This is a genomic window from Paraburkholderia eburnea (assembly GCF_002917095.1).
GTDB lineage: Bacteria > Pseudomonadota > Gammaproteobacteria > Burkholderiales > Burkholderiaceae > Paraburkholderia > Paraburkholderia eburnea.
On the sequence record NZ_PQGA01000002.1, the window covers coordinates 1 to 55,815 of the forward strand.

The following is a 55,815-nucleotide window of genomic DNA, read 5'->3' on the forward strand; positions in this document are numbered from 1 at the left end:
GGGCGGCGATAGGGCGGCAGCGTCGCGAGGTCTTCGCCGTCGACGAAGATCTTGCCGGAGGTGGCGGTTTCCAGACCCGCGAGCATGCGCAGCAGCGTGGACTTGCCGCAGCCCGAGCTGCCGAGCAGCGCGAAGAGCTCGTTCTTCGCGATGTTCAGGCTCACGTTGTTGACGGCGGTGCTGTCGCCGAACTTCTTGACGACGTTTTCGATGCGCACGAAAGCGTCGCGGGAATTAGCCGTCGCGGCAGCGCGCGCGGCTTCGGAGGCGTTGACTTGGGACGTCGAATTCATGATGTAACTGGTTCCTTTCTGATCGCGGTACTGCTCGTTCTTGCGCGCCGCATATAAACGCAGGCATGAGCCGTCCCGCACGGGGCGCGTAAGCGACTCGCCAACGTCAGTACTGCGAACGGAGCTCGTTGGAGACTGGCGCGTCGTCGTGTACCGTCGTGTACAAGCGGCGGCGCGCTCAGCCGGACTTCGAACAGCGGACTTCTGGCGAAGAGGGGTCGAGCGATCCCTCATCCGCGCGTTGTCTCCTTCCTTCTCCTGCGGGATCCAGCCGGTCGTCGCCGGCTTTCTTATTGGTATCCCGATGGTTGTGCGCTCAGTGGCCCGTCTTCAACTGCGACCAGAGGCGGTTTTCGAGGCGCAGGATGTCGGCCGGCATCGGCTTCATCAGCGTCATCTTCTTGAGCACTTCGTCGCCCGGATAGACGGTCGGGTCCTGCGCCACCGCCGGCGTCACGAACTGGCGCGCGGCCTTGTTCGCGGTCGGATAGAACACTTCGTTGGTGATCGCGGCGTTGACCTTCGGATCTTCGATGTAGTTGATCCACTTCAGGGCGGCTTCGGGGTGCGGTGCATCCTTCGGAATCACCATTACGTCGAACCACAGCAGGCCGCCTTCCTTCGGATTGGCGAACTTGATGTGATACGAGCGCTTGGCTTCTTCGGCGCGACGGTGGGCGATGCCCACGTCGCCGGACCAGGCGAACGCGACGCAAATGTCGTTATTCACGAGGTCGTTGATGTAGCCCGACGAGTTGAACTGCGTGATGTACGGGCGGACTTTCTTCAGCACTTCAAAGGCAGCCTGGTAATCCGCCGGGTTCGTGCTGTTGGGGTTCTTGCCCATGTACTGCAGCGTGGCCGCGAAGGCGTCGACCGCCTGATCGAGGAACGATACGCCGCAGCCCTTGAGCTTCGAGAGGTACTGCGGATCGAAGATCAGTGCCCAGCTATCCACCGGCGCGCTCGTGCCCAGCGCCTTTTCGATCGCTTCCTGGTTGTAGCCGACGCCGTCGGTGCCGTACGCCCAGGGCACGCCGTACTGATTGCCCGGATCGGCATCGCCGATCATATGCATGAGCAGCGGATCGAGGTTCGAAAGATTGGGGAGCTTGGACTTGTCGAGCTTCTGGTACACGCCGGCCTGGATCTGCTTGGCCATGTAGTTCGAGGTCGGCACCACGATGTCGTAGCCCGAGCTGCCCGCGAGCAGCTTGGCCTGCAGCGTGTCGTCGCTATCGTAGTTGTCGTACTTGACGTGAACGCCCGTCTGCTTTTCGAAGTTCGGGATCGTGTCTTTCGCGATGTAGTCGGACCAGTTATAGACGTTCAGTGCGTCGTCCGCGGCGCGAGCCGGCTGGCTCGAAGTCGCCGTGAGACCCGCGCAGACGGTAAGCGCGGCCAGTGCGACGGCATGACGAAGATGTCTGACACTCATGTTGATTTCCCCAGATGATGAAGGTCGGCGGGCGGCGCCCGCACCCCGTTGTGCGCCGCCGGCCCATACAGTTGCAGCGTTATGAAAGTCCCAGTTGTTGCGCGGTTGCGTCGATGGCCTTCTTCGCCTTCGACACGATTTCATCGATCTCGCCGCGCGTGATGACGAGCGGCGGCGAGAGCAGCATGCGGTCGCCGGTGGCGCGCATGATGAGGTTGCCGTTGAAGCAGAAGTCGCGGCAGATCGTGCCCACGTCGCCGCCGTTCGCGAAGCGCTTGCGCGCCTTGGGATCTTCGGCGAGTTGCAGACCGGCCACCAGACCCGTGCCCGAAACGTCGCCGATGATCGGATGATTCGCGAAGGTTTCGCGCAGGCGCTGCTGGAAGTACGGGCCGGTATCCGTCTTCACCTGCTCGACGATCTTCTCGTCGCGCAGCAGCTTGAGGTTCGCCACCGCCACGGCCGCCGCAACCGGATGGCCCGAGTACGTGAGGCCATGATTGAAGTCGCCGTTCTCGATCAGCGCCTTCGCCACGCGGTCATGCAGACCCACGGCGCCCATCGGTACATAGCCGCTCGTGAGGCCCTTGGCCATCGTGATGAGGTCCGGCTCGAAGCCGAAGTGCTGATGCGCGAACCATTCGCCCGTGCGCCCGAAGCCGCCGATCACTTCGTCGGCGCACAGCAGGATGTCGTACTTGCGGCAGATACGCTGGATTTCCGGCCAGTAGGTCGAAGGCGGGAAGATCACGCCGCCCGCGCCCTGGAACGGTTCGCCGATGAACGCGGCGACATTCTCCGCGCCCACTTCCAGGATCTTCGCTTCGAGTTGCTGGGCGCGCGCGAGGCCGAATTCCTCGGGCGTCATGTTGCCTTCGGCTTCGCCGTAGAAATACGGCTGATCGATGTGAACGATGTTCTCGACTTTCGAGGGCATCTGCTCGTGCATATAGCCCATGCCGCCGAGCGTGCCGCCCGCGATGGTCGAACCGTGATAACCGTTCTTGCGCGAGATGACGACCTTCTTCGACGGCTTGCCCTGCGTGAGCCAGTATTGATGCACGATGCGCAGCACCGTGTCGTTACCTTCCGAGCCGCTGTTGCAATAGAAGAAGTGATTGAACGGCTCGGGCGAGAGTTCGGCGAGCAGCGCCGAAAGCTCGATCACGGGTGGGTGCGTGGTCTTGAAGAAGGTGTTGTAGTACGGCAGTTCCTGCATCTGCGTGTACGCGGCGTCGGCCAGTTCCTTGCGGCCATAGCCTACGTTCACGCACCAGAGACCGGCCATGCCGTCGATGATCTGGTTGCCTTCCGAGTCCCAAAGGTACACGCCCTTGGCCTTCACGATCACGCGGCTGCCGCTCTTGTTGAGCGAGCCCATGTCCGAGAACGGATGGATGTGATGTGCCGCGTCGAGCGCGCGATATTCGGCCGTGGTGCGCGCGCCGCGCGTGGCTTGCGCGCGCAGCGTCGTCGGCACTTCCTGCAGGGCGCTTGCGGGGGCGTCGATCCGATAGCTCATTTTCAATGTCTCCTTTCTATTACACGTGCAGCAGCAGGTGCTTGCGTTCCCACGAACTGATCACGCGGAAATACGCTTCGTATTCGGTTTCCTTGAGCGCCAGATAGGCACGCACGAACTTCTCGCCGAGGATGTCGTTGAGCGGCTCGCAAGCGCCCATGAGCGTGAGGCCTTCTTCGAGGTTGCGCGGCAACTGGTAGGGCAATTCGTAGCCGTCGCTCACGAGCGGCTCGGTCGGCTTGAGATGCTGCGTCATGCCGAGATAGCCGGCCGCGAGCGTCGCGGCGATCGCGAGGTACGGGTTCGTGTCCACGCCCGGAATGCGGTTCTCCACGCGGCGCGCGGCCGGCGACGAATACGGCACGCGGAAGCCCACGGTGCGATTGTCGTAACCCCATGCCACGTTGATCGGCGCGGCCATGAAACGCGACAGGCGGCGATACGAATTGATGTACGGCGCGAAGATCGGCATCAGCGCCGGCGTGTACTTCTGCAGGCCTGCGATGTACGCATGGAACATGTCCGTGGGCTTGCCGTCCGCGCCGGTGAAGAGGTTCTGCCCGCTTTCCGCCGACACGAGGCTCTGGTGGATGTGCATGGCCGAACCCGGCTCGTTCTCCATCGGCTTCGCCATGAACGTGGCGTACATATGGTGACGCAGCGCTGCTTCGCGCACGGTGCGCTTGAAGAGGAACACGCGGTCGGCGAGGCCGAGCGGTTCGCCGTGCATGAAGTTGATTTCCATCTGCGCGGCGCCGACTTCGTGAATCAGCGTATCGACTTCGAGGTCCTGGATTTCGCAGTACTCGTAGATGTCCTCGAAGAGCGGATCGAATTCGTTGACCGCTTCGATCGAGTACGCCTGGCGACCCGTTTCCGGACGGCCCGTGCGGCCGATCGGCGGCGCGAGGGGAATATCCGGATCCTTGTTCATGTCGACGAGATAGAACTCCAGTTCCGGCGCGATGATCGGCTTCCAGCCCTTGGCTTCGTAGAGTTCGAGCACGCGGCGCAGCACGCGGCGCGGCGAGATTTCAACGGGGGAGCCGTCGAAGTGCACGCAGTCGTGAATGACCTGGGCGGTCGGGTCGGTGGCCCACGGAATGATGCGGATCGTCGAAGCATCCGGGACGCAGACCATGTCCGGGTCGGTGACGCCGGTGAGGCTGCCGTCTTCCGGGTAGTCGCCCGTGACGGTCTGGATCATCACGGCCTGCGGCAGGCGCATGGATTCACCCGATTCGAACTTGCTGCGCGGAATGATCTTGCCGCGTGCGATGCCGGCCATATCCGGAATGATCGCTTCGATTTCGGTGATGTGGTGCTTCTTCAGGAATTCGTCGATGTCGTGCATTTTCGTTCTCTCTGTTCTGTGTGGGCCGGCGTCAGACCTGCGCGGCATGTACGCGCGCGGGGCGTGCGGCCCCGCCTGGTATTCGAGCCAGCATGCGTTCGCGGCAGGCGTCGCCAAAGGCGCGGAAGATAGCGGTGGAAAGGGCGTTTTGCGCGTGCAGCCACTCGGGATGCCATTGCACGCCCAGCGCGAAGCCGCTCGCGTTGGCCACGGTGATCGCTTCGACCAAACCGTCCGGGGCCGCTGCGTCCGCAACGAGTCCCTGGCCTAGCGTGTCGATGCCCTGGCCGTGCAGCGAATTCACCTGAGCTTCGTGTTGGCCGCCGGTGAGTGTGTGCAGCAGTCCGCCTTCCTTGAGGGCGATGGTGTGCGCGGGACCGTATTGCGTCTCGAGCGGATTGGCTTTGTCTTCGCGATGATCGTTGAAACCGTCCACCGCATGCACTGCCTGATGCAGGGTGCCGCCGAATACCACGTTCATTTCCTGAAAGCCGCGGCAGATGGCGAGTACCGGCACGCCCGCGTCGATGGCCGCGCGCAGCAGCGGCAGCGTCGTGGCATCGCGTGCGGGATCGTGCAGCGTGCCCGCGGCGCTTGCCGGACCGCCGTAACGGTGGGGCTCGACGTTCGAATAGCTGCCCGTGAAGAGCAGGCCGTCCACGGCGTCCAGAATGTCCGCCGTAGCCTGCCGCTCACCCAGCGCGGGCAGCACGAACGCGAGCCCGTTCGCACCGTCGACGGCTGCGGCGATGTACTTCTCGCCCGCCACGTGCGACGCGTGCGGCCCCATCATCGTGCGATCGGCGGTAACTCCAATCAATGGTTTGGTTCGCATGACTAACGTCTTATTCATTCTTCCCGTTGCATCGCGTGTGAATCCGATTGGCAGCGATGCTTCAGGCGTGACATGACCTTGCAACCGTGCAGGACACACGGCGGCAAACCTTGAGGTACGGAGCGTAGCGGCGCTAACGGATCGCGCTGCGCGTGGAGATCATGTACGCGGTTCGTTTTCTGCCGTTGTGGGGCGCGACGGTGTTCAGGCGTGCGCATCCACATCGTCGGCGCGCAGCGATACAACTCGCTCGCAAACGACGGCGAATGAAACGAACGGCGCAGGAAGGAGAGGCGCTAGGGCAGCAGCGACGCGACTTCGTCGGTGTGTACCGCGATAAAGGCGCGTGCGGAGACGGCGTTATGGCGGCGGACGGACCGACGGGAAAGGATTGTGACGACAGGCAGAAGCAGGCGAGAGGCAAGCCTGCCGCTACTGCCATCGGCGATGGCGGCGCAGTCACTGCGAAGACACCTCGCATGACTTCGATCCCATCTCACCAGAGGGCCACGGACTCTCACAAATACACTCGACTGGAGTTTGTTGATCACTGTTCGATTTCGACGCGCGGCATGGAAACTGCGCTTATCGGCACCGACACATAGGTGTCATTCGATGTATCGAGCATTGATCGCGTGTTGCAGAGCAATGTAATGCGCTTTTCATCGTTCGATCGACCTGTGTTTCAGCATATACGAGCCAAAAAGGCCGTCAATTATTTTTTTACGTTTTTTATGTCAGCACTTTCCCCAAGACGCCTGCAAACGTCGCGCAGTGCGAAATATCCCGTACTGTGTCTATATTTCGAATAACTTACAGGGGTTAGTACTGACGCAAAAAAAAACAAACTGATTAGAATATTCAACACGCCACCGCCCCGCCGTGTTCTATTTCGTCGGGTTCCTGCGTGCGCTTTCTGCGTGTTTTCCGAGTGTTTCCTGACCCAACCGGTTCTCCAATCGTGTCCGAGTCCGTATCTGTTTCGTCTGAAGTTGCCACGCGTCTGCGCTACGTGCGCAAGCGCTATGGGCTGTCGCAACGCGAGCTGGCCAAGCGCGCGGGCGTCACGAATGGCGCGATTTCGCTTATCGAGCAAAGTCGTGTCAGTCCCTCGGTGGGCTCGCTCAAGAAGCTCCTCGAATGCATTCCGATGAGCCTTGCTGAATTCTTCACATTTGATCTCAACGAGGGCGCGAGCGTGGTCTCGCGGCGCGGCGAGATGCCGAACCTCGGCAACGCGTCCATCGAGTTCTATCTTGCAGGCGCGCACGTGAAGGACCGCAACATGGGGATCCTGCGCGAGGTCTATCAACCGCTCGCCGACACGGGGCCGGAAATGCTCTCCCACGCGGGGCATGAAGGCGGCGTCGTGGTGGCAGGGCAAATCGAACTGACCGTGGACGGCACCACCTGGCTGCTCGACCCCGGCGACAGCTATTACTTCGAAAGCCGCTTCCCGCACCGGTTTCGCAATCCCAGCGAAAACGAAGTCTGCGAAGTGGTGTCGGCGAATTCGCCGCCCACGTTCTAGGTTCTTTCGCCCACTTCGCAGGTTTCGCAAACGCGCGTATCCGGTTCGCCTGCTGCCGTCGCTTCGTTACGCATCGCGTTGCGTCCGCTGTATTTGAGCGGCGTGCGCGACAGATGCGGTCGATGCGACAGGTCAGACGAATCGTCAATCATTGAGGCATCCTGATGGAAAAGAAAACTCTCGCTTATTGGCAGGACAAGGCCGCGACGCTGTCGATCGAAGGCCGCGCATTTATCGACGGCGCGTATCGCGACGCCTACTCGGGCCGCACGTTCGATTGCGTGAGCCCGATCGACGGCCGCGTGCTCGCGAACGTGGCGGACTGCGGCGCCGCCGATGTGGACGCGGCCGTTGCCGCCGCGCGTCGCTCGTTCAACGACGGCGTGTGGGCGGGCCTGAATCCGCGCGCGCGCAAAGCCATTTTGCTGCGCTGGGCCGCGCTCATGCGCGAGCATCTCGACGAGCTTTCGCTGCTTGAAACGCTCGATGCGGGCAAGCCCATCGGCGATACCACGTCGGTGGACGTGCCGGGCGCGGCCTATTGCGTCGAATGGTTCGCGGAAGCCATCGACAAGGTGGGCGGCGAAGTCGCGCCCGCCGATCACCATCTGGTGGGCCTCGTCACGCGCGAGCCGATCGGCGTGGTCGCGGCCGTGGTGCCGTGGAATTTCCCGATCCTGATGGCATCGTGGAAATTCGGTCCGGCGCTCGCGGCGGGCAATAGCGTCGTGCTCAAGCCTTCGGAAAAGTCGCCGCTCACGGCCATTCGCGTGGCGCAGCTCGCGCACGAAGCGGGCATCCCCGCAGGCGTGTTCAACGTGCTGCCGGGCGGCGGCGAAGCTGGCAAGCTGCTGGGCCTGCATCGCGACGTCGATTGCATCGCCTTCACGGGTTCGACCAACGTTGGCAAGCAGATCATGCAGTACGCGGGGCAATCCAACCTCAAGCGCGTCTGGCTCGAACTGGGCGGCAAGTCGCCCAACATCGTGCTGCCCGATTGCCCGGATCTCGACCGTGCCGCCAACGCGGCGGCGGGTGCGATCTTCTACAACATGGGCGAAATGTGCACGGCCGGCTCGCGCCTGCTCGTGCATCGCGACATCAAGGATGTGTTCCTCGCGAAGCTCGTCGAAGCGGCGAAGGCGTATAAGCCTGGCAATCCTCTCGACCCGCATGTGTCGATGGGGGCGATCGTCGACAAGATCCAGATGGAGCGCGTGCTCGGCTATATCGAGGCGGGGCGCAAGGACTCGAAGCTGCTGGTGGGCGGCGAGCGCGTGAACGAATCGACTGGCGGCTTCTATGTCGAGCCGACCGTGTTCGACACCCATCACGACGCACGCATTGCGCGCGAAGAGATTTTCGGGCCGGTGCTCTCGGTCATCACGTTCAGCACGATCGACGAAGCCGTGCGCATCGCCAACGACAGCGACTATGGCCTGGCCGCCGCCGTGTGGACCTCGAATCTCACGAACGCGCATGACATCGCGCGCCGTCTGCGTGCAGGCACGGTCTGGGTCAATTGCTACGACGAAGGCGGCGACATGAACTTCCCGTTCGGCGGCTTCAAGGAATCGGGCAATGGCCGCGACAAGTCGCTGCATGCACTCGAGAAGTACACCGAACTGAAGTCGACGCTCGTGCGGCTGCGCTAAGGCGCTTCGCCGGGCTGTCGTGGCGGCGCGCTTCGGTGCGCCGCCACGCGTTTCGTTTCCCCATCAATACAAAGCAGGCACTTCATGGACGATACGATCCACGGTGACGGCGCGATCCGTCGCGGCTCGCTCTATGGCTCTTCCATCGAGAACACCTACGCGGGCGTGCTGTCGTTCATGCGCCGCAATTACACACGCGATCTGGATGGCGTCGATGTCGCGATCAGCGGCGTGCCGCTCGACCTCGCCACCACGTTTCGCTCGGGCGCGCGGCTGGGACCATCGGCAGTGCGCGCAGCCAGCGTGCAACTCGCGGAACTGCATCCGTATCCCTGGGGCTTCAATCCCTTCGATACGCTGGCCGTGACCGACTACGGCGACTGCTGGTTCGACGCCCACAATCCGCTCTCGATCAAACCCGCGATCATCGAGCACGCGCGCACGATCCTGCGCTCGAACGCCAGGATGCTCACCTTCGGCGGCGATCACTTCATTACCTTGCCGCTACTGATCGCGCACGCGGAAAAATACGGCAAGCCGCTTTCGCTGATCCACTTCGACGCGCACTGCGATACCTGGCCCGACGATCATCCGGACAGCCTCAACCACGGAACGATGTTCTACAAGGCCGTGAAAGAAGGGCTGATCGATCCGAAGACCTCGGTTCAGGTCGGAATCCGCACGTGGAACGACGACTTTCTCGGCATCAATATTCTGGATGCCGCGTGGGTCCACGAACACGGCCCGCGCGCGGCGCGCGAGCGCATTCTGGAGATCGTGGGCGAGCGCCCTGCGTATCTGACCTTCGATATCGACTGCCTCGACCCGGCATTCGCGCCCGGCACCGGTACGCCGGTGGCGGGCGGCCTGTCGTCGGCGCAGGCGCTGGCGATCGTGCGTGGACTGGAGGCGTTGAATCTGGTGGGCGCGGACGTCGTGGAAGTGGCGCCTGCCTACGATCAGAGCGAGATCACGGCGTTGGCCGCCGCGCATCTCGCCTGCGATCTGCTGTGCCTGTGGCGGCAGCGCAAGGTCGCGGGAAAATAAAGTACAACTGATTAAGCTGTCGCCGCCGCGCGTGCGGCGGCGACAGCTTAACGTTCGACCAGCAGTCCGAGATTGGCGCGCACGCGCTGAAGCATCTCGCCGAACTGCTCGGCTTCTTCCGGCGTGAAGCCTGCCAGGGCCTCGTTCTGCACTTCGTCGCCCACGCGGCGCGCGGACGTGAGCACGCCCGCGGCTTTCGGCGTGAGGCTCACCCGCAACTCGCGCCGGTCATCCGGGTTGGCCTCGCGCACGACCCAGCCGCTTTCCTCCATGCGTTCCAGCAGCCTGCCCGCCGAGATCGGCGCGACTTCGAGCCGCTCGGCAAGGCTCGCCTGATTGATGGGGCCGTAGTGGGCGAGATAGGCGATCATGCGGCACTGCGCGCGCGTGAGTTCGAGCGATGACTTCGCCAGTTCGTCGTAACGCTTGCCATAAAGGCGGCCCACGTCGACGATCAAGAAGCCGAAGCGTTTTTCGAGGTCGGTAGTCATGGCGCAATTATAAGCGGCGGCCTGTCGGCGCGGCTCGCGCAGTGTCGGAGTGTAACTACGTGCGCGCCGGGTCCCGATGAAGGTCCGGATTCTTTCCGATTGCGCGGAGAGGGCCGATTCGTATAATAAGCAGGCTTATCATTTTTGAACCCTCGTCCGAACCCCGTCCGATCCGCCGATGACCGCAGTCCCGCATGGCCTGGCCGCGCAACGCGAGGCCGCGCCCCTGAACCGCGGCATGATCACGCTGTCGATCATGCTCGCGACGCTGATGCAGACGCTCGACAGCACGATCGCCAACGTCGCCCTGCCGCACATGCAGGGCACGCTATCGGCATCGCAGGACGAAATCACCTGGGTGCTCACCTCGTACATTGTCGCGGCGGCCATTGCCACGCCGCTCACGGGCTGGCTCGCGGACCGCTTCGGCGTCAAGCAGTTGCTGGGCGTGGCGATCGCGGGCTTCACGCTGGCCTCGGCGCTGTGCGGGCTATCGGAAACGCTCGGCGAGATCGTCGCTTCGCGGCTGTTGCAAGGTGTATTCGGCGCGTCCCTGGTGCCGCTCTCGCAGTCGATCCTGCTGGACATCAACCCGCGCGAGCGCCAGGGTCAAGCAATGGCGGTCTGGGGCATGGGCGTGATGGTGGGGCCGGTGCTGGGCCCGACGCTGGGTGGCTGGCTCACCGACAGCTATAACTGGCGCTGGGTGTTCTTCATCAACGTGCCGATCGGCGCGTTTGCGTTGTTTGGCGTTTCGACTTTCATGCCCGCGCAGGCGCGGGGCGGCCAGTCGCGCTTCGATCTGTTCGGCTTCGCCACGCTGGCGCTGGCGATTGGCGCATTGCAGGCGCTGCTCGATCGCGGCGAACAACTCGACTGGTTCGGCTCGCTGGAAATCCGCATCGAGGCGCTGCTTTCCGTGCTGGCGTTTGCGTTCTTCGTCGTCCATACGGCAAGTTCGGGACCGACGACGTTTTTCCGCTATCAACTGCTGAAAGACCGCAATTTCGCCACGGGCACCTTCTTCATCTTCGTGATCGGCGCGGTGCTCTATGCCACGCGCGCGCTGCTGCCGCCCATGTTGCAGAATCTCATGGGCTATCCGGTCGCCACCACCGGCCTTGTCACGGCGCCGTCGGGCGCGGGCACGATGGTCGCCATGTTGATCGCCGGGCGCCTGCTCAAGCATGTCGATGCGCGCGCCATGTTGCTGTTCGGCTTCGTCGTATCGGCCTACGCGCTCTGGCAGATGATGCAGTACACGATCGTGCTGTCGGTGTCGGATATCGTCTGGCCGGGCGTGATACAGGGCTTTGGTCTGGGCTTCGTGTTCGTGCCGCTGTCGGCGCTCACGTTTTCCACGCTCACGCCGCAGTTGCGCGCGGACGGCACGGCGACCTATAGCCTGATGCGCAACATCGGCAGCAGTATCGGCATTTCGATCGTGCAGACCTTCGTTACGCGCGGCACGCAGGTGGCGCATTCGGACCTCGCCGCGAACATCACGCCGTTCAATCCGCTGATGCAGCCGATGCTGGCCGCGGGTTCGCGCTACGATCTGGCCGTGCTCAATCAGGCGATCACGCAGCAGGCGACGATGATTGCATACCTCAACGACTTCAAGATGATGTTCGTCGCGACGCTCCTGGTGATCCCGCTGCTCGTGCTGATCCGGCCTTCGGGCGGCGGCGCGGTCGATGCCGGTCACGCTGCGATGGACTGATCGCCGGATTTTCCACCTCGACCGTCACTACCCATAGCGCCGCGCACCTCCAGCGCGGCGCTGTTTTTACCGCTATATCCGATGCTCTCCGCTGTCTCTATCCTGCTTCCCGTTTTCGGCCTGATCTTCGCCGGTTTTGCCTGTCGCCGCCTGGGCGTGCTTGGCCCCGCGGCGGCCTCGGAACTGAACCGCTTCGTCGTCTGGCTCGCGCTGCCTGCGTTGCTGTTCGACATTCTTGCGCACGCAACATGGCACGAACTTTATCAACCGGCCTTCATGGCCGCGTTCGGCATCGCAGGCCTGATCGTGTTCGCGGCGGTGGTGGCCGTGCGGCTCTTCCTGCGCCGCCCGCTTGCCGATGCGAGCATCGACGGCCTCGCCGCTGCCTATCCGAACACGGGTTATGTGGGCTTTCCGCTGTGCATGATCGCGTTCGGCCCGTCGAGTCTCACGCCCACGACCATCGCGACGATCCTCGTGGTGTGCGTGCTGTTCGCCGTCGCCATCGTGTTGATCGAAACCGGCCTGCAAAGCGAGCGCCGCCCGCATCGCCTGCTCATCAAGGTCGTGCGCTCGCTCATGCGCAATCCGCTGCTGGTGGCGCCCGCGCTGGGCGCCATCGCCTCGGGTGCGCACGTCACGCTGCCCGCAAGCGCCGAGACCTTCCTGAAGCTGCTGGGCGGCGCGGCAAGCCCGTGCGCGCTCGTGAGCCTTGGGCTCTTTCTCGCCGAGCGTCGCGCGAAGAGCGATGCGCCGCCCGAATCGTCGTGGTGGATCACGCTCTCGAAGCTCGTGGCGCAGCCGGCGCTGACGTGGTGGCTTGCGGATCGTGTGTTTGGCCTTTCGCCGCAACTCGTGGAAACGGCCGTGCTGCTTGCTGCGCTGCCCACCGGCACCGGCCCGTTCATGCTCGCGGAGTATTACCGCCGCGAGGCGCATGTGACCGGGCGCACGATCCTGCATTCGACGCTGGGTTCGCTCGTCACGCTCACGCTGATCCTGCTGCACCTGCACCACGGTTGAGCGCCGCGTGCTTTCGGCGCGCGGCATGGCGTTTGCTGCGGGTAAGTCATTCCATCGACCAGGAGACGACGATGAACTGGCTTAAAGGCATCAACGGCATCAAAGGCAGCGGCGCAGCGCGGGCGGTTCTTATCGGCGCCATCGCCGCGCTGACGTTGGGCGCCGCCGGCTGCACGCTGGGCGGCGCGGCGGCGGGCGGTTATGTGGGCAACAAGGCCACCGACGGCAGCGCGGTCGGCACGGTTGGAGGCGCCGTGGCGGGTGGTGTGATCGGTCACGAACTCGGCAAATAAAGCAGCCCTGCGATCACCGCGGCGCACGACGCGCGACGCGCCGCCATGCGCCGCCTTCAGTATCAGGGATTCGCTTCTCTTTCCTGGCTCATCCTTTAACCCTACTCAAACTCCGTTTGAGTAGCGGCACGTAGTACCGTACCCGGAACTTATACTTTTCGTTCGACAAGTTGAGCTTTCCGCGCGTGGCCTGCACGCGCTGATGCCGTCGATCGTCCGGGTATTGAAATTCGCAATCCGAATTATTTTAAATAGATCCATCACCTGTCGAGGATTCCCATGCAGGACATTCGTTCCAACGCGTTCGCGATGCCGTTCACCAATCCCGCATTTCCGCCGGGACCCTACAAATTCGTCAATCGCGAATTCCTGATCATCACCTACCGCACCGACCCCGAGAAGCTGCGCAAGGTCGTCCCCGCACCGCTCGAAGTGGGCGAGCCGCTCGTGAGCTACGAATTCATCCGCATGCCGGACTCGACGGGTTTCGGCGATTACACGGAAAGCGGCCAGGTGATTCCGGTCACCTACGAGGGCAAGCCCGGCAGCTACACGCATGCGATGTATCTGGACGACCATCCGCCCATCGCGGGCGGGCGCGAACTGTGGGGCTTTCCGAAGAAGCTCGCCTCGCCGAAGCTCGGCGCGTTCTCGGACACGCTGGTCGGCACGCTCGATTACGGCCCCGTGCGCGTAGCCACGGGCACGATGGGTTACAAGCATCGCGAACTCGATCTCGCGGAGCAGGCGAAGCGTCTTGCGAGCGCGAACTATCTGCTCAAGATCGTGCCGCATGTGGACGGCACGCCGCGCGTGTGCGAACTCGTGCGCTACTACCTGACCGATATCCAGCTCAAGGGCGCCTGGACGGGGCCGGCTGCGCTGCATTTGATGCCTCACGCGCTTGCGCCCGTCGCTGACTTGCCGGTGCTTGAAATCGTCGAGGCGCGCCATTTGATCGCCGACCTCACGCTCGGCCTCGGCGAAGTCGTGCACGACTACCTTGCGAAATAAAGGCTGGAACCTTACTTCACCGCGCCCAGTGCGAGCCCCTTCACCATATAGCGCTGCAACCACGCGAACACGACCGACACCGGCAGCGTGGCCGCGAGGGTTGCGGCCATCACCAGTTCCCACTCCACGGTGTATTTGCCGGCCACCATATCGGTGACTTGCACGGTGAGCGTCTTGTTCTCGGGCGAGCGGATCAGCGTGTAGACCACGGCGAATTCGTTCCACGCGCTGATGAAGGTGAAGATGGCCGTCACCACCACGGCGGGAATCGCCAGCGGCAGGAACACGCGGAACACCGCGCCGGTGCGGCTGCACCCTTCGAGCCACGCCGACTCTTCAAGATCGCGCGGCACCGTCTGAAAATACGACGACAGCATCCACACCGCGAAGGCGATATTGAACGCCGCATACGAGACGATCACGCCGATCTTCGAATCGACCAGGTTGCCGTCGCCATACGGGATCATCGCGGCCAGGCGGAACAGGCCGACCACCAGCAGGATCGGCGAAAGCATCTGCGTGACGAGCAGGAACTGGCGGTACACGCCGCGTCCGCGAAACGGAAAGCGCGCGAGCGCGTAGGCGGCGGGCAGGCTGACCGCAAGCGCGAGCGAGGTCGACAGGAACGATATGACAATACTGTTGCGCAGCGCCACGCCGAAGTTCGCGGCCTGCCACATATCGACGTAGTTTTCCCAGCGCCAGTGCACGGGCAGCCAGCGCGCCGGATAGACGAACACTTCGTTGGCGGGCTTGAACGAGGTGAAGAACATCACCGCGAACGGGAACAGGACGGCCACGACGAGCGGCGAGAGTGCGAGCCAGCACCAGAGCGAGCGTTTGAGCTTGCGGTTCATGCGAGGTCTCCTTCGGCGCCGCCGCGTTTAGCTTGCACGCGCAGATAAGCCACCGAGAACGCGAACAGGATCACGAGCATGATGAGCGAGACGGCAGCCGCTTCGCCGGGACGTCCGAGCCGGAAGCCGAGTTCGTAGAGGTAAGTGACGAGGATGTGCGTGCTGTCGTCGGGGCCGCCTTGGGTCATCACCCAGATGATCGGAAACGAGTTGAACACGTAGATCACGTTGAGCAGGATCGCCATGTTGATGAAGGGCTTGAGCAGCGGCAGCGTGAGCTTGCGGAACTGCTGCCAGGCGCTGGCGCCGTCGATGCGCGCGGCTTCGTAGATGTCGCCGGGCACGGACGACAGGCCGCCCAGGAAGATCGTGGTGGTAAATGGAATCGACACCAGAATGCCCACGGCGATCTCGACCGGGAACGCGTATTCAGGCGTGGCAAGCCAATGAATCGGCCCGCCGATCAGGCCGAGCTTCTGCAGCGTGACGTTGACCATGCCGTAGTCGTCGTTGAAGGCCCAGCGCCATACCACGGCGGTCATCGTGAGCGACACCGACCACGGCAGCATGATGATGGTGCGTGCCACGCCGCGTCCATAGAAGTCCTGATTCAGCACGAGCGAGACCGGCACGGAAATCCCCACGGTGCCCACCACCACGCAGAAAGTCCAGATGATGGTGTTCTTCAGCGCGCTCAGAAACACGGGATCGCCGAACACGTTGTAGAAGTTCTGCAGCCCGCTGAAGTCGCGAATCTGGCCGAAGCGCGATACATCGTGCACCGACTGCCAGACGATGTTGAAGATCGGATAGCTGATGATGAACAGCGCGAGCACGAGGCTCGGCACGATCAGTAGCCAGGGGGCGCGGGGTAGGGCGATGCTGCGTGCGGCGCGGTCGGGGCGGCTCATGCTTGTGCGTGCGCTTTTGAGGTCGGTCGCGGCGCCCGGCGCCGGATTGGCGGGAGGCGTCTGCTTCAGGGGACCCATAGTCATGTCGTGATGCGTCCGGTGTTACTTGCGGTCAGTCGTCGAACCGGCGCGTCGCGCAGCGATAAAACCCTGCTACGCGACGCGCCGGTTCAAGCCGCCCTGCGGTGCGGCGGCTGCGTTACTTGCCGAGCGACTTGTTCGCTTCGGTCGCGGCCTGGTTCAGCGCGTCGGCGGGCTTGGCCTTGCCGAGGTAGATCGACTGCATCGCGTTGGACACGGCCTTGGCGGTGTCTTCCCAGCCCGTCACCGTCGGCGCGAACTTCGCGTGCGGCAGCAGCGCAACGAAGGCCTTGGTATCCGGGTCCTGGAACGCCGGATCGGTGGCTTCGGCCTTGGTGGTCGGCAGGAAGCCTTCCGTGCTGGTGAATTCAACGCGCGGCTGCTTCGTGAACAGGAAGTCGAGGAACTTCCAGGCGCTCTTCTTCACCTTGGAGTTCTTGAACATCATGATCGAATCCGTGACCGCGTAAGTCGCGGGGGCCGTGGCGACCGGAATCGGATCGATGCCGTACTTGATGTTCGGCGCTTCCTTCTTCAGTTGCTTGGCGAGGAACGGCGCGGAAATCATCATCGCCACGCGTCCCTGCTTGAAGAGGTTCTGCACGTCTTCGCGGCTGTAGCCCGTCACGCCCGGCTCGGTCAGACCTTCGTCGATCAGGGTCTTGTAGAGCGTCGCGGCCTTCACGCCCGCAGCCGAATTGAATGCGGCCTTGTTGTCCTTGCCCACCACGTCGCCGCCATTCGTCCACAGCGCGTAGTAGAAGTACACGTCGGTTTCGATTTCCTTGCCTTGCAGGCCGAAGCCGGCGATGCCCTTGGCCTTCAGCTTCTTCGACGCGTCGATCACGTCGTTCCAGGTCTTCGGACCGTTCGGATAGCCCACTGACGCGAGCATGTCCTTGTTGAAGTAGAGCGCGCGCGCCGACGCCGCGATCGGCAGGCCGTAGATCTTGCCGTTGATTTCACCCGGCGCCAGGAACGGGCCGATGAAACGGCCCTTGAAACTCGCGTCCATATAGGGATCGAGCGGTTCGGCGATATCGTCCTTCACGAAGTCCAGCAGCCAGCGCGTGCCGATGATCGCGAGGTCGGCGTTGGCGCCGCCCGAGATATCGGTCTGCAGCTTCTGTTGCAGCGAATCCCAGTTCACGTCTTCGATCTTGATGGTCGTGCCGGGGTTGGCGGCCTCGAACTGTTTGGCCATTTTCTCGAAGTACGGAGCCGTGGCGTCGCTGTAGTGAGCGACGGTCACACGGACCGTATCGGCATGCGCTGCGACGGTGATGCCTGCAAACGTCAGTGCAACGGCAAGCTTGCCGAGCGTGGTGGATGCACGTGCCTTAAACGCCATTCTGTCTCTCCTAACGTGGTTATCTGGCTGGCCTTGCGTTGTTTGAAAAAATCCTACAGGATGAAAAAAATGTTGTCACCTGGGAATCGCGATATTGTTTTCCGCTCCTGAATTTGCATAACATGCTGTAAAACATGGGAAAATCATGCAGTGCAATATTTGGGATGCCTGCACGTAAACCCTCGATCGGCAGTTGTTTCGACGATTGAAAACATGACGTTGTTGGAAATTTACAGGCTCGGCAGGCACCTGCGCCGCGCCCGGAATGAACCTTTCGCGGAGAGTCGACAATGAGCCGGGTGGTGCTGGTGACGGGCGCGTGCGGCGGGATTGGCCGTGCGTTGTGCAAACGATTTGTCGACGCGGGCGACACCGTGCTCGCGCTCGACCGCGAGGCTGCGGCCGTGCAGCAACTCGCCGACGAATTCGGCACGCAGCGCCTTGAAGCGCTGGCCGCCGACGTGAGCGATGCGTCCGCGCTGGCGGATGCCGTGGCGCGCGCGGTCGCCGCGCGCGGCCCGGTGGACGTGGCCGTGGCGAACGCGGGCGGGGCGCTCGGCACCACGCTCGCGCACACGGATGCAGCCAGTTGGCGGCGCGACGTCGATCTGAACCTCAACGGCACCTACTACACCGTGGAAGCCGTGCGCGCCTCGATGATCGAGCGCCGCAGCGGCGTGCTCGTCCTGATCGGCTCCGTGAACGGTTTGAGCGCGCTTGGCCATCCCGCCTACAGCGCCGCGAAAGCGGGACTCGTGAGCTACACGAAGGCGCTGGCGATGGAGCTGGGTCCGCACGGCATCCGCGCGAACATCGTCTGTCCCGGCACCGTCAAGACGCCCGCGTGGCATTCGCGCGTAACGCGGCATCCACAAATATTCGAAGAACTAAAGAAATGGTATCCGCTCGGCGACGTGGCCACGCCCGACGATATCGCCGATGCCGTGCAATTTCTCGCCTCGCCACAGGCGCGCGTGATTACAGGTGTCGCGCTGCCGGTGGATGCGGGGCTGATGGCGGGCAACCGGCTGATGGCCAACGAACTCACGCTCGACGCAATCTGACGACAACGACGAAGACGAAACGCTCACGCAAACCGAGGACAGCATGGCAGCGGTACAACTGAACGGCATCTACAAGCGCTACGGCGAAACCCAGGTCGTGCACGGCGTCGATCTCGACATCGAAGACGGCGAATTCGTCGTGCTGGTCGGCCCGTCGGGCTGCGGCAAGACCACGCTCATGCGCATGATCGCGGGCCTGGAAGACATCAGCGGCGGCGATCTGACCATCGGCGGCACGCGCGCCAATGCACTGCCGCCGCAGCAGCGCAACATCTCGATGGTATTCCAGAGCTACGCGCTGTATCCGCATCTTTCGGTGTACGACAACATCGCGTTCGGCCCGCGCATCCGCAAGGAGCGCGAAGACGGCTTCAAGCCGCGCATCGAGGCCGCGGCCAAGATGCTCAATCTCTCGAACTATCTCGACCGTCTGCCGCGTGCGCTCTCGGGTGGCCAGCGTCAGCGCGTGGCGATGGGCCGCGCCGTGGTGCGCGAGCCGTCGCTGTTCCTGTTCGACGAACCGCTGTCGAATCTCGACGCCAAGCTGCGCGTGCAGATGCGCACGGAAATCAAGGCGCTGCATCAGCGTCTGCGCAACACGGTCGTGTACGTCACGCACGATCAGATCGAGGCGATGACGATGGCCGACCGCATCGTCGTGATGAACTCAGGCCGTATCGAGCAGATCGGCCGGCCGCTCGATCTCTACGACAAGCCCGGCAATCTGTTCGTGGCGAGCTTCCTGGGTTCGCCGTCGATGAACTTCGTCGCGGGCAGCGTGATGAGCGATGCGCGCGGCACGGCGCTGGTGCTCGACGACGGCGTGCGCATCGCGCTTCCCGAAGGGCGCGCCACGCAGGGCGCGCGCGTGACACTCGGCATTCGGCCCGAGCATATCGAAGCGGGCGGCGCGGCGGATGTGCCGTTCACCGTCGAGGTGATCGAGCCGACTGGCGCCGAAACCCACTTGTACGGGAAAATAGGCGGCAATTCATGGTGCGTCACGACGCGCGCGCGGCCCGGCGTCGAACCGGGTCAGCGCATGACGCTGGGTTTGCCTCTCGCGCATCTGCATCTGTTCGATACCGAAAGCGGCAAGCGGCTCGATTGACGGGATGAGCGGCGGGCCCGCGCCCGCGCGCTCACGGCACGAAAGGCACATCGCGGCGCTCGCACCTTCCACGGCTCACTCCACGGAACACAGCTTGCCGGTCTCCAATCTGATCCATCACATCCGCAATGTCGCGGAGTCGCTGCGGCCCGCCGAACGCAAGGTCGCGGAGATGGTGCTCGCCGACATCGACTTCGCGATGAGCGCGAGCATCACCGAACTCGCGCTGCGCGCCGATGTGTCCGAGCCATCGGTCACGCGCTTTTGCCGCGCGGTGGGCGCGCACGGCCTGCGCGACTTCAAGATGCGCCTCGCGCAGAGCGCAGCGGGCGGCATGCCGTTCGCGGCGGCGCAGGAACTGACGAGCGGCGACGTCACGCAGGTCGGCACGCTGCTCGACAACGTGGCGGAAGCGGTGGCGCAGGGCGTGAAGCACGCGCGCGCTTCGCTCGATCCGGCGGTGTTCGAGGCGGCGGCGGCGGCGCTCGGCAGCGCGCGGCGGGTGTATTTCTTCGGTGTGGGCGCGGGGTCGGGGCTGGTTGCGCAGGATGCGGCGCTGCGTCTGTTGCGCCTCGACATCGCCGCGAGCGCGTTCACGGACGCGCATCTGCAACGTCTTTACGCGGGCCTGCTAGAACCCGGCGACGTGGCCTTCGCGATTTCGCAGTCGGGCCGCAGCGTCGAGGTCAACGAGAGCATCCAGATCGCCAAGGAGCGCGGCGCGACCACTATTGCCCTGACCAACGCGGGCTCGCGTCTCGCGTGGGTCGTCGATATTCCGCTGCTGTTGCGCGTGCCCGCCGCGCAGGAACCGCATGCGCCGGGCGTCGCGCGCATCGCGCATCTGGCCGTGATCGACGCGCTGGCGATTGCCGTGGCGATGGGGCTCACGCCGCGCACGCTCGAAAAAATGCGCGACGCCCAGGCGCGCAGCGGCTCGGATAGTGTGGGCGAAGTGAAGGAGTGAGCGGCACGCGGCCGCGCCACGAAAGCACGCGTCAAGCTGCGGCGCGAACGCGCTTCGTCAGTTTCACCGGCATGGTGTCGGGCACCATGGTGAACGCGGACACCTCGTTGATCTTCGCCGGGTCGATGGCCATTTCGATCGAGAATTCGTTCATCAGCATCGACAGCGCGAGACGCATTTCCACCGTCGCCAGATGGCGTCCCGGACACACGCGCGGTCCTGCGCCGAACTGTAGGTACGCCCGCACGTCGTGCGCGCCCGTGTGCGCGTCGTGTTCGCCCTTGCGCATCCAGCGCCATGGGTCGTAGCGTTGCGGATCGGCGAAATTTTTCTCGTCGATCATCGCGGGCCGCGCGACGAAGAACATGCGCGTGCCCTTGGGCAGCGCCACACCGTCCACCACCACGTCTTCGAGCGGCTCGAACGAATGCACGGCGGCGACGGGGCGCAGGCGCGTCGCCTCGATACAGATGGCCTCGAAGATATCGAGTTCCTTGAGCGTCGCGTAATCCGGGCAGACGGGCGCGTCGCCCAGCACGCGGTGCGCCTCCTCGCCCAGATGCGCCTGCAACGCGCCATCGGCGGCCAGATAGGGCAGTGTCCAGGCGATCGAATCGGCAGTGGTGTCCTCGCCCGCAAGCAGGATCGTCAGGACGTTGGCGCGGATCTGCGCATCGGTGATCGGCTCGCCCGTATGTTGCTGCGGTTGCTGCTGCTGCACGAGCATCGCTTCCATCAGATTGCGCGGTGTGTCGGAGGGCTCGTCGCGCATGCGCTCGCGGGCGCGCGCCATCATCGAATCGATATAGCGGTGCACTTCTTCCAGCGATTGATCGAGCTTGCGGTCCGCCGGCAGCTTGAAGTAGCGCCAGTACGGAAACAGCGCGTTGATGCGGCCCATCACGCTCGGCAGGATGCGCTCGAGATGCTCCTGGATTACGCCGTGGTCGCGCTCCAGTGTGCGCGGGTCTTCGCCGAATGCGAGCGCGCTCGTCACGTCCACCGTGTAGCGCTTCAGGTCGTCGGTCATCTCCACGGTCTCGCCGCGCTCGGCCGCGCGCAGCCAGCGCGTGCGCAGGCGCTGCGTGATGTCCGCGAGCGTGGGATAGAACGCCTTGATGTTGGGAATCGACAGCGCCTGCATCACCAGACGCCGATGCGTTTCCCAGGCCGCGCCTTCCGCCGAAAAGAGGCCATTGGCGCCCATTTCTTCGAGCACGGCTTCGATCGGCTGATAGCGGCGATAGCGGTGCGGGCGCTCGCGCATGATCTGCTGGATCAGCTCGGTGTCGGTCCAGATCGTGATGGGAATGCTGCCCACCTGAAAGCGGTACGGCGTGCCGAGTTCTTCGGCCCAGCGTTCGAGGATCAGATGCAGGCGCGTGGGCGAAAGCTGCAGCAGATTGCCGACGAGCGGCAGACCGCGCGGACAGGGCAGATCCGCGACCTGGCGCTGCGCCGCGCGGGAACCGGTGGAGGCCGTGCTCATGAGCGGGTCCTTTTGGATGTCGCGGCGGCGCGCTCGGGCGCCGGTTGGAGTGAGTCGATGCCGCGCTGGAAGGCGATTATAGCGGCGGCTTATAAAGCGGGGAGCGCGGCGCCCGCCACGTAGCCGAAGCGGCGCGACAGGCGTTCGGCCGCGGCGATCAGGCGTTGCGCGCTGGCGCCTTCGCGCGCGGTGTCGAGATTGCCCGACGGCCCCATCAGCGCGAGCACGAGGCACACGCTGCCGGTGTGGTCGAACACGGGCGCGGCCACGGTGCTGATGCCGGGAATCGGCTTGTCGAGCGCGGTGTCGAGGCCTTGCGCGCGGATCGCGGCGAGGCGTTCGGCGTAGTGTCGGTCGTCGTCGGGCAATGCCGCCACGCCCGCGAGCCGCAGACCGTCCTGGGCGAGCAGCGCCGTGCGCACATCGTCGTCGAGCCACGCCGCGAACACGCGGCCAATGGCCGTATTCACGAGCGACATCACCGTGCCGGGCCGCAGGCTCACATGCAGCGGACGCGGCGACTCTTCGAGTCGCACGACCGTCGGGCCGAGCGGCCCCGGCACCGCGAGCGCGACGCTCATGCCGGTGCCAGTGGCGAGATCGACGAGTTCGGCGTCGGCTTCGCGCACGGGCGACAGGCGCGCAAGACCCAGCAGGCCGAGTTCGAGGCTCAGCGGCCCGGCTTCGTAGCGGCCCGCGTCGTCGCGTGCGAGCAGGCCGGTCTTGAGCAGGCTGACCAGATGGGGAAAGGCCTTCGCGCTGGGCATGCCGGCCGCCGCCGCGAGGTCGCGCAGCGACAGCGGCGTGCCTGCCGCGACCAGCGCGGCGAGCAGCTCGCCCGTGACGTCGAGCGCCTGGATGCCGCGCTGGGGTTTATCGGCGGCGTCGGGCGCTTCGGTTTCCGGCGTGGTCGAGGTGCGGGCTTTGGGCATGGTCGGGTCGATCAGGTCGATGAAAGCGCGGCTTGCGCGATCCGTTGCGCGGCGTCGCGCAGCGCGCGCACGAGTTTGCCTTCGGGTCGCACGTCGAGCGCACCGCTCGCGCCGATGGCGGTGAGCGTCACGCGCAGCGCGCGCTGCGCATCGAGCACCGGGACGCAGACGCTGCTCACGCCGGGGCTGGGCGCGTCGATACCGATTTCGAAGCCGCGCGCGCGGATCGTATCGAGCGTGGCGGCGAAGGCGGCATCCGGCGCGGGGAGGTCTTCAGCCGCCGCCGTGCCGCGCCAGACCGGCTGCGCGCTCTGGTTGGCCCACATCGCGCGCAGCGCGGCGTCGTCGAGACAGGCGCAGAACACGCGGCCCGTGGACGTGGCCGGCAGCGACATCACCGTGCCGACGTGCAGGTTCACATGCAGCGGCAGGCTGGCGTGCTCGTAGCGCACGATGGTCGGCCCTTGCGGCCCGGCGATGCACAGCGCGACGCTGCAGTTGTGCGCCTGCGCGAGCGCCGCCGCGTGCGGCACGGCCTCGCGCAGCGCGGGCTGCTGCGCCAGATGCAGGAGACCCAGGCGCAGCGCGAGCGGACCCGCTTCATAGCGCCCGGACAGCGCATCACGCTTGATCAGGCCGAGGCGCGTGAGGCTCACCAGATAGGCATGTGCCTGGCTCGACGCGATGTCGCCCGCTGCCGCGAGATCGGTGGGCGCGAGCGGCACGCGCGCGTCGGCGAGCGCGCGCAACAGGCGCGCGCCGACTTCGACGCTCTGGATGCCGCGCTGGGCACGGCCGGCGGCTGCGCCGTCAGCGTCGGAAACTGCGGACGGCGGCGCGTTGCGAGGGGTCTTCACTCGTTGTACCAGGCTGAAAAAGGGTCCATGTTAACCGAATGGCGGTCGAAAGCCGCCGGCTCGATGATTTGCATATAGCGATAGTATTCGCTATTGACAAATAAAAACCGCCGGGCGATCATGGCTTCACCCCGGCAGAACAGCGGCTCAACCAAACCAGACGGGGCGAGACAAAACCGGCTGGCGCCGGTCCATCTGCGTGCGCTCATGCTGCGCGTGCATCCAGCCTCGCCTCGTCGCCCGTTCCCCACAGATACGGAGACTCAGATGGCAAAGGCGTTCGCATCGCAGGCCGACCTCGAAGAAAAGCAGGTCACGTTCACCCAGCTCTCGGAAAACTGCTACGCCTACACGACGGAAGGCGACCCCAACTCGGGCGTCATCATCGGCGACGACGGCGTGCTGATCGTGGACACCACGGCCACGCCGGCCATGGCGCAGGACCTCATCGCGAAGATCCGCAGCGTGACCGACAAGCCCATCAAATACGTCGTGCTCTCGCACTATCATGCGGTGCGCGTGCTGGGCGCGTCGGCGTACTTCGAGGAAGGCGCGCAGCAGATCATCGCGAGCCGCGGCACCTGGGAAATGATCGTCGAGCGCGGCGAGCAGGACATGAAGTCGGAAATCGAGCGCTTCCCGCGTCTGTTCGCGGGCGTCGAAACCGTGCCGGGCCTGACGTGGCCCACGCTCGTGTTCGAGAAGGAAATCACGCTGTACCTCGGCAAGCTCGAAGTGAAGATCGCGCATCTGGGCTCGGGCCACACGAAGGGCGACACGGTGGTGTGGCTGCCGCAGCAAAAGGTGCTGTACTCGGGCGACCTCGTGGAATACGACGCGGCCTGCTATTGCGGCGACGCCCAACTGGCCGAGTGGCCCGCGACGCTCGAAGCGCTGCGCTCGCTGGGCGCGCAAAAGCTCGTGCCGGGCCGCGGCCCCGCGCTGCTCAACCCCGAAGAAGTGAACAAGGGTCTGGATTACACGAAGGATTTCGTATCGACGCTGCTTGCGCAGGGCCGCAAGGCGGTCGAACAGAAGCTCGATCTGAAGCAGTCGATGGCGCTCACGCGTGAAGCGATGGACCCGAAGTTCGGTCACGTCTTCATCTACGAGCATTGCCTGCCGTTCGATGTGTCGCGCGCTTATGACGAGGCGAGCGGCATCACGCATCCGCGCATCTGGACCGCGCAGCGCGACAAGGAAATGTGGGACGCGTTGCAGGATTGAGCGGCTGCGGTGGAGATGGAGAGAGACACAGAAATGATCGACTACCAATCACTAACTTTCGACTACGCGCGCTGCCACGAACAAGGCGTGGAGGCTGAAAAGAGCGTGCGTCCTGTCGTAGTCGTCGGCGCGGGCCCGGTGGGCCTCGCCACGGCGATCGACCTCGCGCAGCAAGGCGTCAATGTCGTGCTGGTGGACGACGATTGCACGCTTTCCACCGGTTCGCGCGCGATCTGCTTTTCGAAGCGCTCGCTCGATATCTTCGATCGCCTCGGCTGCGGCGAGCGCATGGTCGAGAAGGGCGTGAGCTGGAACGTGGGCAAGGTGTTCCGCAAGGACGAACTGGTTTACACCTTCAATCTGCTGCCCGAAAGCGGCCATCATCGTCCGGCTTTCGTCAATCTTCAGCAGTACTATGTTGAAGGTTTTCTGCTCGAACGCGCGCAGGCGCTGCCGAACCTCGAAATCCGCTGGAAAAGCAAGGTCATCGGCCTCGCGCAGCGCGGCGAGCCGCGCACGGACGACGCGCACGTGGCGCTCGAAATCGACACGCCCGACGGCCCGTATGAACTGCTCGCGCGCTACGTGGTGGCGTCGGACGGCTCGCGCAGTCCCGTGCGCAAGCTCATGGGTCTCGACAGTCACGGCCGCACGTTCAAGGACCGCTTCCTGATCGCCGACGTGAAGATGGAAGCCGATTTCCCGACCGAACGCTGGTTCTGGTTCGATCCGCCGTTCCACCCGAACCAGTCGGTGCTGCTGCATCGCCAGCCCGACAACGTCTGGCGTATCGACTTTCAGTTGGGCTGGGATGCCGATCCGGTGCTCGAAAAGACGCCCGAACGCGTGATTCCGCGCGTGCGCGCGCTGCTCGGCCCCGATGTGAAATTCGAACTCGAATGGGTGAGCATCTACACGTTCTCGTGCCTGCGCATGGACAGCTTCCGCCACGGCAACGTGCTGTTCGCGGGCGATTCGGCACACCTGGTTTCGCCGTTCGGCGCGCGCGGCGCGAATAGCGGCTTCCAGGACAGCGAAAACCTCGCGTGGAAACTCGCCATGGTGCTGGAGCGCCGCGCGCCCGACGCGCTGCTCGACACCTACGCAAGCGAGCGCGAATTCGCCGCCGACGAAAACATCCGCAACTCCACGCGCTCGACGGATTTCATCACGCCCAAGAGCGCGGTCAGCCGCGTGTTCCGCGACGCCGTGCTCACGCTGGCGCGCGAGCACGCGTTTGCGCGCCAGCTCGTGAACAGCGGGCGGCTTTCGGTGCCCGCGGTGCTGCACGAATCGACGCTCAACACGGCCGATGAAGACCGCTTCACAGGTCAGATGGTGCCGGGTGCCTCGTGCGCCGACGCGCCGCTGACCGATGCGCAAGGCAACGCGCAATGGCTGCTCAAACAGCTTGGCTCGCGCTTCACGGGACTGCTGTTTTGCCGCACGGGATCGGCGCTCGACACCGAAACGCGCGCCGCGCTCGATGCGCTGGCGGGCGGCGCCGTGCCGCTCGATTTCGTGGCGGTGATCGAAGGCGAGGGCGCCGCGCCCGCTGCGCTGCCTGCCGGGACGACGGTGTTGCGCGATGCGCAAGGACTTGCCGCGCAGCGCTATGGTGCCCAGGACGGCGCGTTCTATCTGATTCGTCCGGATCAGCACGTGAGCGCGCGCTGGCATCGCGTCAGCGCGCCGCGTGTGGAGCGCGCGTTGAAGCGGGCGCTGTGCGTGGAAGGCACGGCATGAAGTCATGAAGCGGAAGGCGGCCGCATCGAAGATTAAAACAGCGGCCGCCCTTCGAATCGATTGTGCAGAACATTACGAAACGAACGACGAAATACAGATGGGACAGGAGACAACGATGCTGAATACCCAACCCAATCTCGCGCGCCCCGACGACTTCTACGAAGCGCTGATCGATATGCATCGCGACCTCGACGAGGCACAGAGCCAGTCGGTCAACGCGCAGTTGATTCTGCTGCTGGCCAACCATGTGGGCGAGCACGAGGCGCTGATGGACGCGATTCGCTTCGCGCGCGCAGGCTTGGCGGTGCCGCCGGCGAATGGATCGGTGGGGAAGCTGGCGGCCTGAAGGGCAAAACGCGACGCCGGGCACGTAATCCCGGCGATATTCTCCAGTGTGCGTGCACAGTCGGCGCAATCGTTTGCCAATGCGGCATCTGCATCGATCGAAGTGCTAAAACGTGCCTATGGATTGCATCGCAGGTCGCGCCGTGAGCGAGGCGTGCTTGCGCGCGCGCAACCCCCATGCAAATTGATTCAAGAACCTCCCGTCCAAGGCCGTAAACGGCAGTCATACGAGAACCAGATCGATCGTCCTTGAGCGGGGTGCCGCAGACGGTCGACACGATATCCGCACACGGGGAATCACCTTGAATCGCAGTCAGACATGGTCGCGCACAGCCGCGCCGGGCGAAGTCATCTATTCGGAAGGCTTCGCGGGTGAGCGCCAGCTCTTCGTCATCGCCGACGGCAAAGTCGAAATTTCCACTCGTTGCGAGGAAAAGCGCGTCGTGACGGCCACGCTGGGCCGCGGCGAATTCTTCGGCGAAAGCGCGCTGTTAGGCGCCGAACCGCGTCCGAGCACCGCCAAGGCGCTGTCGTTCTGCCAGCTCACCGTCATCCCGGCGAACATCATCGAAGACGAACTCGAGCGCGTTTCGCCGCTGCTGCGTCATGTCGTGCGCACGATGATCCGCCGCGCGAAAGCCAAGGACGATCAGCTTGCCACCTACACCCACGCCGACTTCATGCCCGGCGTGCTGTCCTATGCACACGTACTGTCGCTGCTGGCCGGCGCCGAGCGTGCCGAGCCCAAGGGCGGCTGGCTGCGTCAGGGCGCAAGTTCCGGCGCGGGCGAAGTGAGCGTTGCGCTCGCGGACGTCGTGCACAAGTGCCGCGCCGTGGCAGGCCATTCGCGCCCGCACGTCATGGCGATGCTGCGCCGCATGGAAAAGCTCAATCTCATCACGATGGAAGCGGGCCAGGCATCTTCGCATCTGGGCGGCGCGGAAGGCGGCGATGGCGCGCTCGGCCGCCAGGTCGTCACGTTCGACCCGGTGCGGATCATCGATCGCGCGGGACAGGTGGCCGATCACGATCTGGACGTCTCGATCAACAGCGAACTCGAACTCATCGAACTGAGCGATCTGGAAGCGCTGATCGGCGTCGAGCGCAAGATGCTGCTCAACAAGCTCTCGCACGGCGAGATCGCCGACGAACTCTTCGCGTTCAGGAAATCGAAGGTGCTCAACTTCGTCGAGCAAAAGGGCGTTGCGTACTTCAACAAGCGCGCGAATCGCGGTTCGGGCGAAGTGAATACGCTCGACGATCTGCTGTTTGTCGATCAGCGCACGCTGTTCGACGCGGTCAATGCGCTCGATACCTACGACCTCGCGAAGCTGCTGGCATCGCTCGAAGATCCTGCTGTGTCGGACCGTCTGCAATCCGTGTTGTCCGAGGCGCGCAAGAACGAGATTTCGTGGCTCATGCGCCGCGAGATCAAGTCTGACCCGATGGAGCTGGAAGGCATCGAAACGCGCCTGATTAGCGCGGTACGCGAGCTTAGGGCGCACGCCGCGTAACGCCCACGATTCTTCCTCGATACATTTGAGCAAGCGGCTTGCAGGATAGCGTGCCCGCACGATGCGGGCGCGCGGAACCCGCCTGCGCCGCGTTTTCACACGCGCTTTACACGATTTTCACCGGAAATACGCATGGATCTGTTGACATTGTTCGGAGTCCTGCTGGGCGGCGCGGCCGTCGTCGTGGGCTTCATGCTCGAAGGCGGCCACTTCGGCTCGCTGCTGCAGCCCGAAGCGCTCGTGGTCGTGCTGGGCGGCACGCTTGGCGCGGTGATGATCCAGAATACCTGGGCGCGCTTTTTCGATGCGATCCGCCGTTTGCGCACGGTGTTCGTGCGCGCGCAGCAGGTCGATGAAGCGAGCCTCGCGGCCGTGCTCGAATGGGGCGATCAGGCCAAGCTCAACGGCCTGCTCGCTTTCGAGTCGATGGACTGGCAAGGCATTCATCCGTTCGCGCGGCGCGGCCTCGAACTGCTGGCGAGCGGCGTTTCGACCGCCGTGCTCGAAGACGCGCTCAACCGCGAGCTGGAAACCTGGGGCCGCACGCATATGGCGGCGGCGCGCGTCTGGCAGCAGGCGGGCGGCTACGCGCCGACCTTCGGCATTCTGGGTTCCGTGCTCGGCTTGATCCAGGTGACCGCGCATCTGGTCGAGCCGTCGCAACTCGGCACGGGCATCGCGGTGGCCTTCGTCGCCACGCTTTACGGTCTCGCGCTTGCCAACCTCGTGTTCCTGCCGCTCTACGGTAAGATGCGCGCGCATATCGAAAGCGAACTGCGGCTGCGCAAGCTCTATCTGGATGGCCTGCTCGCGATTTCGCGCAAGGAAACGCCCCATATGATCGCCACGCGTCTTGCGGGCGAAGTGGGCGCGCGCGGCGAAGCCAACGCCTGGGCGCGCCAGAATGCGCAGGCCGGCGCAACCGTCAATTAAGCGCGGACACCACGCATGCAAACGTCATCCGGCAAGCACCCGGCGCACGATCTGCCGCTGAGCATCCTCGACCACGACGAGGAAGGCGGCGAGCAATCGGGCCGCTGGCTGCTGTCCTACGCGGACCTCGTCACGACGATGATGGTGCTGTTCCTCGCGCTCTACGCCATGCAGCTTGCGAAGAGCCACGAGCAGGCGCTGCGCAGGCAGTCGCTGGCGGTGCAGGCGGGTAGCGTCGCCGCAAGCGCTGCCGCCAGTGCGTCTCAGCCGCCGAACACCGAACGCGCGTTGCTGGCTTCGCTCGACCCGCTGCGCGCGCGCGGCGAGATCACCATCGCGCCCGTGCCGCACGGCATGGAGATCGGCATCAACGCGAAGATCCTGTTCAATGCGGGCGATGCCGCGTTGCTGCCCGATTCCTTCGACGTGTTGAGCCGCATCGCGAGCGTGCTGGCGCAGGTGCCCGACGGCAATATCCTCGTGGAAGGGCACACGGACAGCACGCCGATCGCCAACGCGCGCTATGCGTCGAACTGGGAGCTGTCCTCGGCGCGCGCGGGCGCGGTCGTGCGCTATCTGGTGGAGCGCGGCGTCGAGCCGCATCGACTCGCGGCCATCGGCCGGGCCGACAACTTTCCCCTTGTTGCCGGCACCGACCCCGCGAGCCGAGCGCTCAATCGCCGCGTGACGATCGTTGTGCAGTACTAGTTGAACAGCGTGCTGAAACTGCTGGACACCGCTTGCGATGCTCAGGCGACCTTGTCGCCTTCGCGATGCACCGGCTCCGTTTCCTTCAATTGCTTCGCGAGCCGCGAGGCCTGGATATAGCCCGGATTCGCGGGCCGTTTCAGATAACGCCCGGCACCACGGCGGGCGCGCAGATCGCCGTCGGCCCAGACCAGTTCGCCCTGCGAAATCGTATGCGTGGGCACGCCGCGCACCGTCATGCCTTCGAAGACGTTGAAATCCACGTTCTGGTGATGCGTCTTCACGGAAATCGTGCGCGTGGCTTGCGGGTCCCAGACCACGAGATCGGCGTCCGCGCCCACGGCCACCGCGCCCTTGCGCGGATAGAGGTTGAAGATCTGCGCTGCGTTGGTCGAGGTCACGCGCACGAATTCGTTCGGCGTGAGGCGGCCTGTGTTTACGCCCTGATCCCAGAGAATCGCCATGCGGTCTTCCACGCCGCCGCAACCGTTAGGAATCCGTGTGAAATCGTCGCGGCCCATGGCTTTCTGCGAGGCGCAGAACACGCAATGATCGGTGGCCGTGGTTTGCAGCAGGCCGCCTTGCAGTCCGCGCCAGAGCGCGTCGCGATGCTCCTTCGTGCGAAACGGTGGGCTCATCACGTGAGCGGCGGCGCGGGTCCAGTCGGGATCGCGATAGACGGCTTCGTCGATCACCAGATGCCCGGCGAGCACTTCGCCGAATACGCGCTGGCCTTCGGCGCGCGCCCGCGTGATCGCCTCCAGCGCTTCTTTTGCCGACACGTGCACGATGTAGACCGGCACGCCCAGCACCTGGGCGATGCGGATCGCGCGGTTCGCGGCCTCGCCTTCCACTTCGGGCGGACGCGAAAGCGGATGCGCCTCCGGCCCCGTGAAGCCACGCGCGAGCAATTGCCGCTGCAACTGGAACACGAGTTCGCCGTTTTCCGCGTGAACGGTCGGCAACGCGCCCAGTTCGAGCGCGCGCGCGAAGCTGTTCACGAGGATTTCGTCGTCGGCCATGATGGCGTTCTTGTACGCCATGAAGTGCTTGAAGCTGGAGACGCCGTGATCGTTCACGAGCAGGCCCATGTCGCGATGCACGCTTTCGTCCCACCACGTCACGGCCACATGAAAGCCGTAATCGGCGGCGGCTTTTTCGGCCCAGCCGCGCCACTCGCGAAAGGCTTCCATGAGCGGCTGCTTCGGGTTCGGAATCACGAAGTCGATGATCGATGTCGTGCCGCCCGCGAGACCCGCCGCCGTGCCCGTATAGAAGTCGTCGTGCGCCTTCGTGCCCATGAAGGGCAGTTCCATATGCGTGTGCGGATCGATGCCACCCGGCATCACGTACTGGCCGCCCGCGTCGACAATGGTGGCGCCGGCGGGCGCGTCGAGGTTCTCGCCGATCGCCGTGATCGTGCCGTTGTCGCAGAGCACATCGGCGCGATACGTCTTGTCCGCGTCCACGACGGTGCCGCCTCGAATCAGGGTCGCCATGATGCTATGTCTCCTTCGGTTGAGTCTGCATTTTCAGTGTTGTCAGGCATTCGCGACGCTCGGCCTGCGGCTCTTGCCGAGTTTCATCAGCAAGCCGTAGACGATGGCGGCGATGGCGAGTCCCACGAACCATGCGTAGGTATAGAGTCCCTTGAACGCGTCGGGCACCGAGGGGAACGCGTTGGGGAACGCCTCGTTGAGAAAGCCCGGCAGATTCGGCAGCACGCCCGCGAGCAGCGCGATCACGGCGGCGGGGTTCCAGCCGTTCGTGTAGGCGTATTCGCCGCTTTCCTCGAAGAGCTGTTCGGTATCCAGGCGCGTGGCGCGAATCAGGAAGTAATCGACCATCAGAATGCCCGCGACCGGGCCTAGCAGCGCCGAATAACCCACGAGCCACGTGAAGATATAACCCTGCGTGGTGGCCAGAATCTTCCACGGCATCATGACGATGGCGAGACCCGCCGTGATGAGACCGCCCGTCTTGTACGAAATGCCCTTGGGCCAGAGGCTCGAAAAGTCGTAGGCCGGGCCAACCAGATTCGCGGCCAGATTGCAGCACATCGTATCGAGCGTGAGGATCACGAGCGCAATGCCCACGCCGATGCCTTCCATGCGGCTCGTGAGGTCGATCGGATCCCAGATCGCCTTGCCGTAGATCACGACCGTTGCCGACGTGACCACCACCGACACGACGGAAAGCAGCGCCATCGGAATCGGCAAGCCGATCGCCTGGCCGACGAGCTGATCCTTCTGTGTTTTCGCGAAGCGCGTGAAGTCGGGGATATTGAGCGCGAGCGTGGCCCAGAAGCCGACCATCGCCGTGAGGCTCGGCCAGAACGTGACCCAGAAGAGGCCCGCTTTCTTGCCGCCCGCCGCGAATTGCGACGGTTGCGAGAGCATGCTGCCCACGCCGCCCGCCTTCGAGCAGGCCCACCAGACCAGCGCCACGCACATCACCACCTTGATCGGCGCGGACCAGCTTTCGAGCCAGCGGATCGAATCCGTGCCGTGCAGGATGAAGTAGAGCTGGAGCACCCAGAACAGCAGGAAGCACGCGCCCTGGCCAATGGAAATGCCCAGAAACGGCAGTGCGTCACCCACGAGCGCGTTGTGAAACAGGATGTTGGCGAGCGTGTAGATCGCGCTGCCGCCGAGCCACGATTGAATGCCGTACCAGCCGCACGCCACGATGGCGCGCAGCATGGCGGGCAGCTTCGCGCCCTGGGTGCCGAACGACGAGCGCACCAGCACGGCATAGGGGATGCCGTATTTCGCGCCCGCGTGGCCGATTGCCAGCATCGGCACGAGCACGATCACGTTGCCGAGCAGCACCGTGATGACCGCCTGCCACGGCGACATGCCCTGCTCGGTCAGCCCCGCCGCGAGCATATAGGAGGCGATGTTCATCACCATCCCCACCCACAGCGCCGCGAAGTGATACCAGCGCCACGTGCGTTGCGCGACCCCCGTGGGCGCGAGGTCGTCGTTGTACAACTCGCTTGCACTGCGGCGCGCGCTTGCGCCGCTTACATCCCCGCTTGCGTCTCCACTTGCGTCCCCACTCGCTGCTGGCTGGCTCATGATGCGTGTTCTCCGGGTCTTGTCGTTAGATTTCGGTTGAATGGCAACGAAGGATCAGGCCGCTTTCGGATCGGCCACGCGGGCCGGATTGTTGGGATGCGTGGTCCAGTTCGAATAGCGGCCCGAGTCGACGCGCTCCATCGTGATGCATTCGTCGACCGGGCAGACATGCATGCATAAATTGCACCCGACGCAATTCGCATCGACGACTTCGAAGTGACGCTGACCGTCCTTCGTCGCGGTGATGGCCTGGTGCGAGGTGTCTTCGCAGGCGATATGGCACAGGCCGCACTGGATGCAGCGGTCCTGATCGATACGCGCCTTGATGTCGTAGTTCAGGTTCAGGTACTGCCAGTCGGTGACGTTCTGCACGGCGCGACCGCGAATCGCGTCGAGGTTCGCATAGCCCTTGTCGTCCATCCAGTTCGACAGGCCGTCGATCATGTCGCTGACGATTCGGAATCCGTAGTGCATCGCGGCGGTGCACACCTGCACACTGCCCGCGCCCAGCACCATGAATTCGGCGGCGTCGCGCCAGTCTGAAATACCGCCGATACCCGAGATCGGCAGGCCCTGCGTCTGCGGGTCGCGCGCGATTTCGGCCACCATATGCAGCGCGATCGGCTTGGCGGCGGGGCCGCAATAGCCGCCGTGCGTGCCCTTGCCGTCCACGGTCGGCAGCGGCGCCATGACGTCGAGATCGACGCCGACGATCGAGTTGATGGTGTTGATGAGCGAGACGCCGTCCGCGCCGCCCTTGAGCGCCGCGCGCGCGCCGTGGCGGATGTCGGTGACGTTGGGCGTGAGCTTGACTAGGCAGGGCATGCGCGTGCCTTCCTTGACCCAGCGCGTGACCATTTCGATGTACTCGGGCACCTGGCCCACGGCCGCGCCCATGCCGCGCTCGCTCATGCCGTGCGGGCAGCCGAAGTTCAGTTCCACCGCATCGGCGCCGGTGTCCTCCACCAGCGGCAGAATCCATTTCCAGTCGTCCTCGGTGCATGGGACCATCAGCGAGACGATCAGTGCACGGTCGGGCCAGTCGCGCTTCACCTGGGCGATTTCCTTGAGATTGACGTCGAGCGGGCGGTCGGTGATCAGTTCGATATTGTTCAGGCCCGCGATGCGCTGGCCGCGCCAGGTGGTCGCGCCATAGCGCGAACTCACATTGACCACGTGCGGGTCGAGGCCGAGCGTTTTCCAGACCACGCCGCCCCAGCCCGCCTCGAAGGCGCGGTTGACGTTGTAGGCCTTGTCGGTGGGCGGCGCGGAGGCGAGCCAGAACGGATTGGGCGATTCAATACCGGCAATCGAGCAGCGCAGATCGGCCATGATGCGACTCCTTGTTTTATCGATGTGGATGTGTCGTCGTGTGCGCGAGGATCACGCAGCCTTGCCGGTTTGCGCGGCGAGATAGCGGTCGATGGCGTGCGCCGCGACCTTGCCGTCCTGCACCGCCTGCACGGTGAGATCGGTCGCGCCGTGGCCCGCGCAATCGCCGCCTGCCCAGACGCCTGCAAGCGACGTCGCGCCATCGGCATCGACGGCGATACGCGCGCCGCCGTCGCTCGATTGCAGCGCTTCCAGTCCGGCGGGCAAGAGCTTTTGACCGATCGCCTTCAGCACCATATCCGCTTCGATGCGTTCGATCTCGCCGCTTCCCTGCAACGCGCCGCTGGCGTCGAGCGCCACACGCTCGAATTCGACGGCGTGCACCGCTTCCTGGCCCACGATGCGCACAGGCTTCATCCACTCCACGATCGTCACGCCTTGCTGGCGTGCGAATTCCTGCTCGGCCCACGTCGCGCTCATCTGCGCGCTGCCGCGCCGATAGGCGAGCGTGACGTGCTCCGCGCCCAGCTTGCGGCTTTGCACGGCGGCGTCGATGGCGGTATTGCCGCCGCCGATCACCACCACGCGGCGGCCCACGGGCAGCGCGGCAAGATCGTCCGCTTCGCGCAGTTGCGCGATGAAGTCCACCGCGTCGCGCACGCCGTCGAGCGCTTCGCCTTCGATCTTCAGCGCATGGGTGCCACCTAGCCCGATGCCGATGAACACGGCGTCGAATTCGTCACGCAGTGCATCGAGCGTGACATCGCGGCCCAGTTGTCGGCCCTGCTTCAATTCGATGCCGCCGATGGACAGCAGCCACGCGACTTCGCGCTGGGCGAAATCGTCCACTGTTTTGTACGCGGCGATCCCGTATTCGTTGAGGCCGCCTGGCTTTTCGTTCGCATCGAAGACGGTGACGTTATGTCCTGCGAGCGCAAGCGTATGCGCGCACGCCAGCCCCGCAGGCCCGGCGCCGATCACGGCGACGCTGCGGCCGGTTTCGCTCGTGCGATGAAAGAGCGGCGTGGCGCCAGCAGCTTCGCGCGCCATCTGGAAGTCGGTCGCGTGGCGTTGCAGCGCGCCGATCTGAACTGGTTCGCCATCCTGATGATTTCTCACGCAGGCGCCTTCGCAGAGAATTTCGGTCGGGCACACGCGCGAGCACATGCCGCCCAGCGGATTCGCGCTCAGGATATCGCGCGCGGCGCCCTTGAGGTTACCGTTGCCGATCTTGCGGATAAAGCTGGGAATATCGATGCCGGTGGGGCAGGCCGCGACGCAGGGCGCGTCGTAACAGTAGTGACAGCGATCGGCGGCGATCACGGCTGCGTTGGCGGAAAGCGGCGCAGCGACATCGGCGAACTGGCAGCCCAGCTCTTCGGCGCTGAGGCGTCCAGCGGCGATGCCTTGAGTGGCACGCGTATTGTTTTTAACGGAGTGGGACATCCGGATGCTCCTTGCGAGGCAAAACACGGGTCCGCCGGCTGCGCGCAAAGCGGCAGCCGGTACGTGGGGAACGGGTTTTTATGGCGTTATGTCTTCAAGCGGGCGGCCAAACCTGGCTCAGCCCGGCTCGCTCGCGCGTTCGAGCATCGCATGCAGCAACACGTTCGCGCCGGCCTCGATCCATTCCTGGGTCGCGTCCTCGATTTCGTTGTGGCTGATGCCGTCGATGCACGGCACGAACACCATCGACGTCGGCGCGACCGTCGCCAGATAGCAGGCATCGTGGCCCGCACCCGAAACCATGTCGCGGTTCGAGTAGCCGAAGCGCTCGGCGGCGGCGCGCACAGACTTCACGCAGGCCTTGTCGAACGGCACGGGCGCGTAATAGAAAATCTGCTCGACTTCGGCTTCCAGCTTGCCTTGTTCGACGATCTTCGCGATGCCTTCGCGCAGTTCCGCATCCATCTTCGCAAGCACTTCGTCCAGAGGGTGACGGAAGTCGATGGTGAAGAACACGCGTCCCGGAATCACGTTGCGCGAGTTCGGATGGACCTGCATCATGCCGACGGTCGCGCACGCGAGCGGCGCGTGACGCAGGCCGATTTCATTGACGAGCTGCACGACGCGCGAAGCGCCCAGCAGCGCGTCGCGACGGCGCGGCATCGGCGTGGGACCGGCATGCGCTTCCTGACCCGTTAGCACAACTTCATACCAGCGCTGACCTTGCGCGTCCGTCACCACGCCGATGGTTTTATTTTCCGCTTCGAGAATCGGCCCCTGTTCGATGTGCAATTCGAACGCCGCGTGAATTTTGCGGCCGCCGCATGGCAGATCGCCCGCGTAACCGATGCGCTTGAGTTCCTCGCCGATGGTCTTGCCGTCCACGTCCTTGCGCGACAGGCCGTAATCGAGCGTGAACACGCCCGCGAATACGCCCGAGGCCACCATCGCGGGCGCGAAGCGCGAACCTTCCTCGTTGGTCCAGATCACGGTTTCGATGGGATGTTCGGTTTCGATGCCGTGGTCGTTGAGCGCGCGGATCACTTCGAGACCGCCGAGCACGCCATAGATGCCGTCGAAGCGCCCGCCCGTGGGCTGCGAATCCGCGTGCGAGCCGGTCATCACGGGCGGCAGCTCGTTGTTGCGGCCCGCGCGGCGCATGAACACGTTGCCCATCTGATCGACGCTCACTGTGCAGCCCGCTTCCTCGGCCCATTTGACGATGAGATCGCGGCCCTGTTTGTCGAGGTCCGTGAGCGCGAGACGGCACACACCGCCCTTGGGCGTCGCGCCGATCTTCGCCATCTCCATCAGACTGTCCCAGAGACGCTGGCCATTCACGTGAATCGCGGTGGTCAGCGCGGCTTCGCTTACTACGTTCATGCGTGCTCTCCTGTCAATGTTCGACTGGGCGGTGCAGCGCGACTCGGCTTGTTTGCGAAAGGCCGTTGTGGGGATCGCGACTGCTGTTGTTTCCATCAAACGTGTTCATGAAGCGTGCATCGGCGCCATCGTCTGGGGCGTCTTGCGCGAAGTCGGTGCATGCGCTCGACGCTCATTCGGAGCGATGATTCCCGCTCTCCGAATCCTGTCCGATTGGACAGGTTGTAGGCCATAAACTTTGGGAATTCAATGCGGTAATACGAGCGAAAAGCGTGCCATCGATGTTGCAGTGCGCGAAAAATCGCGTTCGGCACGCAGGTTTACCCGAGGATTCGTCACGCGCCGGACCACGTTGCACGTGCCGCGTGTCTACAATGAAACCGGCGTTGCTTTGCGCGATGACTTTGCGATGCCTTCACTTCCGGACGGACCGATGCCATGCGCGACGACGACACGAACACGCCAGCCGCGAACCTTGCACTGCGCCAGAGCGCGAACGCACGCGAGGACCAGGACGCGACATCTAAAGACGCCAGGCCACGCCGCAAGGCGTCGATCCGCGCGTCGAACGAATCGCATCTGCTGGCGTGCGCGGAAGCCGTGTTCGCCGAACGTGGTTTCGAAGGCGCGAGCACCGCGCTGATCGCCGAGCGCGCGGGCCTGCCCAAGGCGAATCTGCATTACTACTTCCCGACCAAACTTTCGCTTTACTGGCGCGTGCTGGACGATCTGTTCGAGGAGTGGAACGCGGCAGCCAGTACCTTCGACGCGAGCGACGATCCTGCCCAGGCAATCGGCGGCTATGTGCGCGCGAAGATGGCGCTCTCGCGTCGCCGGCCGCTGGGCTCGAAGGTGTGGGCCAACGAAATCATCAGCGGTGCGACGCACATGCAGGACATTCTTCTGAAGCGCGTGAAGCCGTGGATGGAGTCGCGCGTGACGCTGATCGAGCGCTGGATCGAGGAAGGTCTGCTTGCGCCCGTCGAGCCTAGAACGCTGCTCTTCATGATCTGGGCGACCACGCAGCACTACGCGGATTTCGAGGCGCAGATTCGCGCGCTCGCGGGCAAGCGCGCGTTGTCGGCGGCAAGCTTCGAGACGACGACCGAGGAGGTCGTCAAGATGATTCTACGGGCGAGCGGGGCGCGCTCGCCGCACGCGTAGTTGATTCGCGGATCGATCCGCGAATTGATTGGGATGACGAATCAAACCTGCATCGACGCCACGTCCTTCATGCAGCGCAAGGCGAACATCGAACGGCTGTGGCGGATGCTGGAGATGCGATAGAGCTTCTCGCGCAGGAAGCGCTCATAGCCTGCCGTACCGTCCACGGCCACCTTGATCCAGTAGTCGTATTCGCCCGAGACCAGATACGCCTCCAGCACTTCGGGCAATGCCGCGAGTTCGGAGCCGAAGCGCGCGAGCGCGTCGTCCTCATGCCGATCGAGCGTGACTTCCAGAATCACGATATCGGCGAAACCCAGCTTGCGCTGATTCACCAGTGCCACATAGCCGTCGATATAGCCGTCGGCTTCGAGCTGGCGCGTGCGGTTCCAGCAGGCCGTGGTGGACATGCCGACCTGTTCGGCCAGTTCGGCGTTGGACAGTCGCGCGTTCTGCTGCAGCGCGCGCAGGATCTTGCGGTCCTGGTTGTCGAGGGGTTTGGGCTGGCGTTCGCGGGTGCTCATGGTGAAAAAGAATCTTGTACAGGGAACGTCGATTTTATCGGAAGGAGATTCCGCATTGGCGGGGTTTTTCCCGGAAAACAGGAAGCTAATCCCGGCCCAATCCCGGTATATTTTTCACATGCCTTCTCGTCCGGCACGACCCACGCGGCCACCTCCCCGCGTCGGGGCGCGCCGCCGCAGCCACAAGCCGCGGTGGACCGTCTGAGCCGATCCTTCGCTGCACCCTGCGGCGGCTATCGGGCGCGGCGCGCGATTATCTCGCGGCCTGCGGCGTCCGATCGGGCGAGTGGCATTTGAAAGCCGCGCTTCTGCGCGGTTTTTTGTTGCCGATTTTCCGTGGCCGCGCCGCTTTATCGGGCTGCCGCTTCCATTCACACGCCTTCGCCTGAACTTCCGGACATGTCGCTCCAGCTGTATTTGTCGTTTCTCGCCGCCGCACTGGTTCTCGTCTACACCCCCGGTCCCGTCAACGTGCTCACGATGAGCCAGGCGCTGCACGCCGGCTGGCGTCGCGCGCTGCCCTGCGTCTGGGGCGGCACGCTCGCCGTGCTGCTGCAACTCGTGTTGACGGCGCTCTGCCTGAATTCGCTGCTGCTCATTAGTGAGCACTCGCTCACGGTGCTGCGCTGGGTCGGGGCGGCTTATCTGGTGTGGCTCGGCTGCAAGCAGTGGCGCAGCCGGACGCTCGGTGGGCCTGAAGAAGGCGAAATGGCGGAGCCGGCGCTCACTTCGCATCGCGATCTGTTCTGGCGCGGGTTCGCGACCTCGGGGCTCAATCCGAAGACGCTACTGTTCTTTCCGTCGTTTTTCCCGCAATTCATCAGCGCCGACGCGGCCTGGGGCGCGAATCGCCAGTATCTGGTGCTGGCGGCGACCTTCGCCGTGCTGTTCGCGGGCGGCGTGGCGTCGATGGCGCTGTTTTCGCACCGCCTGCGCCATGTGCTGCAACGCCCGCGCCGTCTGCGCGCGGTCAATCGCCTGATGGGCAGTCTGCTGGTGGGGATGGGGGCAATGATGGCGGGGCTGCGCTAAACCTGCATTCCGCGCGATGCCCCGTCCTGCCCCGTGAGATTCGCGTCAGGGGGCCGTCGTGGCCGCCGAAGTTTGCGCCGCCGTGGCTGCCGAAGCCGCCGCAGGCGCCGTCGCGACGCTCTGGCTTGCCGCGTGATCGGCGGCGGCAACCGGGGCGCTGGCCGGGGCAGCAGCACTAGCCGCGCTGGCCGCCGCCGCAGCAGCGGGGACGACCGGCGCGAGCAGCGTCGCCGTGGCGGCGGGCGCTACCGGCATGACCGCATGCACGGCGCTTGTCGTTTGCGCCGCTTGTGCCGTTTGTAGCGCTTGCATCGGCTGAATCGGTTGCATCGCGCCCAGCACCGGCGTCGCGGGCAGCGCGTCGGTGTGGGCCACCGCCGCGCCCGTCGCAGCAGCGGCAACCGCCGCCGCAGGCGAGGCGGACATTCCCGGCGTCGCCACGCCAGGCGCGCCGGCATTGGCCATCGCCGTGACCGGCTCCAGACTCGGCGGCAAAGGCGTGATCTTGATCGCGCCGCTGCCGGGCACGGGTTCGCTCCTCGCGACCGTGTTCAGATAGCGGCCGACCAGATCGAAGAAGCGCGTGTAGAACGCACCCGACTGGATCGTCTCGCTCGACACCTTCACCATCTCGTCGCTATTCGAGCGGATCGGCAGCGACACCGACCCCAGAATCGACAAACCGACGCTCGCCGACGTGTCGCTCTTCTTGAGCGCATAGCCGTTCTGCACGGCGTTCACGTAGACCATGCTGGTGTTGGACGCATCGGCCATGGTACAGACCACGTGCACTTCCACGACGATGTGCTGATCGCTCGTCGGCTGGAAGTTCTTGGTGGCGTCGACGGTGTCGTTGTGCGTCATCGTCGTCATGTAGCCCTGGCTCAGCAGCGCGCGGCGCGAGGCCTCGCAGGCATCGGCGCTGGCGTAGCTGAAATTGCGCGAGAACGGGCTTGGCGCGCTGCTCAGCAACTGGTCATCCTGAAACTTGTTGGGCTTCGCAGACGAGCAGGCGCCGAGCGCGGCAACCAGCGGAATCAGCAGGAACGGGGTAACTCTGAAAAAACGGGGCATGTTGGGTGCAAACGGGGCGGCGTTCGAGACACAAGCTCATATAACGAACGACCGGCAAACCAGTGGACGGCATGCATTGTAGTTCGGTTCGGGCTTGCACGACCGAATGCTCTTTCACCCCCGACCCTTAAAGGGCGCAAAGCCCCGTCTGACGGGCGGTGGCGCTCCGCGGCGAACCGCACTTGCAGCATCGAAAAAATTTGGCGGAGCAAAAACGGCGAGCGCCCCTTGCGGGACGCTCGCCGTTTGCTTTGGCGCCAGGCGCGAGAAGCGCGCTGGCCAACGTCGGCTTAGACAGCCATTTCCGGCGGCGCGCGGCGGAAGCAGCGCGTGATCCAGCCGAGATAGGCGAGACCGAGCACGAACCAGATTACGCCCAGGACGATCGCCGTCTTTTCGAGGCTGCACAGCAGCCAGATATCGGTGACGGCGCCGATCAGCGGGAACACCACGCCGCCCATGAAGCCGAAGCCGCGCGAACCGGCCGCGCCGCTGAAGTACTGGCGGATCACACACAGGTTCACCGACGTGAACGCGAGGAACGCGCCGAAGTTGATGAACGAGGTGGACGTGGCCACATCGAGCTTCAGTGCGATCAGGCCGACGATACCGGCGATCAGGATGTTGATCGCGGGCGTGCGGAAGCGCGGGTGGATGTAGCCGAAGATCGACTTGGGCAGCACTTCGTCGCGGCCCATCGCATAGAGCAGACGGCCCACGCTTGCCTGCGCCGAGATGCCCGAGGCGAACTGCGCGAGGATCAGGCCAGCCAGGAAGATCGTCACGAAGATATCGCCGCCAACTTTACGGGCGATTTCGAACGCAGCCGAATCCGGATCCTTGAACACCGCACCCGGATGCGCGAGTTGCAGCGTGTACGCGGCGATCACGAAGATCGCGCCGCCCACCAGCGCGATCAGCACGATGGCGCGCGGGATGGTCTTTTCAGGTTCGATGGTTTCTTCGGTCAGCGTCGACACGGCGTCGAAGCCGAGGTACGAGTACGCGGCGATCGCCGCGCCCGCCATCGTGGCCGACAGCGGCACGTGCGGCTGGAAGAACGGCTGCACGGTCAGCAGGCTGCCCGCATTCGCCGCCGACACGTAGTGGCAGCACAGCACCACGAACATCGCGACAATCGCCAGTTGCACGACCATCAGCACGATGTTGAAGCGCGCGGCCAACTGGATGCCGAGCACGTTCAGGCCGCTGGTGAGCACGATGAACGCGACGATCCAGACCCACGCGGGCACGCTCGGGAACGCGGCGCCCAGATAGGCCGCGCCGATCAGCCAGATCACCATCGGCAGGAAGAAGTAGTCGAGCAGCGTGGCCCAACCGATCATGAAGCCCAGGTGCGCGTTGAAGCTCTTGCGCGTGTAGGTGTAGGCGGAGCCGGCCACCGGAAAGAGGCGTGCGAGCTTGCCGTAGCTCAGCGCCGTGAAGACGATGGCGACGAGCGCGATCAGGTAGGCGAGCGCGGCCGTGTCCTGACTCGCGCCGGCGAGCACGCCGTAGGTACCGTAGACGATCAGCGGCGCCATGTAGGCGAGGCCGAACAGCAGCACGGACGGCAGGCCGAGGGTGCGCTTGAGATGGTGTTCTCGTGCGCCAGCGGCGGCGGGCGGTGAGGATGGCTTCATGATGCAGGTGTCTCCAAAGTGCTGCGGGTGTGGGTTGCGCTAACTCGCGTGGCCGTGGCCTGCGAATCGGGGGCAAACGTGCGGCGCGCGTTCTCCCTGCGTTGCGCGCCTGGTATTTCAATTCGACTTCGCGATTCGTTTCGGTGTCCGAATCACTGGATGCTGCTTGCCGGAGCCACCGTCCCTCTTCGTCTGGCGCGAAGGGGGAGCGTCGCCGGCAAAACAATACTGCGGGGACCGGATCGATAAACGCAGTGCGTGCGTCATCGATCCAGGGCAGGGCGATCTGGCTGAATCAGCGCGTGCGCGGACGGATATTGAGCGAACGGCGTCCCTGGGCGTCGTTTTCGTCGACGAGATTGAGCGCGATGCGCGCGTCGTGCAGATAGCTGTAGTGCTCGCGGCTTTGCGCGAGCAGCGCGCGGTCGGCGCTCACGCACAGCACCGCGTCTTCGTCTTTCAGCTCGGCCAGCACATCGCCGAACGGGCTCACGAGCGCCGATTCACCGGGGAACGTGAGGTTGTCGTCGCCCGCGCCGACGCGGTTCACCAGCGCGGCAAACATCTGGTTCTCCTGCGCGCGCGCGACGATCGCGCGGCGGTGCACCGGACCGAACGGGTCCATGTTGCCGTTGGTGACGACCAGCATTTCCGCGCCGAGCGAGCCGACCGCACGCGCGGATTCGGGAAACTCGATGTCGTAGCAGATCAGCAGGCCGACGGTCATGCCTTTGAATTCGCAGACCTCGAAGCGCTCGCCGGGCGTGAAGACGCCGACGTCGGTGGCCCACAGGTGCGTCTTGCGATAGCGCAGGGCGATGTCGCCGCGCTCGTCGATCAGGACCGTGGTGTTGTAGAAGCGCTCGCCGTCGCGTTCGGCGAGGCCCACGGCGACGGCCATATTGGCGGCGCGCGCGGCGTCGCGCACGGCGGACAGCGACGGGCCGGACAGCGTCTCGGCGATGTCGCGCACGTTCTCCCGCGTGGGGAAACCGGTGAGGGTGGCTTCGGGGAAGACCATCAGGTCGGTGCCCGCGCGGCGCTGGCCGATCGCGTCGATCGTGCGCGCCAGGTTCGGGGCGACGGCGCCGTCCACGAGGGGGATTTGCGCGAGTTCGAGTTGCATGCTTGTCTCCAAAAGCGTCTCAATCTTTCAGGCTCTGCGGCGGTAGTGCTTCGATGTTGCTTGGTAATTGGCCGCGCGAGCGTCTGGAGCGGCTATTATCACCACGTTATTTTTGTCCAGGAATTACCCTGCAGGGGTACCCTCATCGGAGGAACCATGGAACCCGACTGGCAGGACCGCGCGTTCCATCATCACATCGCGACCCTGATCGACGCCCTCGACGGCCCCGATTTCTGGACCCGCACGACGCGCGTGATCGAACGCTTCGCCACCTTCGACAACTGGGTCGCGCTCGTCTTCATACGCGGGCGCGCGCCGCTCGTCTGCGCCGAGTCGCCGATGCCCGACGGCACCGTGGATCTCTTGTTCCGCGCGTATCTGGAGGGGATGTACCAGCTCGATCCGTTCTATATCAACGCATGCGAAAGACCGCGCGCGGGCCTCGTCACGCTGGCCGAAGTCGCGCCCGATAACTTCCGCATGACGGACTACTACCAGCGTTACTTCAAGAGCAACATCATCGGCGACGAAGTGCAGTTCAACGTGCCGTTCGACGCGCAGCGCACGCTGATTTTCTCGCTGGGTGCAAAGCACCATTACACGGAGCGGGATATTGCGCAGTTCGCGCTGTTCGCGCCGTGGGTGATTGCGCTGATGCGGCAGCGATTGGCCTACGAGTCGCTGATCGCGAGCGACGGGGTGGCGGACGTGCCGCAATCGGAAGCCGTGGAGCCGAGCGCCCTTGCCGCGCTGCGCGAAGCGGACAGCGCGGGACGCTTCGAGGCGGTCACGCAGCAGAACGGACGCACGCCGCTCACGGCGCGCGAAATTGAAGTGGTGCGGCAGAGTTTGTCGGGGTTTTCGACGCGCGCGATCGCCGAACGGCTCGAAATCTCGTTCGAAACCGTGCGGGCGCATAAAAAGCACATTTACGCGAAGCTCGGCGTCAGTTCGCAATCGGAGCTGTTCGCGCTGTTCTACGAGCCGCGCGCACGCGAAGGCGTGTGAGCGGCGGCAGCCAGACCTGGAGCTCGATTAGAACTCGACGAGCGCGAAGTCTTCCTTGCCCACGTCGCACAGCGGGCAGCGCCAGTCTTCGGGCACGTCGGCCCAGCGCGTGCCGGGGGCGAGGCCGTCGTCGGGCGCGCCCGTCGCTTCGTCGTAGACCCAGCCGCAGATCACGCAGACCCACTGCTTGAAGGCGGTGTCGGCGGCGGCGGTTTGGGCAGTTTCGATTGCGTCAGCAGCGGGCGCATCGGCTTGCGGGGCTTCGCGCGGCGTGTCGAGCGCGACGACGAGCGGCGCGGACGTGCTCTCGCGCGCGGCGAGCTTCGTCTGCAGCGTGTCGAGCAGCGCGGCGGCTTCTTCGGCAGTGAGGTCGATCCAGTAGGGATCGCCGGCACCGTCGTTCAGACGCTCGGGGGAGAACTGGATTTCGAGGGCGACGCCTTTCTTGTACATAAGCAAAAAAACAGGTGTTCAGGCGTCCCGCGCGGCGTGGTGCTCAGACGCTCAAACGAAGAGGCGGAGCACCAGCGAGGCCGCGATGCCGCCGAAGGCGATCAGCGCGAGCATTTGCAGCAGCGAAATGGTCTTGCGCGGCGTGGCGTTCGTGGCGGGGACAGATTGACGGGTCGTATTCATGGCGTGCGGCGTCGCGAAAAGCGTGTCGTTGGATCTCGTGCGCCCGGATTGGCGCGGCCGAGGAGTGTCGCACGATTTCGCACTGGCGGGGGCGCTTCGAGGCTGCCCGCGCGCTCCCGCCGCACCCGGCGATGCCATGGCGTGCGCCCTGATCGGGCATTGCCGCATGGCGTGCGCCATTATCGCCGCTTTTGCGCAGATCATTGCGCAGCCAGCGGAGATGGATTATTTCGCGAGGGTTGAGAGCGGCAAAATTCGTGCGCGATCACGCAGGATCCACATGCGCATTTATCCACGCAACCACCGCCGTTCCGCAAACGAAAACACCCAGCACACCGGCAGCGCGCAAGCCATGCCGATGGCCACCTCCGCCACGCGAAACAGCGCGATGTCCCACACCGGGCCTTGGGTTGGGACCAGCAGCACGATGGTGGTCGTGATCGCGCCCAGCCGCGCGGCGGTGCTCACGCTAAGACACCAGCACGCCACGATCACCACGGCCACCGCCGCGAGATAGGCGGGGATATTTTCCGCGCCGAGCGTCGCCGCCGCGAAACCGACAATGCCGCCCGCGATCGCGCCGATGAACTGGTCGCGCGACTGCGAGAGCGTATCGGCGTAATCGTGCTGCGTGACGGCGATGGCCGTGATCGCCGCCCAGAACGCCTGCTCGGTATGCAGCGCGCGGCCGATCGTGTAAGCGAGGCCCGCACCGCAGACGGCGCGCAGCGCCATCAACGCGCCCTGAGCGACGCGGCTCTTCAGCGGCAGGCGCTTCAGTGCGCCAAGCGCCGCTTGTTGAAGGGACGTGAGATAAGCGTAGAGATTGTCTTGCGGGTCGTGCATGTCGATGTGCTGTCTGAAAACGCGGCCTGAAACCATTGTGAAAGCGAAAGCACGGCGCGGGTATTGCGTCTATCGCATTCAACGCGCGCCGCCAGGCCGCCAAGCATAGCAAGTCCGTCTGCGAGAACCGACCTCGCGTGCTAGCCGCACAACTCCGCAAGACAGGCATCGAAAGCGCCGATCAAACGATCGACATCTGCTTCGCTCGTCTCGGGACACACCAGCATCATGTTGTGGAACGGCGTGATGAGCACACCGCGATTGAGCAGATACAGATGGATGATGTGTTCGAGTTCGTCGTCCATGGCGGCACGCGCTTCGCTGCCGTTGCGCGGAGGCGTGGCGCAGAACTGGAATTCGCTGCGCGCGCCCACGCGCGTCACGCACCACGGCAAGGCGTGGCGCGTGATCGTGGCCGTAAGACCGTGAGCGAGGCGTTCGGCGAGCGCGAACATATGCGCGTAGGCGGCCTCGGTCATGACTTCGTCGAGCGTCGCGCGCATCGCGCTCATCGACAGCGCGTTGGCCGTGAGCGTCGTGCCGATGCCCGAGTGTCCCGGCGGCGCGTCGAGTTTCGCCTTCTGCGCTCGCGCGGCCAGTTCCGCCGAGAAACCATAGACGGCGCAGGGCACGCCGCCGCCCACCGGTTTGCCGAGCACGAAGAGATCGGGTTCGATGCCGTGCGCGCGAGCATAGCCGCGCGGGCCGCTGCTGATGGTGTGCGTCTCGTCGATCAGCAGCAGCGTGCCGTAGCGTTTGATGAGCGCCTGGGCGTCGCGCCAGAAGCCCGCGTCGGGCAGCACCATGCCGACGTTGGTCATTGCGGGTTCGGCCAGCACGCAGGCGACTTCGCCGTCCGCGAGCGCGTTTTCGAGCGCGGCGAGATCGTTGAATTCCACCACGCGCGTGTGCGGCAGCAGATCGTGCACCTGGCCGAGCAGGCTCGCGCGCTGCGTGGCCTCGCCGTCGACGAGGTCGACGAATACGTCGTCCACCGTGCCGTGATAGCAGCCGTTGAACACCACGATCTTTTGCCGTCCGGTGGCCGCGCGCGCCCAGCGCAGCGCGAAGCGGTTGGCGTCGCTCGCCGTCATGGCGAATTGCCAGTAGGGCAAGCCGAAGCGTTGTGCGAGCGCCGCGCCCACGGCCACGGCGTCCTCGCCCGGCAGCATGGTGGTGAAGCCGCGCTGCGCCTGGCGCGCGAGCGCTTGCGCGACGGCTTGCGGCGCGTGGCCGAACATCGCGCCCGTATCGCCCAGGCAAAAATCGATGTAGCGATGGCCGTCCACGTCGCTGAAGGCCGCCCCGCGCGCGCTATCGACATAGAGCGAGAAGGGCGTGGACCAGTCGTTCATCCAGTGCAGCGGCACGCCGAACAGCAGATGCTGCGCGGCCTGCGCGGAAAGCGCCTGCGATTTGGGGCGCGCGGCGACGAAGGCGGCGCGCTCGCGTGCCAGGATGCGCTGCGCGCGCTCCCGGTTCACGCCTTGACGGTCTTGCATGGGCGGTTCCTCCTGGTTTGAGTCGTCAGATCGTCGCACGCACATGCATCGGAAGTAAATTCGGGCAAATGGCCTATGCCATTCGGCCGAGTCCACAAAAGCAGAAAGGCGCGATACCTTCACGGTCATCGCGCCTTTCGCCTTCACGCCCATGCAGGACGTCACATACCGCTTACTTCCTGTCGATCGAGAACTTCCCCGGACCCGTCACGGCAAGGGCGAGCAGGCCACCCGCGATGCTGACGTTCTTGTAGAAGTTGATCATGTTGGCCATCTGGTCCGCGCCGGTCATGTTCCAGAAGTGATGGCCGATGATCGCGGTGCCGATGGTGTAGAGCGCCAGCAGCACGGCGAGCGGACGCGTATAGAAACCCACGACGATCAGGATGCCGACCACGAATTCCATCACGACCGCGATGACCGCCGAGATCATCGGCGCGGGTGCGCCCACGTGCGCCATGTAATCGACGGTGCCCGAAAAGCCGGTGATCTTGGACCAGCCGAACAGCACGAACAGGGCGGCCAGCAGGATACGCGAGACCAGCAGAACGACGTCGTTGTTTTGGCCAAAGAGGTTATAGCGCATGTTGTTTCTCCGAAATTTGTCGGCAATGGGTTGCCGTTGCAGTTTTTTAAACAGTTGCAGCGATGGGATGTCCCGTTTGCCGGACGGCGGGCGTCCGGCAAGTCGGCTTTACGACCAGAGTTCCGACACTTCGATATTACGCAGATCGAACACCAATACTTCGGCATCGTGTCCGTCCGTGAAGCTCAACTCGCGTTCCGAGCGGATCCGCGCGCCGTCGCCTTCGCCCAGTTCGACGCCGTTCAACGTCACGCTGCCGCGCGCCACATGCACATAGGCGAAGCGGTCCGCGCCGATCTCGACCTTTGCGCTCTCGGCGCCGTCGAAGCGGCCGGCATAGACCCGCGCGTCCTGGCGCAGCAACAGCGAATCGTCAGCGCCGTCCGGCGAGAGGATCAGGCGCAGCTTGCCGCGCTTGTCCGCATCCGCGATGTTCTTCTGCTGATAGCGCGGCTGCGCGCCCTTCACGTTCGGCGCAATCCATATCTGCAGGAAGTGCACCCCTTCGTCCGCCGAATGGTTGAACTCGCTGTGCGCCACACCCGTGCCGGCGCTCATCAACTGCACGTCGCCAGGGACGATCACCGAGCCGGTGCCCATCGAATCCTTGTGCTCAAGCGCCCCTTCCAGCACATACGAGAAGATTTCCATGTCGCGGTGCGGGTGCTTGCCGAAGCCGCGCGCCGGGGCGACGCGGTCATCGTTGATCACGAGCAGGTCCGAGAAACCAATCTGCTTCGGGTCGTAGTAGTTCGCGAAAGAGAACGTGTGACGCGAGCTGAGCCAGCCATGCTCACCGCGGCCGCGTTGGTCTGCCTTGCGAAGTTCGATCATTTTTTCTCTCCGGTCGAATCGTATTGATTCGGTTGTCAGTTGCGATGGAGAGAAGTTTAGGTCAACCAGACCGATATGGATGGACGTAAAATACGACTCACTGTCACTGTATGGTAGACAATAAACATGCAACTCGACGACATGCGGATCTTCGTCAACGCCGTGGATGCGGGCAATTTCACGGCTGCGGCGCACCGGTTGCGGCTTTCGAAGCAGTTCGTGAGCCGCCGCGTGGCCGCGCTCGAAGCCGATCTGGGCGCGCGTCTGCTGGTGCGCAACACGCGCAAGCTCGCCGTGACGGATCTGGGGCAGGAGTTCTATGAGCGCGCGAAACGCATCCTTGGCGACGTGGCCGAGGCCGAGCGGGCGATGTCGGACCGCCGCTCCGAGCCGCACGGCCTGCTGAAAGTGAGCGCGCCGATGTCGTTTGGGATGGCGCGTCTCTCGCCGCTCGTCGCCGAATTCCTGCGCGAGCATTCCGATGTGCGCTTCGACATGGATCTGAGCGACCGCACGGTCGATGTGATCGGCGAAGGTTTCGATATGGCGTTGCGCATCGGGCGGCTGGCGGATTCGACGCTGGTTGCGCAAAAGCTCATCGACGTGCGCATGATTGCCTGCTGCAGTCCCGGCTACCGGCGCCGCCGTCGCGCGCCCGACACGCCCGCCGATCTCGCGCAGCACGCCTGCCTGCCCTACGGACAGCAGGGCCGCGCGCCGTGGGAATTCATCATCGACGGGGTGAGAACGCCGTTCGAAGTGCACGGGCCGCTGCGCGCCAACAACGGCGAGGTGATCCGCGACGCTGCTATTGCGGGCCTTGGCATTTGCTATCTGCCGGACTTCATCGTGGCGGGTTCGGTCGATGCGGGACTGCTCGTCGAGGTCCTGGAGGACTTCATGCCGCCGCCCAACGCGTTGCATGCGCTGTATCCGCAGCATCGTGAAGTTTCCGTGACGATCCGCGCATTGACGCAATTCCTGCGCGAGCGGCTGGCGGCACGCGCGGCAACGGCGCGTGGCGGGGCGCTTTGACGCGGACTACGCGCGCGCCATTGAGGAATGGCGGCCGCGCCCGCATCTGGTAAAGGTTGCGGCGATTTTATGTAGCGTCAGGCCCGTGGAACCTCGTGCGGTTCCGGACGATCACAGCCGTTGCATGTCCTGGCCGACGGCGCGCACGCACCCCGCTTGCACCCCGATGGCGCATGAAAGCGCGACATGAAGCGCCGGGGCATGAGGTTCAATGTCGCAGTTTCGTTGTATGCTCACCGCCCCGAGGGTTGTTCGGGCCGTTCGAAGCGAACGGCAGCGGGCGCGGAACCCCGTGCTGGCGGCCCTGTAAGGCCGATTAAGGGCTTTCATCAGGTCCGATAGGCATGGTTTATTCCTGCGATCAAAGCAACCAATTTTTCAAATGGGCGTAGTTCCCGTAATCTTCGTCCATACCTTTTCCAACCCAGAGCGAGGAAACACCGCATGTCTCTCATCAACACGCAAGTCAAGCCGTTCAAGGCAACCGCATACCACAACGGTAAGTTCGTTCCGGTCTCGGAAGAAAACCTGAAGGGCAAGTGGTCGGTCGTCGTGTTCTACCCGGCTGACTTCACGTTCGTGTGCCCGACCGAACTCGGCGACCTGGCTGACCAGTACGCAGAATTCCAGAAGCTTGGCGTTGAGATCTACGGTGTGTCGACCGACACGCACTTCACGCACAAGGCATGGCACGACACGTCGGACACGATCGCCAAGATCCAGTACCCGCTGGTTGGCGACCCGACGGGCGCAATCACGCGCAACTTCGACGTCATGATCGAAGAAGAAGGTCTGGCACTGCGCGGCACGTTCGTGATCAACCCGGAAGGCGAGATCAAGCTGTGCGAAATCCACGACAACGGCATCGGCCGTGACGCAAAGGAACTGCTGCGCAAGGTTCAGGCAGCTCAGTACGTCGCATCGCACCCGGGTGAAGTTTGCCCCGCCAAGTGGACGCCGGGCGCAGAAACGCTCAAGCCGTCGCTCGACCTCGTCGGCAAGATCTAAGCGTTGTTGGGCCGATGCGGTCGCACTAACCGCCGCATGGGTCATGTAGCGCTGAAGTCTCACTAGCTGTATCTCCGGGCCGCACCCACGCGGCCGTGGCCCGGATCCCCTGTTCGCCAGAAACGCCAAAAGCGTAGCGGCGAAAATGCCAGGCAATACTGAGCAATAACCCAAGAATTCCCCCGCTTCTTCTCCAGCCGGAAAACGCCATGCTCGACGCAAATCTCAAGACCCAACTGAAAAGCTACCTCGAAAAAGTCACGCAGTCGATTGAGATCACTGCGTTCCTGAATGACGGCGAGAAGTCGCAGGAACTGCAGCAACTGCTGCAGGACATCGCATCGCTTTCGGATCGCATCCGTTACGAAGAACGCCGTGGCGCCGCTGCTGGCGACGCGCGTACCCCTTCGTTCGAGATCAAGCGTGCGAATTCGGACGTGAAGGTCACGTTCGCCGGTATCCCGATGGGCCACGAATTCACGTCGCTCGTGCTGGCTCTCCTCCAGGTGGGCGGCCACCCGGTCAAGCTCGAGGACGAAACGGTCGAGCAGGTGAAGTCGCTCGACGGCGTGTTCTCGTTCGAAGTCTATATGTCGCTGTCGTGCCAGAACTGCCCGGAAGTCGTGCAGTCGATCAACGCGATGGCGTCGCTCAACCCGAACGTGCAGATCGTCACGATCGACGGCGCGCTGTTCCAGGATGAAGTCGAGAAGCGCCAGATCATGGCCGTGCCGACCATCTACCTGAACGGCGAAGTGTTCGGCCAGGGCCGCATGGGCGTGGAAGAAATTCTCGCCAAACTCGACACGGGCGCTTCGGCGCGCGCTGCCGAAAAGCTGAATCAGAAGGACATTTTCGACATGCTCATCGTCGGCGGCGGTCCCGCTGGCGCCGCGGCTGCGATCTACGCGGCGCGCAAGGGCATCAGGACGGGCGTGCTGGCCGAGCGTTTCGGCGGCCAGGTGCTCGACACGATGGCGATTGAAAACTTCGTCTCGGTCACGGAAACAGAAGGGCCGAAGTTCGCGGCGGCGCTCGAACAGCACGTGCGCGCCTACGACGTGGACATCATGAACCTGCAACGCGCGGATGCCGTGGTGCCGACGGGCAAGGGCTTCGAAGTGCGCACGCAAAGCGGCGCGACGCTGCGCGCGAAGAGCGTGGTGCTGGCCACCGGCGCGCGCTGGCGCAATGTCGATGTGCCGGGCGAGCAGGAGTACAAGAACAAGGGTGTGGCGTACTGCCCGCACTGCGACGGCCCGCTCTTCAAGGGCAAGCGCGTGGCGGTGATCGGCGGCGGCAACTCGGGCGTCGAAGCGGCGATCGATCTCGCCGGTATCGTGAGCCACGTCACGCTGCTTGAATTCGGCGCGCAACTGCGTGCGGACGAAGTCTTGCAACGCAAGCTGCGCAGCCTGCCGAATGTCACGGTGCACGTGAATGCGCAGACCACGGAAATTGCCGGCGACGGCCAGAAGGTCACGGGTCTCGCGTTCCTCGAACGCACTTCGGGCGAAAGGCGTCACGTCGAACTCGAAGGCGTGTTCGTGCAGATCGGTCTCGTGCCGAACACCGAATTCCTGAAGGGCACGGTGGCGCTGTCGAAGCACGGCGAGATCGAGGTGGACGCGAAGGGCCAGACGTCGGTGCCGGGTCTGTTCGCCGCCGGCGACGTGACGACCGTGCCGTTCAAGCAGATCGTGATCGCCGTGGGCGAAGGCGCGAAGGCCTCGCTGGCTGCGTTCGATTACCTGATCCGCTCGTCGGTCGACGAGGAAGAGGATGCCAAGGCGGCTGCCGCCGTCGCATAAGTTTTTGCCGCGGGATGCCCTATGCGGACGCCGGCCAGTGGTCGGCGTTTTTTTTCGCGTGGTTTTTCGTGTAGTTTTTGTGCGGAGATTGCGGGCGCGCCACACTTCACGCTACGGCGCGTGACCGGGAGGACGATCGGCGCGGGCGGCTCAGGCCGCGAGGCGGCGCAGATCGGAGAGCCTGACGTGACGCGCCGCTTCTTCCAGGTCGTAGTCGGTCTGCAGCGTCATCCAGAACTGCGGCGTCGTGCCGAAGACGAAGGCGAGGCGCAACGCAGTATCGGCGCTAACGCTGCGCTCGCCGTGGACGATTTCGTTGATGCGGCGAGGCGGGACGTTCATGGCGCGCGCCAGCGCGTTCTGGCTCATGTCCATCGGTGTGAGGAATTCCTCCTGGAGAACGACTCCCGGGTGGACGTTCGCGAGTTTTTTCATAGTCAGCGCCTCAGTGGTAGTCGACGATCTCGACGTCATAGGCGTTCCCCTTGTGCCAACGAAAGCAGACGCGCCATCGGTCGTGACCGGTACGGTCGCCTTCCAGTTGTTCGAGCCGATTCGCCGGAGGAATACGCAAATCCGACAGCGTGTGCGCTGCATTGAGCATACGCAGTTTGCGGCGCGCAATCTGCTGCATTTCAGCAGGCAGGTGCCGCGAGCGTTCGCCTGTCCAGACGAGCGCGGTTTCCCGGTCTTCGAAGTTTTGGATCGCCATGCCAAAGCATAACGCCACGCGTCATATGACGCGTGGCGTTATAGTCGGCCAAAGTCTGCCTTGAGTCAAGCAAACCACAAAAGCCGCACCTCACCCCCGCACTGCGATTTCCTTCTTCCAGCCTTCGATGATTTTCGCCGCGAGCGCGCTGTAGTCGCCGTCGAAGTGGTGGCTGCCGTTCGTCTTGACGAGATCGATGCCGGTGTTGGCCAGCGCCGGGCAAAGCGTGTCCTTTTCATCCGTGCCATAAACGCACTGGACGATCGACGGCGGCACCCTGGCGAGTTCCGGCTGCACCTTGAGCGCCTTGTCGCTCGCCGGCATGCCGAGCCAGCCCACCACGCGGATCTGGAAGTCCGCATCGGGCGCAAAGCCCAGCAGCGACATGTACGAAACTTTCGCGCGCAGCGCGTCGGGCAGGCGGTTATAGGCGAACGGCATCACGTCGGCGCCGAACGAGTAGCCCACCAGCGCGATGTGCTTCGCGTGCCAGCGCGACGCATAGGTGTTGATCACGCGTGCGAGGTCGTGGCTCGTCTGCGCGGGCGACTTCTCGCTCCAGAAGTAGCGCAGCGCGTCCCAGCCGATTACCGAAATGCCCTGCTTTTGCAGGGCTTCCGCGATCGTCTTGTCGAGGTCGCGCCAGCCGCCGTCGCCGGAGATCACCACCGCGAGCATGTCGGTCGGCTGCGCGGCGGGCAGCTCGACGAGCGGCAGGTCGGAGACGTCTTCCTCGTTTTCCGAGGCCAGATGCAGATGCGGCGCGGTGAGCGCGGCGAGCTTGTCCGCGTCGCTCAGGTTCGCGGCGAACGCGCGCGGCGCGGCGCCTGCCGTCGATCCTACCGGCGCTTTGGTTGCGCCCGCAACCGTCGTCATGCCTTGCTCGAGAAAGCCCGGCAGTCCCTTGCCGCGCGAGAGCGTGGGGTCGGCGGGGCAGGGCGCGAAGCGCGCGTCGAGTTTCGCGGCGGGGTCCAGCGATACCGCGCCCGCCATCGTGTTGGCCGGCGCCTGCGAGAGCATGCGCTGCGCGATCAACGCGCCTTCGCCGCTGCCGACTGCGATCGGCGCGAAATACTGGCTCGACGCTTCCTGCCGTTCGAGTTGATGGCTGAGCGCTTCGGCGTCGCTATAGAGCTTGTGGCAGGTCTCGGTCTTGAGCGCCGTGAGGTTCGTCGCGTAACGCTCGCGGTCCACGCCCACGACCAGCGCGCCGTGATGCGCGAGCGCGTCGGCACGGATCTGGTCGTCGGCATCCCAGTGCTCTCCTGCGGAGAACAGCACGGTGAAACCGCGCATGGCGCCGATGGGGCGCGTCACGGCGACGTCGCCGTAACGGCCGCCGGACACATGTGTGACGGCGCTATGCACCGGCGCTTCGGTTGCATGAGCCGACATGGCGCCGAGCGAAAGCCATACTGCGCCCGCCGCCGCAACAGCCGTGCGCGGCAGCGAGAAAATGCGATGAATCATGAACGCCAGCCTCCTGCCAGCAACGAAAGATCAGCGAGGGTGATGAACACGCTCATCGAGCCCGAGGCGGCCAGATAACGCGGTTCCCAGCGCGGCGCGAACTTGTTCTTGAAGCCGCGCAGCCCCCGGAAGTTGTAGAACTTGCCGCCGAAACGCCAGATCAGCCCGGCCAGACGGTGCCACGACGACGCGAGCGGCGTCGGCCCCATGCCGGACAGCGGCGCCATGCCGAGCGAGAGTGACTGATACCC

56 protein-coding genes (1 of these 56 only partly in view) are annotated in these 55,815 nt (G+C 64.4%); 22 read left to right on the plus strand and 34 right to left on the minus strand.

The features are described from left to right. The 6 genes from B0G62_RS04410 to B0G62_RS32055 form a co-directional block, all read right to left on the minus strand. On the minus strand, positions 1-293 hold a 293-nt coding region (locus tag B0G62_RS04410), incomplete at its 3' end, for an ATP-binding cassette domain-containing protein (protein WP_146055197.1). A 316-nt stretch (positions 294-609) separates the two neighbouring features. Then, entirely contained in the window at positions 610-1,731 is a 1,122-nt protein-coding gene (locus B0G62_RS04415) for a polyamine ABC transporter substrate-binding protein (protein WP_103702976.1), read from the minus strand. Between the two features lie 79 nt (positions 1,732-1,810). Then, positions 1,811-3,253 carry an aspartate aminotransferase family protein gene (locus tag B0G62_RS04420; protein WP_103702977.1) on the minus strand — a complete coding sequence of 481 codons (1,443 nt, stop codon included), beginning with the start codon at positions 3,251-3,253 and terminating at the stop codon, positions 1,811-1,813. 19 nt (positions 3,254-3,272) lie between these two features. Next, positions 3,273-4,607, minus strand: a complete 1,335-nt coding sequence (locus tag B0G62_RS04425; protein WP_103702978.1) for a glutamine synthetase family protein — start codon at positions 4,605-4,607, stop codon at positions 3,273-3,275. A gap of 31 nt (positions 4,608-4,638) precedes the next feature. Then, positions 4,639-5,442 carry a gamma-glutamyl-gamma-aminobutyrate hydrolase family protein gene (locus tag B0G62_RS04430; RefSeq protein ID WP_103702979.1) on the minus strand — a complete coding sequence of 268 codons (804 nt, stop codon included), beginning with the start codon at positions 5,440-5,442 and terminating at the stop codon, positions 4,639-4,641. 296 nt (positions 5,443-5,738) lie between these two features. Then, positions 5,739-5,963, minus strand: coding sequence for a hypothetical protein (locus B0G62_RS32055; RefSeq protein WP_227473059.1), 225 nt, complete (start codon positions 5,961-5,963; stop codon positions 5,739-5,741). A 440-nt stretch (positions 5,964-6,403) separates the two neighbouring features. On the opposite strand from B0G62_RS32055, the gene B0G62_RS04440 reads away from it, so the two are divergent. Then, complete coding sequence (locus B0G62_RS04440; RefSeq protein ID WP_103702980.1) at positions 6,404-6,973, plus strand: cupin domain-containing protein; 570 nt, start codon at positions 6,404-6,406, stop codon at positions 6,971-6,973. On the opposite strand, the gene B0G62_RS31865 is transcribed toward B0G62_RS04440, so the two are convergent. Then, positions 6,970-7,125: a hypothetical protein gene (locus B0G62_RS31865; protein ID WP_181315615.1), complete on the minus strand. Its 156-nt coding sequence runs from the start codon at positions 7,123-7,125 to the stop codon at positions 6,970-6,972. The two genes, B0G62_RS04440 and B0G62_RS31865, sit on opposite strands and share 4 nt — an antisense overlap. A 12-nt stretch (positions 7,126-7,137) precedes the next feature. Between B0G62_RS31865 and B0G62_RS04445 the strand changes: the two genes are divergently transcribed. Together B0G62_RS04445 and speB are read left to right on the plus strand one after the other, a co-directional pair. Next, positions 7,138-8,628 (plus strand): aldehyde dehydrogenase, encoded by a 1,491-nt coding sequence (locus tag B0G62_RS04445; protein ID WP_103702981.1) that lies wholly within the window; start codon positions 7,138-7,140, stop codon positions 8,626-8,628. Positions 8,629-8,712: 84 nt separating this feature from the next. After that, positions 8,713-9,675, plus strand: a complete 963-nt coding sequence (gene speB / locus B0G62_RS04450) for an agmatinase (RefSeq protein WP_103702982.1) — start codon at positions 8,713-8,715, stop codon at positions 9,673-9,675. 47 nt (positions 9,676-9,722) lie between these two features. Here the strand turns inward: speB and B0G62_RS04455 are convergent, their stop codons facing one another. Then, a complete protein-coding gene (locus B0G62_RS04455) occupies positions 9,723-10,166 on the minus strand; it encodes a MarR family winged helix-turn-helix transcriptional regulator (protein ID WP_103702983.1) in 444 nt (147 codons plus the stop codon). Between the two features lie 178 nt (positions 10,167-10,344). Here B0G62_RS04455 and B0G62_RS04460 point away from each other — a divergent pair, with 178 nt between their 5' ends. The 4 genes from B0G62_RS04460 to B0G62_RS04475 all read left to right on the plus strand — a co-directional run bounded on the left by B0G62_RS04460 (position 10,345) and on the right by B0G62_RS04475 (position 14,219). Then, positions 10,345-11,889, plus strand: coding sequence for a DHA2 family efflux MFS transporter permease subunit (locus tag B0G62_RS04460; RefSeq protein ID WP_103702984.1), 1,545 nt, complete (start codon positions 10,345-10,347; stop codon positions 11,887-11,889). Positions 11,890-11,970: 81 nt separating this feature from the next. Next, positions 11,971-12,912 (plus strand): AEC family transporter, encoded by a 942-nt coding sequence (locus B0G62_RS04465; RefSeq protein WP_103702985.1) that lies wholly within the window; start codon positions 11,971-11,973, stop codon positions 12,910-12,912. 71 nt (positions 12,913-12,983) lie between these two features. Beyond that, complete coding sequence (locus B0G62_RS04470) at positions 12,984-13,205, plus strand: glycine zipper 2TM domain-containing protein (protein WP_103702986.1); 222 nt, start codon at positions 12,984-12,986, stop codon at positions 13,203-13,205. A gap of 279 nt (positions 13,206-13,484) precedes the next feature. After that, entirely contained in the window at positions 13,485-14,219 is a 735-nt protein-coding gene (locus B0G62_RS04475) for an acetoacetate decarboxylase (protein ID WP_103702987.1), read from the plus strand. A gap of 11 nt (positions 14,220-14,230) precedes the next feature. Here the strand turns inward: B0G62_RS04475 and B0G62_RS04480 are convergent, their stop codons facing one another. From B0G62_RS04480 to B0G62_RS04490, 3 genes are all read right to left on the minus strand, one after another. After that, positions 14,231-15,076, minus strand: a complete 846-nt coding sequence (locus B0G62_RS04480) for a carbohydrate ABC transporter permease (RefSeq protein WP_103702988.1) — start codon at positions 15,074-15,076, stop codon at positions 14,231-14,233. Then, entirely contained in the window at positions 15,073-15,987 is a 915-nt protein-coding gene (locus B0G62_RS04485) for a carbohydrate ABC transporter permease (protein WP_103703618.1), read from the minus strand. The genes B0G62_RS04480 and B0G62_RS04485 overlap by 4 nt, the downstream gene beginning before the upstream one ends. Before the next feature lie 199 nt (positions 15,988-16,186). Beyond that, complete coding sequence (locus B0G62_RS04490) at positions 16,187-17,419, minus strand: ABC transporter substrate-binding protein (RefSeq protein ID WP_103702989.1); 1,233 nt, start codon at positions 17,417-17,419, stop codon at positions 16,187-16,189. Positions 17,420-17,709: 290 nt separating this feature from the next. Between B0G62_RS04490 and B0G62_RS04495 the strand changes: the two genes are divergently transcribed. The 3 genes from B0G62_RS04495 to B0G62_RS04505 all read left to right on the plus strand — a co-directional run bounded on the left by B0G62_RS04495 (position 17,710) and on the right by B0G62_RS04505 (position 20,561). Beyond that, the gene (locus tag B0G62_RS04495; protein WP_103702990.1) at positions 17,710-18,483 is read left to right on the plus strand and encodes an SDR family oxidoreductase; all 774 of its coding nucleotides are present in this window, start codon (positions 17,710-17,712) and stop codon (positions 18,481-18,483) included. A gap of 43 nt (positions 18,484-18,526) precedes the next feature. After that, positions 18,527-19,594 (plus strand): ABC transporter ATP-binding protein, encoded by a 1,068-nt coding sequence (locus tag B0G62_RS04500; RefSeq protein WP_103702991.1) that lies wholly within the window; start codon positions 18,527-18,529, stop codon positions 19,592-19,594. A 94-nt stretch (positions 19,595-19,688) separates the two neighbouring features. Beyond that, positions 19,689-20,561 (plus strand): MurR/RpiR family transcriptional regulator, encoded by an 873-nt coding sequence (locus tag B0G62_RS04505; RefSeq protein WP_103703619.1) that lies wholly within the window; start codon positions 19,689-19,691, stop codon positions 20,559-20,561. A gap of 31 nt (positions 20,562-20,592) precedes the next feature. Here the strand turns inward: B0G62_RS04505 and B0G62_RS04510 are convergent, their stop codons facing one another. The 4 genes from B0G62_RS04510 to B0G62_RS04525 form a co-directional block, all read right to left on the minus strand. Then, on the minus strand, positions 20,593-22,050 hold the full coding sequence (locus B0G62_RS04510; protein WP_103702992.1) for a cytochrome P450: 1,458 nt from the start codon (positions 22,048-22,050) through the stop codon (positions 20,593-20,595). 89 nt (positions 22,051-22,139) lie between these two features. Next, positions 22,140-22,982 carry an IclR family transcriptional regulator gene (locus tag B0G62_RS04515; protein ID WP_103702993.1) on the minus strand — a complete coding sequence of 281 codons (843 nt, stop codon included), beginning with the start codon at positions 22,980-22,982 and terminating at the stop codon, positions 22,140-22,142. An 11-nt stretch (positions 22,983-22,993) separates the two neighbouring features. After that, a complete protein-coding gene (locus tag B0G62_RS04520; protein WP_181315616.1) occupies positions 22,994-23,839 on the minus strand; it encodes an IclR family transcriptional regulator in 846 nt (281 codons plus the stop codon). Next, on the minus strand, positions 23,836-24,048 hold the full coding sequence (locus B0G62_RS04525; protein WP_103702995.1) for a hypothetical protein: 213 nt from the start codon (positions 24,046-24,048) through the stop codon (positions 23,836-23,838). Before B0G62_RS04525 ends, B0G62_RS04520 begins: the two co-directional genes overlap by 4 nt. A gap of 58 nt (positions 24,049-24,106) precedes the next feature. Between B0G62_RS04525 and B0G62_RS04530 the strand changes: the two genes are divergently transcribed. From B0G62_RS04530 to B0G62_RS04555, 6 genes are all read left to right on the plus strand, one after another. Continuing rightward, positions 24,107-25,066 (plus strand): MBL fold metallo-hydrolase, encoded by a 960-nt coding sequence (locus B0G62_RS04530; RefSeq protein WP_103702996.1) that lies wholly within the window; start codon positions 24,107-24,109, stop codon positions 25,064-25,066. Between the two features lie 33 nt (positions 25,067-25,099). Continuing rightward, complete coding sequence (locus tag B0G62_RS04535; protein ID WP_103702997.1) at positions 25,100-26,812, plus strand: FAD-dependent oxidoreductase; 1,713 nt, start codon at positions 25,100-25,102, stop codon at positions 26,810-26,812. 115 nt (positions 26,813-26,927) lie between these two features. Beyond that, a complete protein-coding gene (locus tag B0G62_RS04540) occupies positions 26,928-27,158 on the plus strand; it encodes a DUF2783 domain-containing protein (protein ID WP_103702998.1) in 231 nt (76 codons plus the stop codon). A gap of 301 nt (positions 27,159-27,459) precedes the next feature. Then, positions 27,460-28,671 (plus strand): Crp/Fnr family transcriptional regulator, encoded by a 1,212-nt coding sequence (locus tag B0G62_RS04545; RefSeq protein ID WP_103702999.1) that lies wholly within the window; start codon positions 27,460-27,462, stop codon positions 28,669-28,671. 132 nt (positions 28,672-28,803) lie between these two features. After that, positions 28,804-29,604, plus strand: coding sequence for a flagellar motor protein (locus B0G62_RS04550; protein ID WP_103703000.1), 801 nt, complete (start codon positions 28,804-28,806; stop codon positions 29,602-29,604). Positions 29,605-29,619: 15 nt separating this feature from the next. Further along, a complete protein-coding gene (locus B0G62_RS04555) occupies positions 29,620-30,312 on the plus strand; it encodes an OmpA/MotB family protein (protein ID WP_103703001.1) in 693 nt (230 codons plus the stop codon). Between the two features lie 41 nt (positions 30,313-30,353). On the opposite strand, the gene hydA is transcribed toward B0G62_RS04555, so the two are convergent. The 5 genes from hydA to B0G62_RS04580 form a co-directional block, all read right to left on the minus strand. Further along, positions 30,354-31,811 (minus strand): dihydropyrimidinase, encoded by a 1,458-nt coding sequence (gene hydA, locus B0G62_RS04560; protein WP_103703002.1) that lies wholly within the window; start codon positions 31,809-31,811, stop codon positions 30,354-30,356. A 42-nt stretch (positions 31,812-31,853) separates the two neighbouring features. After that, a complete protein-coding gene (locus tag B0G62_RS04565; RefSeq protein ID WP_244193116.1) occupies positions 31,854-33,392 on the minus strand; it encodes an NCS1 family nucleobase:cation symporter-1 in 1,539 nt (512 codons plus the stop codon). A 54-nt stretch (positions 33,393-33,446) separates the two neighbouring features. Further along, positions 33,447-34,724 (minus strand): NAD-dependent dihydropyrimidine dehydrogenase subunit PreA, encoded by a 1,278-nt coding sequence (preA, locus tag B0G62_RS04570; protein WP_103703004.1) that lies wholly within the window; start codon positions 34,722-34,724, stop codon positions 33,447-33,449. A 51-nt stretch (positions 34,725-34,775) separates the two neighbouring features. Further along, complete coding sequence (locus B0G62_RS04575; RefSeq protein ID WP_103703005.1) at positions 34,776-36,170, minus strand: NAD(P)-dependent oxidoreductase; 1,395 nt, start codon at positions 36,168-36,170, stop codon at positions 34,776-34,778. Positions 36,171-36,287: 117 nt separating this feature from the next. After that, on the minus strand, positions 36,288-37,553 hold the full coding sequence (locus B0G62_RS04580) for a Zn-dependent hydrolase (protein WP_103703006.1): 1,266 nt from the start codon (positions 37,551-37,553) through the stop codon (positions 36,288-36,290). Positions 37,554-37,991: 438 nt separating this feature from the next. On the opposite strand from B0G62_RS04580, the gene B0G62_RS04585 reads away from it, so the two are divergent. Then, complete coding sequence (locus tag B0G62_RS04585) at positions 37,992-38,717, plus strand: TetR/AcrR family transcriptional regulator (RefSeq protein WP_103703007.1); 726 nt, start codon at positions 37,992-37,994, stop codon at positions 38,715-38,717. 41 nt (positions 38,718-38,758) lie between these two features. Here B0G62_RS04585 and B0G62_RS04590 read toward each other — a convergent pair whose 3' ends face one another. Beyond that, positions 38,759-39,241 carry an Lrp/AsnC family transcriptional regulator gene (locus B0G62_RS04590; protein WP_103703008.1) on the minus strand — a complete coding sequence of 161 codons (483 nt, stop codon included), beginning with the start codon at positions 39,239-39,241 and terminating at the stop codon, positions 38,759-38,761. 399 nt (positions 39,242-39,640) lie between these two features. Here B0G62_RS04590 and B0G62_RS04595 point away from each other — a divergent pair, with 399 nt between their 5' ends. Beyond that, positions 39,641-40,273: a LysE family translocator gene (locus B0G62_RS04595; protein ID WP_103703009.1), complete on the plus strand. Its 633-nt coding sequence runs from the start codon at positions 39,641-39,643 to the stop codon at positions 40,271-40,273. A gap of 45 nt (positions 40,274-40,318) precedes the next feature. On the opposite strand, the gene B0G62_RS32565 is transcribed toward B0G62_RS04595, so the two are convergent. The 3 genes from B0G62_RS32565 to B0G62_RS04610 form a co-directional block, all read right to left on the minus strand. Beyond that, on the minus strand, positions 40,319-41,347 hold the full coding sequence (locus B0G62_RS32565; protein WP_103703010.1) for a DUF2242 domain-containing protein: 1,029 nt from the start codon (positions 41,345-41,347) through the stop codon (positions 40,319-40,321). A 290-nt stretch (positions 41,348-41,637) separates the two neighbouring features. Further along, positions 41,638-42,990, minus strand: coding sequence for an APC family permease (locus B0G62_RS04605; RefSeq protein WP_103703011.1), 1,353 nt, complete (start codon positions 42,988-42,990; stop codon positions 41,638-41,640). 295 nt (positions 42,991-43,285) lie between these two features. Then, positions 43,286-44,116, minus strand: coding sequence for a carbon-nitrogen hydrolase family protein (locus tag B0G62_RS04610; RefSeq protein WP_103703012.1), 831 nt, complete (start codon positions 44,114-44,116; stop codon positions 43,286-43,288). A 156-nt stretch (positions 44,117-44,272) separates the two neighbouring features. Between B0G62_RS04610 and B0G62_RS04615 the strand changes: the two genes are divergently transcribed. Then, complete coding sequence (locus B0G62_RS04615; protein WP_103703013.1) at positions 44,273-45,124, plus strand: helix-turn-helix transcriptional regulator; 852 nt, start codon at positions 44,273-44,275, stop codon at positions 45,122-45,124. A 27-nt stretch (positions 45,125-45,151) separates the two neighbouring features. Here the strand turns inward: B0G62_RS04615 and B0G62_RS04620 are convergent, their stop codons facing one another. The 6 genes from B0G62_RS04620 to B0G62_RS04640 all read right to left on the minus strand — a co-directional run bounded on the left by B0G62_RS04620 (position 45,152) and on the right by B0G62_RS04640 (position 49,528). After that, positions 45,152-45,577 carry a rubredoxin gene (locus B0G62_RS04620; RefSeq protein ID WP_103703014.1) on the minus strand — a complete coding sequence of 142 codons (426 nt, stop codon included), beginning with the start codon at positions 45,575-45,577 and terminating at the stop codon, positions 45,152-45,154. A gap of 51 nt (positions 45,578-45,628) precedes the next feature. Beyond that, a complete protein-coding gene (locus B0G62_RS32425) occupies positions 45,629-45,760 on the minus strand; it encodes a hypothetical protein (protein ID WP_279629736.1) in 132 nt (43 codons plus the stop codon). Positions 45,761-46,048: 288 nt separating this feature from the next. Continuing rightward, complete coding sequence (locus B0G62_RS04625; protein WP_103703620.1) at positions 46,049-46,606, minus strand: FUSC family protein; 558 nt, start codon at positions 46,604-46,606, stop codon at positions 46,049-46,051. Positions 46,607-46,746: 140 nt separating this feature from the next. Beyond that, positions 46,747-48,108, minus strand: a complete 1,362-nt coding sequence (locus B0G62_RS04630; RefSeq protein ID WP_103703015.1) for an aspartate aminotransferase family protein — start codon at positions 48,106-48,108, stop codon at positions 46,747-46,749. Positions 48,109-48,280: 172 nt separating this feature from the next. Further along, a complete protein-coding gene (locus tag B0G62_RS04635) occupies positions 48,281-48,694 on the minus strand; it encodes a DoxX family protein (protein WP_103703016.1) in 414 nt (137 codons plus the stop codon). Between the two features lie 108 nt (positions 48,695-48,802). Then, positions 48,803-49,528, minus strand: coding sequence for a pirin family protein (locus tag B0G62_RS04640; protein ID WP_103703017.1), 726 nt, complete (start codon positions 49,526-49,528; stop codon positions 48,803-48,805). Between the two features lie 126 nt (positions 49,529-49,654). On the opposite strand from B0G62_RS04640, the gene B0G62_RS04645 reads away from it, so the two are divergent. The 3 genes from B0G62_RS04645 to ahpF all read left to right on the plus strand — a co-directional run bounded on the left by B0G62_RS04645 (position 49,655) and on the right by ahpF (position 53,382). Continuing rightward, positions 49,655-50,563: a LysR family transcriptional regulator gene (locus B0G62_RS04645; protein ID WP_103703018.1), complete on the plus strand. Its 909-nt coding sequence runs from the start codon at positions 49,655-49,657 to the stop codon at positions 50,561-50,563. Between the two features lie 444 nt (positions 50,564-51,007). Next, entirely contained in the window at positions 51,008-51,571 is a 564-nt protein-coding gene (ahpC, locus tag B0G62_RS04650; RefSeq protein ID WP_103703019.1) for an alkyl hydroperoxide reductase subunit C, read from the plus strand. A 209-nt stretch (positions 51,572-51,780) separates the two neighbouring features. Continuing rightward, positions 51,781-53,382 carry an alkyl hydroperoxide reductase subunit F gene (gene ahpF / locus B0G62_RS04655; protein WP_103703020.1) on the plus strand — a complete coding sequence of 534 codons (1,602 nt, stop codon included), beginning with the start codon at positions 51,781-51,783 and terminating at the stop codon, positions 53,380-53,382. Positions 53,383-53,532: 150 nt separating this feature from the next. Here the strand turns inward: ahpF and B0G62_RS04660 are convergent, their stop codons facing one another. The 4 genes from B0G62_RS04660 to mprF all read right to left on the minus strand — a co-directional run. Beyond that, positions 53,533-53,817, minus strand: a complete 285-nt coding sequence (locus tag B0G62_RS04660; RefSeq protein ID WP_103703021.1) for a HigA family addiction module antitoxin — start codon at positions 53,815-53,817, stop codon at positions 53,533-53,535. Between the two features lie 10 nt (positions 53,818-53,827). Then, entirely contained in the window at positions 53,828-54,094 is a 267-nt protein-coding gene (locus B0G62_RS04665; RefSeq protein ID WP_103703022.1) for a type II toxin-antitoxin system RelE/ParE family toxin, read from the minus strand. 90 nt (positions 54,095-54,184) lie between these two features. Further along, a complete protein-coding gene (locus B0G62_RS04670) occupies positions 54,185-55,564 on the minus strand; it encodes an AcvB/VirJ family lysyl-phosphatidylglycerol hydrolase (RefSeq protein ID WP_103703023.1) in 1,380 nt (459 codons plus the stop codon). Then, positions 55,561-55,815, minus strand: partial view of a bifunctional lysylphosphatidylglycerol flippase/synthetase MprF gene (mprF, locus tag B0G62_RS04675; RefSeq protein ID WP_103703024.1) — the final stretch only. It continues 2,358 nt past the right edge of the window; only the last 255 of its 2,613 coding nucleotides appear in the window; its start codon lies off the right edge, out of view; its stop codon occupies positions 55,561-55,563. The genes B0G62_RS04670 and mprF overlap by 4 nt, the downstream gene beginning before the upstream one ends.

Bases quoted from the DNA above. Each gene is read 5' to 3' on its own strand.
- B0G62_RS04665 (WP_103703022.1), bottom strand. From the start codon at position 54,094: ATGGCGATCCAAAACTTCGAAGACCGGGAAACCGCGCTCGTCTGGACA.
- B0G62_RS04660 (WP_103703021.1), bottom strand. From the start codon at position 53,817: ATGAAAAAACTCGCGAACGTCCACCCGGGAGTCGTTCTCCAGGAGGAA.
- B0G62_RS04580 (WP_103703006.1), bottom strand. From the start codon at position 37,553: ATGAACGTAGTAAGCGAAGCCGCGCTGACCACCGCGATTCACGTGAAT.
- B0G62_RS04460 (WP_103702984.1), top strand. From the start codon at position 10,345: ATGACCGCAGTCCCGCATGGCCTGGCCGCGCAACGCGAGGCCGCGCCC.
- B0G62_RS04485 (WP_103703618.1), bottom strand. From the start codon at position 15,987: ATGAGCCGCCCCGACCGCGCCGCACGCAGCATCGCCCTACCCCGCGCC.
- B0G62_RS04445 (WP_103702981.1), top strand. From the start codon at position 7,138: ATGGAAAAGAAAACTCTCGCTTATTGGCAGGACAAGGCCGCGACGCTG.
- B0G62_RS04510 (WP_103702992.1), bottom strand. From the start codon at position 22,050: ATGAGCACGGCCTCCACCGGTTCCCGCGCGGCGCAGCGCCAGGTCGCG.
- B0G62_RS04465 (WP_103702985.1), top strand. From the start codon at position 11,971: ATGCTCTCCGCTGTCTCTATCCTGCTTCCCGTTTTCGGCCTGATCTTC.
- B0G62_RS04670 (WP_103703023.1), bottom strand. From the start codon at position 55,564: ATGATTCATCGCATTTTCTCGCTGCCGCGCACGGCTGTTGCGGCGGCG.
- B0G62_RS31865 (WP_181315615.1), bottom strand. From the start codon at position 7,125: ATGATTGACGATTCGTCTGACCTGTCGCATCGACCGCATCTGTCGCGC.
- B0G62_RS04480 (WP_103702988.1), bottom strand. From the start codon at position 15,076: ATGAACCGCAAGCTCAAACGCTCGCTCTGGTGCTGGCTCGCACTCTCG.
- B0G62_RS04490 (WP_103702989.1), bottom strand. From the start codon at position 17,419: ATGGCGTTTAAGGCACGTGCATCCACCACGCTCGGCAAGCTTGCCGTT.
- B0G62_RS04495 (WP_103702990.1), top strand. From the start codon at position 17,710: ATGAGCCGGGTGGTGCTGGTGACGGGCGCGTGCGGCGGGATTGGCCGT.
- B0G62_RS04625 (WP_103703620.1), bottom strand. From the start codon at position 46,606: ATGCACGACCCGCAAGACAATCTCTACGCTTATCTCACGTCCCTTCAA.
- B0G62_RS04620 (WP_103703014.1), bottom strand. From the start codon at position 45,577: ATGTACAAGAAAGGCGTCGCCCTCGAAATCCAGTTCTCCCCCGAGCGT.
- B0G62_RS04605 (WP_103703011.1), bottom strand. From the start codon at position 42,990: ATGAAGCCATCCTCACCGCCCGCCGCCGCTGGCGCACGAGAACACCAT.
- B0G62_RS04550 (WP_103703000.1), top strand. From the start codon at position 28,804: ATGGATCTGTTGACATTGTTCGGAGTCCTGCTGGGCGGCGCGGCCGTC.
- B0G62_RS32425 (WP_279629736.1), bottom strand. From the start codon at position 45,760: ATGAATACGACCCGTCAATCTGTCCCCGCCACGAACGCCACGCCGCGC.
- B0G62_RS04590 (WP_103703008.1), bottom strand. From the start codon at position 39,241: ATGAGCACCCGCGAACGCCAGCCCAAACCCCTCGACAACCAGGACCGC.
- B0G62_RS04525 (WP_103702995.1), bottom strand. From the start codon at position 24,048: ATGAGCGCACGCAGATGGACCGGCGCCAGCCGGTTTTGTCTCGCCCCG.
- B0G62_RS04500 (WP_103702991.1), top strand. From the start codon at position 18,527: ATGGCAGCGGTACAACTGAACGGCATCTACAAGCGCTACGGCGAAACC.
- B0G62_RS04575 (WP_103703005.1), bottom strand. From the start codon at position 36,170: ATGTCCCACTCCGTTAAAAACAATACGCGTGCCACTCAAGGCATCGCC.
- ahpC (WP_103703019.1), top strand. From the start codon at position 51,008: ATGTCTCTCATCAACACGCAAGTCAAGCCGTTCAAGGCAACCGCATAC.
- B0G62_RS04595 (WP_103703009.1), top strand. From the start codon at position 39,641: ATGTCGCTCCAGCTGTATTTGTCGTTTCTCGCCGCCGCACTGGTTCTC.
- B0G62_RS04610 (WP_103703012.1), bottom strand. From the start codon at position 44,116: ATGCAACTCGAACTCGCGCAAATCCCCCTCGTGGACGGCGCCGTCGCC.
- ahpF (WP_103703020.1), top strand. From the start codon at position 51,781: ATGCTCGACGCAAATCTCAAGACCCAACTGAAAAGCTACCTCGAAAAA.
- B0G62_RS04470 (WP_103702986.1), top strand. From the start codon at position 12,984: ATGAACTGGCTTAAAGGCATCAACGGCATCAAAGGCAGCGGCGCAGCG.
- B0G62_RS04645 (WP_103703018.1), top strand. From the start codon at position 49,655: ATGCAACTCGACGACATGCGGATCTTCGTCAACGCCGTGGATGCGGGC.
- B0G62_RS04555 (WP_103703001.1), top strand. From the start codon at position 29,620: ATGCAAACGTCATCCGGCAAGCACCCGGCGCACGATCTGCCGCTGAGC.
- B0G62_RS04455 (WP_103702983.1), bottom strand. From the start codon at position 10,166: ATGACTACCGACCTCGAAAAACGCTTCGGCTTCTTGATCGTCGACGTG.
- B0G62_RS04585 (WP_103703007.1), top strand. From the start codon at position 37,992: ATGCGCGACGACGACACGAACACGCCAGCCGCGAACCTTGCACTGCGC.
- B0G62_RS04475 (WP_103702987.1), top strand. From the start codon at position 13,485: ATGCAGGACATTCGTTCCAACGCGTTCGCGATGCCGTTCACCAATCCC.
- B0G62_RS04430 (WP_103702979.1), bottom strand. From the start codon at position 5,442: ATGCGAACCAAACCATTGATTGGAGTTACCGCCGATCGCACGATGATG.
- B0G62_RS04615 (WP_103703013.1), top strand. From the start codon at position 44,273: ATGGAACCCGACTGGCAGGACCGCGCGTTCCATCATCACATCGCGACC.
- B0G62_RS04515 (WP_103702993.1), bottom strand. From the start codon at position 22,982: ATGCCCAAAGCCCGCACCTCGACCACGCCGGAAACCGAAGCGCCCGAC.
- B0G62_RS04415 (WP_103702976.1), bottom strand. From the start codon at position 1,731: ATGAGTGTCAGACATCTTCGTCATGCCGTCGCACTGGCCGCGCTTACC.
- B0G62_RS32565 (WP_103703010.1), bottom strand. From the start codon at position 41,347: ATGCCCCGTTTTTTCAGAGTTACCCCGTTCCTGCTGATTCCGCTGGTT.
- B0G62_RS04420 (WP_103702977.1), bottom strand. From the start codon at position 3,253: ATGAGCTATCGGATCGACGCCCCCGCAAGCGCCCTGCAGGAAGTGCCG.
- B0G62_RS04530 (WP_103702996.1), top strand. From the start codon at position 24,107: ATGGCAAAGGCGTTCGCATCGCAGGCCGACCTCGAAGAAAAGCAGGTC.
- B0G62_RS04425 (WP_103702978.1), bottom strand. From the start codon at position 4,607: ATGCACGACATCGACGAATTCCTGAAGAAGCACCACATCACCGAAATC.
- B0G62_RS04630 (WP_103703015.1), bottom strand. From the start codon at position 48,108: ATGCAAGACCGTCAAGGCGTGAACCGGGAGCGCGCGCAGCGCATCCTG.
- speB (WP_103702982.1), top strand. From the start codon at position 8,713: ATGGACGATACGATCCACGGTGACGGCGCGATCCGTCGCGGCTCGCTC.
- B0G62_RS04535 (WP_103702997.1), top strand. From the start codon at position 25,100: ATGATCGACTACCAATCACTAACTTTCGACTACGCGCGCTGCCACGAA.
- B0G62_RS04565 (WP_244193116.1), bottom strand. From the start codon at position 33,392: ATGAGCCAGCCAGCAGCGAGTGGGGACGCAAGTGGAGACGCAAGCGGG.
- B0G62_RS04635 (WP_103703016.1), bottom strand. From the start codon at position 48,694: ATGCGCTATAACCTCTTTGGCCAAAACAACGACGTCGTTCTGCTGGTC.
- preA (WP_103703004.1), bottom strand. From the start codon at position 34,724: ATGGCCGATCTGCGCTGCTCGATTGCCGGTATTGAATCGCCCAATCCG.
- B0G62_RS04540 (WP_103702998.1), top strand. From the start codon at position 26,928: ATGCTGAATACCCAACCCAATCTCGCGCGCCCCGACGACTTCTACGAA.
- hydA (WP_103703002.1), bottom strand. From the start codon at position 31,811: ATGGCGACCCTGATTCGAGGCGGCACCGTCGTGGACGCGGACAAGACG.
- B0G62_RS04640 (WP_103703017.1), bottom strand. From the start codon at position 49,528: ATGATCGAACTTCGCAAGGCAGACCAACGCGGCCGCGGTGAGCATGGC.